Below are 55,852 nucleotides of genomic sequence, written 5' to 3' on the forward strand. Positions count from 1 at the left end.
GCATCTCAGGCCGTTCAGGACCTGCGACGTGAATCGGACGAGAACATCTCGCAGAACGTTTCGACGCTGCGCGATCTTCTCAGCCAGTTCCAGACGCTCAACGACGCCGTCAAGGCGGGCACGGCTTCCAATCGCGACGTCAATGACGAGCTCGACAAGCGCGACCAGGTCCTCGGCAAGATTTCCGAGATTGTCGGCGTGCAGACGGTCGTTCGCGACAACAATGACGTGGCGATCTACACCTCCGACGGCACGACGCTTTTCGAAGCGAAGCCGCGCGACATCATCTTTTCGCCGCAGCCCGGTTACGACGCCACGACGACCGGCAACGCGGTCTATATCGACGGTGTGCCGCTGAAGCCGGGTACTGGCGGCAATACCTCGGCCATGGGCAGCCTGCAGGCCAACCTGCAGATCCGCGACACGATCGCGCCGAAATTCCAGGCCCAGCTTGATGAAATCGGCCGCGGACTTGTCACGCAGTTTGCTGAAAAGGATCAGACGAGCAGCGGACTTCCCAACAAGCCTGGTCTTTTCACCTGGTCCGGCGGCAATGTCCCGGCTGCGGGAACGGTACAGCCGGGGATCTCGTCCTCGATTTCGGTCAATGCGGCGGTCGACATCTCGGTTGGTGGCAATCCGACCAAGCTCCGCGATGGCGGCATCAACGGCGCGAGCTATGTCGCCAACACCACGGGTGCGGCCGGCTTCTCGACGCTGCTGCAAGGCTATGTGACGGGACTGACGACGAAGATTCCCTTCGATGGCACCACGGATCTGAACACCAGCCTTAGCGTCTCCGATTACGCCAGTTCGTCCATCGGCTGGCTCGAAGAATATCGCAGCCAGGCCTCGGATTCGAAGGATACGAAGAAAGCTGCGGCTGCGACGGCATCGCAGGCGCTGTTAAGCGTCACGGGCGTCAGCCTCGATGAGGAACTGTCCAAGCTTCTGGACCTCGAGCAGTCGTACAAGGCATCGACGAAGATCGTTTCGACGGTCAACGACATGCTCCAGTCCCTCATGGCGGCGGTGAGGTAAGGGCTGATGCGGATTTCCTTCACCTCCAACCTGGCCATGCAGAACTCGATGCGGCTGACCGTCAGTCAGTCGCAATCGGCTTTGCAGAAGGCGCAGACCGAAGTGTCCACCGGCACCTATGCCGATCAGGGCGTGGCACTCGGTTATCAGAGCGGACGAAGCGTCAATCTAACGGTCGAAAAGAACCGGCTGAACGCGATCAACGATTCCAACTCGATCGTTTCGCAGCGCCTGTCCGCGTCGCAATCGGCGCTGACCAACATGTCGGACAATCTCCAGACATCGATGAATTCGCTGATCGCGTTGTCCGGATCGAACGACCAGACGTTGCTCAACACGACCACGCAGTCGCTTCAGAGCCAGCTCGACGCCTTCGTCGCGTCTGGCAATACGTCGGCCAACGGTGAATATCTGTTTTCGGGCATCAACACGGCCAATCAGCCGCTGACCGCCTATGGTCCCGGCACGCCGGCCAAGACCAGCTTCAACAACGCCCTGTCGAACTACATGTCCACGAACGGCATCGCGTCCATGTCGAACTTCACTCTCGCGCAGATGCAGGACTTCGTCCAGAACAAGCTCGCGCCGATGTATACGGCAGGCAACAGCGCCGACAAATGGAAGACCGACTGGTCGGCCGCTTCCGACACGAACATGACGTCGCGCATCAACACGTCCGAAACGGTGCAGAGTTCTGCAAACGCCAACAATGACGGCTTCCGCAACTTTGCTCTCGGCTCGGTCATGGGGATCGAACTGCTGGGCTCGGACGTCACTCCGGATGTGCGGCAATACATCAGCAAGACGGCCATCAGTTACATGGGGCAGGCCATTGCCGGGGTGGACAGCCAGCGGTCTGCACTCGGGCTTTCGGAGGCGCGGGTCAAGACGGCCGGCGACACCATTACCGCCCAGGTGAACATTGTCGAGACAGCCTTCAACAATATGAACGAGGTGGATGCTTACGAGGCCAGCACCAAGGTGAACAACCTTCTGTCGCAGATGGAGGCGTCCTATCAGCTGACGTCACGCCTCCAGAAGCTCAGTCTTTCGAACTACCTCTCGTGACCAAGGATATGTAAATGTACCAGTTTTCTTACGCGGAGGTCATGGAAGACGGCGTCGCCGGCGCCAAGGAGCGCGAACGCCAGGTTCTGGATCGTTCGATCGAGCTCATGAGCGCGGCAGCCGAGCGCGGACGCAATTCCAACGAGGCGGTGGAAGCCATCTACTATACCCGCATGCTCTGGATGAGATTTACGGAAGATCTCTGCCTGCCGGACAACCAGCTTGAACCCGAACTGAAAGCCAACCTTATCTCGATCGCCATCTGGATTATCAACGAGACGGAGAAGATCCGCAAACGCGAGTCCGACAACTTCCAGGGCATCGTCGAGATCACAACCATCATCAGGGATGGACTGAAATGAAAAGCACTTTGCGAATCTCTCTGAAATCCGGCGAAAGGATCTTCATCAACGGCGCGGTGTTGCGCGTCGATCGCAAGGTCGCGCTGGAGTTCCTCAACGATGTGACCTTCCTTCTGGAGAACCACGTTCTTCAGCCGGAACAGGCCACCACGCCGCTCAAGCAGCTTTACTTCATCGCCCAGATGATCCTGATCAATCCGGACGGTGCCCACCAATCGATGGTCATGTTCCGCAAGTCGATCAGCATGCTTCTCACCTGCTTCCAGAACGAGGAAGTGCTGGCGGAATTGAAGCGTGTGGACGGCATGGTGTCGACAGGCAGGGCGTTCGACGCGCTGAAGGCGATCCGCGGGCTCTACCCGATCGAGGAAAAGATCCTCAATAACGAGGAAATGACACCGGCAGCGGTCGAACAGATCCGCAAGGAGATTGCACCATGGTCAGCGCGGTAACGGCGGCACAACAGGCGGCAGCAGGCACCCCTGCAGCGGGAACGGCCGGAGCGTCTGCGTCGTCTGCAGCCAGCCTGAACTATAACAGCTTCCTGAAGCTGTTCATGGCTGAGTTGCAGAACCAGGACCCGACAAGTCCGATGGACACGACCCAGCAGATGTCCCAGCTTGCCTCGTTCTCGCAGGTCGAGCAGCAGGTCAAGATGAACACCAACCTGTCGACGCTGATCTCGCAGAGCATGATCGGGCAGGCCGGCAACCTCATCGGCAAGACGGTCACGGATGCGGACGGCAATTCCGGCGTCGTGCAAAGCATCAATGTCGCACAGGACAGTTCCACCAGCGCAGTCACATTGACGGCGACGCTGACCTCCGGCACAAAGATGACCATTGGCGGTGGCGTCACGATTGCCGCCACGCCGCCCGCAACGACACAAAGCAATTGAGCGCCCGATGAATGAGGCAGACGCACTGGACATCGTCCAGGCGGCAATATGGACGGTCATCGTATCCGCAGGTCCCGCAGTGGCCGCGGCGATGATCGTCGGCGTCGTCATCGCCCTCATCCAGGCGCTGACTCAGGTCCAGGAAATGACCCTGACCTTCGTCCCGAAGATTCTGGCAGTCATGGCGACCGTTGCGCTCTCGGCGCCCTTCATCGGCGCCCAGATTTCGATCTTCACCAACATGATCTTCTCGCGGATCCAGTCCGGATTTTGAAAGCCGGACTTTACGTCCTGCACCCTTCGCGCAAGCTTCGTTGCCTATCTGTGATGTCATGACGTGCATGAGCGCGGCTTTTATCTCATGATGAGACGGACGAAGCATGGCAGTTACGACATCCGTTCCCACCCCTAAAGCGGGACCAAACCTGAGTGATGTCGGCTTTGCCGCCGGTATCGTCGTGATGCTGTCGATCCTGTTCCTGCCGATCCCGGCATTCATGATCGATATTGGCCTTGCGTTCTCCATGGCGCTCTCGGTCCTGATCCTCATGGTCTCGCTGTGGATCCAGAAGCCCCTGGAGTTCTCGTCCTTTCCGACCATTCTTCTGATCGCGACCATGACGCGTCTGTCGCTCAACATCGCGACGACCCGCGTCATCCTTTCGCACGGGAACGAGGGGTCGCATGCCGCAGGCGGCGTCATTGCCGGCTTCGCCGAGATCGTCATGTCCGGCGACTTCGTGATCGGGGTCATCGTCTTCCTGATCCTGATCGTCATCAACTTCATCGTTATCACCAAGGGCGCCACGCGTATCGCCGAAGTCGGCGCGCGTTTCACCCTCGACGCCATCCCCGGCAAGCAGATGTCGATCGACGCCGACCTGTCGGCCGGGATCATCGACGAGAAGGAAGCGCAGTCTCGCCGCCGCGAGTTGGAGCAGGAAAGCTCCTTCTTCGGCGCGATGGACGGTGCCTCGAAATTCGTACGCGGCGATGCGGTTGCCGGTCTTCTGATCACCGCGATCAACGTCTTCGGCGGCATCATCATCGGCTATTTCCGCCACGGGATGCCGCTCGGACAGGCGGCCGACGTGTATGTCAAGCTTTCTGTCGGCGACGGTCTCGTCGCTCAGATCCCGGCACTCATCGTCTCGCTCGCAGCCGGCATGCTGGTGTCGCGCGGTGGCAATCTGGGCTCGACCGACAAGGCCGTTATCAGCCAGTTGAGCGGCTATCCCCGGGCTCTCTCGGTCGCGGCCGGCCTGATGGCCGTGCTGGCCATCATGCCCGGGCTGCCCTTCGTCCCCTTCGCCGTCCTCTCCGGCGCCATGGCCTTCGGCAGCTGGTTCATCCCGCGCCAGATCGAGGCCGAGAATCGCGCGCTTCGCGAGGCCGAAGAGAAGAAGGCGCGCCAGGTCAAGGAAACCGAGAGCGACTCGGTGAAGAACGTGCTGAAGACCGCCGAAATCGAACTGCTTCTCGGCAAGCAGATTTCGACGCGGCTCCTCGGCGCTCATCAGGAGCTGGCCTTCCGCGTCGGCAAGATGCGCAAGAAATTCGCCAGCCAATACGGCTTCGTCGTGCCCGAAATCAAGGTCAGCGACGATATCGCCATCGCCGACAAGAGCTACCAGATCCGCATTCACGGCACGACGGTCGCGTCGAACCAGCTGCGCGTCGGCGAAGTTCTGGTCATCACCGGCGGCGGCCGCAAGCCGTCGATCCCCGGGGACGATATCCGCGAACCCGCCTTCGGCATGCCGGCTGTGTCGATCCTCGAAACCTTCGTGGAAGAACTGAAGCGCGAAGGTTTCCACCCGATCGACAATGTCTCTGTGGTGCTGACCCATCTCAGCGAAGTCATCCGCAACAACCTGCCGCAGCTTCTGTCCTACAAAGACGTCAAGATCCTCATCGATCGGCTCGATCCGGAATACAAGAAGCTGGCGGACGAAATCTGCACGTCGCATATGTCCTATTCGGGCCTTCAGGCGGTGCTCAAGCTGCTGCTGGCCGAGCGGGTCTCGATCCGCAACCTGCATCTCATCCTGGAAGCTGTGGCCGAGCTTGCACCGCATGTGCGCAAGACCGAACAGATCGTCGAGCATGTCCGCGTCCGCATGGCCCAGCAGCTTTGCGGCGATCTGGCCGACAATGGCGTGCTGCGCGTTCTGCGTCTCGGCAACAAGTGGGACCTCGTGTTCCATCAGGCGCTCAAGCGCGATCCGAAGGGCGAAGTCGTCGAGTTCGACATCGACCCGCGCCAGCTGGAGGAGTTCTCTGAACAGGCCTCGCAGGTCGTGCGCGAGTATCTCGACCGCGGCATGCCCTTCGTGCTCGTCACCTCGCCGGAAACGCGCTCCTATGTCCGCATGATTATCGAACGGCTGTTTGCGACTCTGCCGGTTCTCTCCCATGTCGAGCTTGCCAAGGGCATCGAAATCAAGATCCTGGGCTCGATCTCATGATCAACGATCCGCAAGGGACGGTGCTTGCACTCTTTGCGGTCTTCTGTCGGGTGGGCGGCTGTTTTCTCACGCTTCCCGGTTTTTCCAGCGCGCGTGTCCCGGTTCAGCTGAGACTTTTCATCGCGCTCGGCGTTTCCATGGCTCTCACGCCGCTTCTGTGGGACACCGTCTATGCGGTGGCGAAAAAGCCGGAGACGACCTACGTCTCGATCGTGTTCATCGAAGGCATGATCGGTGTTGTGATCGGCATGGTGGCGCGCTATTTCGTGCTCGGCCTCCAGTTCACCGGCACAGTCATGACGCTCATGACCGGCTTCAACGCTCCGCCCGCCAATGACATTCTGGAAGATGGCAGCGAAAACGAAATCACCATCATGATCACTCTTGCGGGTCTGCTGCTACTGTTCATGCTGGATTTCCACCACGTCATCATCCGCGCGCTCGCGGATTCCTACAAGACCCTGCCCATGGGCGGCGTCTTTGAAGGACGTCGTGCGCTTGTGACGCTGACCAACACGCTCAGCTCCACCTTCATGATCATGCTGAGGCTGTCGAGCCCCTTCATTCTCTATGGCCTGCTCTTCAACGTCACGGTCGGTTTCGTCAACAAGCTGGCGCCTCAGATGCCGGTCTATTTCGTATCGCAGCCCTTCATCGTGTTTGGCGGGCTCATCCTGTTCTATTTCGGGATCGCCAGCCTGATCCGGCTGTTCGCGGAGGCCTTCATTCCCCTCTTTACGAGTGTATGAGACAAACATGGCGGAGAAGGGCAGGGCAGCCAAACTCAAACGTCTCGTGGCCGTTCAGCGCCACATGGAGCGGATCGCCGAGCTTGAGCTTGCCGAGACCACGCAGCGGCGGCAGATGCTGTCCGCACGCATGGGAGAGGCGATCGAGGCAATCGGTTCCTTCAATCCCGTCCATACGGGCATGAAATCGCAATATGCCGCCCAATATGGCCGGCTTTCCGGCGAGGACCAGAACCTCATCGAGGTGCAGGATGCGCAGGAAAAGCAGATCCTGCGCGAAAAGGCCAAAGGCGACCGGCTCGAGGAAAACTGGAAAGAGGCCCGCTCGGCGGAAGATCGCGAACGCGAGGACAATGCGGTCATCGATCTGATCGAGATGCGTCTTTCCATGCCAGCGCCAGCCTCCAGCAAGCTTGGCGAAGGATAATACGTTCGCAAGATTATTTTGCGCCGCGCGCCTCAAAGGCAGCGGCTTCGAAATGAACGCGAGGCGAATATGGCAATTGCTCCCCCCAGCGATATCGTGATGGATGTGGTCAACGCGGCCGATCCGACGCGTGTGCAGGAAGCACAGGCAAAACTCCGGTCGCAGGCCGCCACGTTGGCCGCAGCCCGGCTCACCCGCGACGACCACGGATTTTCCACCGATGTCGCCAGTCTCGACCGCACGGCAGGCCTGCGCCTGGACCGCGCCTCGGCTGCAGGGACCGGCGACGCGAAACCCGTCGCGGGCGGCAAGGACGGCCAGACGCCGGAAACCTATCGCAAGTTCGAGGCGATGGTGCTTCAAAACTTCCTTAAATACATGATGCCGTCCGATAGCGAAGACATATACGGTAAAGGCATGGCCGGTGACATCTGGAAGAGCATGTCGGCCGAACAGATCGCCAATGCGATTGCCAAGCGCGGCGGCATCGGCATCGCCGACCACATGATGCGCGGCGGCGTCTACGATCACGGTCTGAAGCCGGCCGACAAGGCGGCAGAAAGTGCGCGCATCAACGATATTGCCTCGACCATCGCCGCTCAGCAGCAGCGCGTCGGCCTTGCCGATCTGCTGCCCGGCGCCGACACCAAGAACAAGGCCTGACGGAGATGAGCATGTTGGAAGCAGCGCCGGCTGATACCCGCATTACCAATGTTCTGGGCCGCCTCGAACTCATCATCGACAATGAGAATACCCGCCTCGGTGCGGACCCGGATTTCGATATCAAGACGTCCAACGCGCAGAAGAGCCGTTGCCTGTACGAATTGACCATGCTGTTTCGGGATACGCGTCCCGAACTGGTGCCGTCTTCCTTCGCAACGCAGATGCAGGTCCTGAAGACCAAGCTCAACGCCAATGCCCGCAAGGTGCAGGCCCACATGGAGGCCGTCCGCGCGGTGGCGGAACTCCTCAAGGGCGCGGCGCGCGACGCCGAGAACGACGGGACCTATCAGCAGGAACATTTCCAGTATAGCGAGTTCTGAGACCCGCCATGCTCAAGCTCGTCATCTCCGGAGTCTGGGTCGTGATCGTCGCATTGATCGCGGTCTATTTTTCGGTGCAGATGGCACTGGCTCCCAAGGTTGACGAGGCTGCGGTTGCCCGCAAGGCGGCGGAAGAAACGGTGCGCGGCGAGCTCACCAGCCTGCCCGTGATCGAGCAGGGCGCCGTGAAAGGCTATTTTCTGACACGGCTGTCCTACGTTGTGGACAAGGTGAAGATGGCCTCCATTCACATTCCGCTCGATGTGGTGATCACCGACGAACTTTACACGACGCTTGTCGGCGACCAGATGATCAACCTGGAACACAGAAGCAGCTTCGACGTCGCGGCCTTTCGTCAAATGATCAAGGAGGCCGTCAACAAGCGCCTCGGCCAGGACGTTGTCTTCGATGTTCTGATTGAACAGATCGACTATCTGTCCAAGGAAGATCTTCGCGCCAGCATGGCCCAGAAGAAGGGAACGATCCAGAGCGGTGAATCCATTGTGAAGGGTGAAGCGCCCAAGGATGGAGCAGGTGCCGAGAAGCCTGCAGGTGAGGGGCATTAGGGATTTCGTAACGAATAGACGAAATGTCGATTTGGATAACGAACTCTTAAGTTTCGATAACGCCTTCAGATAATTGTATAAAATCCGTTTCGGCCTGTTTGTGGGGAGCTTGCGGACGCAGCTTTCCCAATAGAGCGTAAACAGAATACGCCCAATTCGATGACAAGCGTTAGCACGGTCTTTAGGGGATTTGGCCTAGTTTCGCCTCACCGCAAGATGTGGTATGAGGCGAGTACCGATGTGCAAACTGTCTGTTCCAAAGTCCGGGAGAAGCAAGCTCAGCGCCTGTCGTTCCCGAATTCGGGAGGGCCGGCATTGAATCACATCTCTCATCTCAGGTCTGCCTGCGTAAGCCGCCGGTCCGTTTTGGGACTGGAAGTCTCCTGCTTTACCTATGCTGAGGCGCTTGGCTTTGTCAGCGAGATGGCTTCGCTGCCGCTTGGGCAGACCATCATCTCGTTTCTCAACGCCAACAATGCCAACATCATGCTTGACGACGCCCAGTATCGCGAAATTCTTGCGCGGCAGATCATCCTGCCCGACGGAATCGGTGTCGATATTGCCTCTACGCTCGTCTATGGCGACAAGTTTCCCGCCAATCTGAACGGTACGGACTTCGTTCCCGCCCTTCTGACCTATATTGATCGCCCGCGGCGCATCGGTCTGATTGGCGGCCTTCCGGATGTCGTTGAGAAGGCTGCGGCCAATTTCAAGCGGCATGCGCCTTGGCACGACTTCGTGATCGTTTCCGACGGCTATTTCGAAGACGCTGATTCAGGCAAGGTGGTGGAGCGCATCGAAGCCCTGAAGCTCGATGTTCTTCTCGTCGGGCTGGGCAGTCCGAAGCAGGAAAAATGGGTCGATGCCCACATTCGCACCGAACATGCGCGGCTGGTGCTGGGTGTGGGCGCTTTGTTCGACTTTATCGGCAAGGCCGTGCCGCGCGCGCCGCGTTTTCTGCGTCGCATGCGTCTGGAATGGATGTTCCGGCTGCTGATCGAGCCAAAACGCCTGTGGCGACGGTATATTCTTGGTAATCCCAGGTTCATCCTGCGGTCGCTACGCCAGGCCTTCATTGTCCGGATCTTGGGTCGGCGTCATCTTGACGGAAGCAACATTTTCCGCTGACGCCGATATACTTGTGCTCAACAAGTTTTTTAAACTCCGACTTTTTATCAAGTGGTACTAAAATAAGTATCGCTTCTTTGAGCGTGGGAGGGTGAGCGCGATTTATATTTGCATCTTAAAGATTCGCGATTTCACGTTAACTATTCGTTATCCATGTTTGTTTAACAAAGAGACACAGTTCGCTGTTCGACACAGGGGTCAACGCATGGTTGGGAATTTTTCGATTCGCGTATCCGGCATAAAGGACGTGCTGTCGTCCTGTCGCGCGCTCAAGCCGGGAAGATGGGGAGCCGCCGGGCTTTGTGTATTGCTTGGCCTGACTGCCGCGACCGCAATCGGATCCTTCAATACCGCGAAATCCCTGCCTGCGCAGCTTGTAGCGCTTTCGGATAATGACGCACACGGCGCTGTTACACCCTCTGAAGCGATCGCGGAAATTCGCCGCCTGACCATGACGCCGGCAGCCCTTCTCAAGGCCGGCGCCGACCTCAATCTCGCTGAAAGCGGTCTCTATGGCGACCGAAGCGCGGAAGAGTTTCTTGCCTCTGCGATCGAGATTGCGCCGTCTGACAGAGCCTCGGTCATCGATATCAAGGTGAATTCCGGCGAGCCCGCTTTCGACACGGTCATTGCCAATTACATGGCGCGCAGTCTGAGCGCGCTTGCCCCCCTGGCGCAATCGGGCAATGACCCGATCCGCTTCTCGCTTGTTTCCAAAGCCCGCGTACAGCCTGCCGCTTCGGTTCTGCTTTATCAGGCGGAGATCGTTGTTCTGTCGCTTCTTCTGGGGGCTGCGGTTATTGCCCTCGGGCTGGCCCGTATCATGCGGGATGAAAGTCAGCCGGTCGAGCGTCCCGTGCAACAGGCCTCCGTGGTTCCGCGCGGCATTCTCGAACAGATCGATATGCTTGAGCGCATGTGGCCGTATACCGGCCGGCAGAATGCAATGCCGGAAGGCTCGAATGACGAGCCGGAGCAGGTCGAGTTGCGGCCGGCGCGCAACATCGTGGTTCGCATGGCGGAGCTTCGCCAGGAGGCCCTCAAGGCCATCGAGGAGCCGAGCGAAGAGGCGCTGGAAGACGTGCTGACAGACATGCAGTCTCTGCGCGACCAGGTGCGTTGGATCACCGCGGAGCAACTGCGCCGCCGCCGCAATGCCTACGGACGCTGACCTCCGCTGAGCGTCAGGATGAAAATATGAAGAAGGCCGCGGATCGCGGCCTTTATGCATTTCTGGGTGCCGGACGTCGGGGCAGGTCCGAGCTCGCGGGATTGTGCTGGAGCACGTCCAGCAGAAGTGCGTAAGCGGTTATGCGTCCGGACTGCTAAAAAACAAATAGATAGAGCATTTCCGACGATCCGGTTTTCACCGGAATTGCTCTAGGCGGGGGCTGGTCCGGTCGAGGCGCGAACGATCAGCTCGGCCTCCCACAATTCCTGTTCCGGCAGATCGGCGTTGCCGTCCAGACGGGCGATAAGCCGTTGCCCGATCCGGGCGCCGGCCGCCCTCAGTGACGAGCGTGTCGTCGTCAAGGGGACGCTGAAACTTTCCGGGCGCAGCATCGACAGAACGTCGTCATGCGCGATCAGCGAAATATCCCGGCCGAGCTTGAGCCCTGCCTTGTTGATGGCGCGAACGGCGCCAAGAGCCAGCGCGGTACTCGCGCAGAGCACCGCCGTTGGCCTTTCGGGATGGGCGAGAAATCGCTCCATCGCCCGGAACCCCACCTGATCGCTCATGACGCTGTGCTGCACCAGCTCAGGCGCGAGCTTCAGCCCGGCTTCCGCCAGCGCCTTCTCCGCGCCGGTCTTGCGCCGCATGGCAAAGGTGAAGCGCTCGATCCCGTTCAGTAGCGCAAACCGTTTGTGTCCCAGCTGCAGCAGCAGTTTCGTCGCGGTATAGAAGGCGCCTTCGTTGTCGATGTCGAGATAGGGATAGTCGTGAACATCTCCCATTGTCCGCCCGTGCAGCAGATAGGGAATGGAGCACGAGCGCATGAGGTCCACCCGCGGATCTGGGTCGACCACATGGGCGAGAAAGACGGCGTCGACATAGCCGCTGGCAATCAGCCGTTTCAGTGCGTTGACCTCATCATCAGGGGAGGCGGGAGCCATGACGAAATGGAAATCGTGCTTCACCGCTTCTTCCGCAAGCCCGCTCAGGAACTCGCTGAAATGGGGATCGCCCCCCAGATCCGGCGCGCTCTGCATCACCAGACCAATCGATTTCGCCTTGCCGGTCGCCAGCCGCTGCGCCGCCTTGTTCGGCTTGTAGCCGGTCTGCTGTGCGGCTTTCAGCACTCGTTCGCGCGTCGCTTCGCTGACCTCGGGATAGCCGTTCAGCGCACGGCTCACCGTCGTCTGCGAAAGTCCCAGCCTGTCTGAAAGCTGCTTCAGGTTCAACTTGCCCCTCCCTGTGTTGTCAAAGCGCTTTGGATAAATCCCCGTGCGTTGTCCCCGCTTGCATGCTAATCTAGCCCGAGATCCGCGAGCGATCAAACGTGAAAACCATCTTTCGCAGCGCATAAGTGCGTTTTGCGCTGCGAAATGCGGGCTGGGCCTGCCAAAGTTGCATGAATCCACTTGACTCTTTGCCGAGATTGATGGGATGAATGTCTTTCAAAGCGCTTTGGGAAGAGTGCTCCAGTCATAGGAATTTCAGGCCTGCAAGGCCAATTGTCAGGGAGGCAATCAATGAAGAGACTGTTGCTTTTGGGTGTTGCGTTCGCCGCACTCGCCAGTGGTTCCGTGCAGGCTGCGGATATCAAGTTCAAACCGGGCGAAGATTCCAAGTTCAACTGGGCAAGCTATGATGCCTACAAGAAGGCCCATGGCGACCTGAAGGGCGAGACCCTGACGATCTTCGGCCCATGGCGCGGCGAAGATGAAAAGCTGGCAACCAGCGTTCTCAACTACTTCTCCGAGGCGACGGGCGTCACCGTCAAATATTCCTCTTCTGAAAACTACGAGCAGCAGATCGTCATCGACACGCAGGCAGGCTCGCCGCCGAATATCGCGATCCTGCCGCAGCCGGGCCTGCTGGCCGATCTGGCCTCCAAGGGCTTCCTGACGCCGCTGTCTGATGATCAGGCAAAGTGGGTCAAGGACAATTACGGCGCCGGCCAGTCCTGGGTCGATCTCGGCACCTACAAGGGCAAGGATGGCAAGAAGGCATTCTTCGCATTTCCCTACAAGGCCGATCTGAAGTCGCTGGTCTGGTATGTTCCGGAAAACTTCAAGGAAGCCGGCTACAAGATCCCGAAGACCATGGAAGAGCTGAAGGCTCTGACGGAAAAGATCGTCAAGGACGGCGGTACGCCTTGGTGCATCGGGCTCGGTTCCGGCGGCGCGACCGGCTGGCCTGCGACCGACTGGGTCGAAGATCTGATGCTGCGCACGACGACGCCTGAAAACTACGACAAGTGGACGACGAACGAACTGAAGTTCAACGACCCGATCGTCGAGCATGCGATCGATGAATTCGGCTGGTTTGCCAAGAACGACAAGTTCGTCGATGGCGGCTCCAAGGCCGTGGCCTCGACCGACTTCCGCGACAGCCCCAAAGGCCTCTTCACGGTTCCGCCGAAGTGCTACCTGCACAAGCAGGCCTCGTTCATCCCGTCCTTCTTCCCGGACGGCACGAAGCTCGGCAAGGATGCGGATTTCTTCTACTTCCCGCCCTATGCCTCGCATCCCGAACTCGGCAAGCCCGTTGAAGGCGCCGGTACGCTCGTGACGATCACGAAGGACTCCAGGGCCGCCCGCGCCTTCATCGAGTTCCTGCAGACGCCGATCGCCCATGAAGTCTGGATGGCGCAGTCCGGCTTCCTGACGCCTTACAAGGGTGTCAATGCCGCAGCCTATGCGAATGATACGCTCCGCAAGGAAGGTGAAGTCCTCACCTCCGCGACGACCTTCCGCTTTGACGGCTCCGACCTCATGCCGGGCAAGATCGGCGCCGGCGCGTTCTGGACCGGCATGGTCGATTATGTCAGCGGCAAGTCCTCTGCGCAGGTCGCCGACCAGATCCAGAAGGCCTGGGATGGCCTGAAGCAGTAATCTCTTCGAAGACGCCGGCGTCGAGCCGGCGTCTTCTTCTCGTATTGCGGAACTTTAAGCGGCCCGGCGTATTTCCGGGCGCGTGGTGGAACGAAATTTTTCAAGATGACATTGATGCCGCCGGAGCCCTGCAACCGTTGCCAAGGCGGCCGCATAAAAGACGTGGCGAATATCAAACGCGACTGATCGGGCCTTCCGGCCTGAGATGAACCTGCCGGTCGCGGCGAAAGGGGAGGGGAACATGCTGTCGCAAATCGTGTCGGCTCTGATAGTCATGGTGGTGGGCGTGTTTGCCGCGGCCGCCTACTTTTACCTCACCAATCGGGTTCTGGATCTGGCGCTGCCGGACAAGGGCGATGTCGTCGCCGCCTCGCGAAACCTGCGCATCCGGGCGATGATTCGCCCCTGGCTCTTCCTCGGCCCTGCCATTCTTCTTCTGACGATCTATCTGGTCTATCCCGTGATCGCGACGCTGATCCTTTCGCTCTACGGCCGCGATGCCCAGGAATTCGTCGGAGTTTCCAATTACATATGGGCGGTGAACGACGCCGGCTTCCGCCAGTCGATCTTCAACAACATTCTCTGGCTTGCCATCGTGCCGGCCGCCTGCACCTTCTTCGGCCTCGTCATCGCCGTGATGACGGACCGCTTGATGTGGGGCAATTTTGCAAAAAGCCTTGTCTTCATGCCGATGGCGATCTCCTTTGTCGGCGCGTCCGTCATCTGGAAGTTCATTTACGATTACCGCGGCGAGGGGCAGATCCAGATCGGCATCCTGAACGCCATCGTGCAATATTTCGGCGGTCAGCCGGAAGTCTGGCTCGCCATCCCCTTCTGGAACAACATCTTCCTGATGATCATCCTCATCTGGATCCAGACCGGCTTCGCCATGGTCATTCTCTCCGCCGCACTGCGCGGCATCCCCGAAGAGACGATCGAGGCCGCCGTCATCGATGGCGCCAGCGGATGGCAGATCTTCTGGAAGATCATGGTGCCGCAGATCTGGGGCACGATCGCGACCGTCTGGACCACGATCACCATTCTCGTCCTGAAGGTCTTCGATATCGTTTTGACCATGACAAACGGTCAGTGGAACACGGAAGTGCTGGCCAACCTCATGTTCGGCTGGATGTTCCAGGGCGGCGGCGACAGTGGGCGCAGCGCGGCGATTGCCGTGGTGCTGATGCTCGCCGTGACCCCTATCATGATCTGGAACATCCGCCGTGCCAACGAAGAGATGAAGGGGCGCTGAGATGAGCATCGGCAAAAGCCTGGCCCGCATCGGCCTTCCTCGCCTGATCGTCAACATCACCGTTCTCTTCGTTGTGGCCCTCTGGGTCATGCCGACGCTCGGCATCTTCGTCTCCTCCTTTCGCGACAAGGACCAGCTGGCCGTATCCGGCTGGTGGACCGCCTTCTCTTCCTCCGAGCGCAACGAGGCCGGTCGCCTTGCCGGCCTCGACAAGATGAAGCAGGAAGGCCCGCTCTATGTCATTTCCGGCAATGTGCTGGACGGCAAGGGTGGCACGGTCAAGGCCTTCGGCACCAAGGCCGTCGCGCCGCGCGCCTATAAGCCCGATGCGGAAGCCGACCTCGGCGACGGCATCAAGCTGACGATCAATTCCGACGGTTCCTATCGCTACACCAGCACGGCCCCCTTCACCGAAGACAATACCAGCCGCCGCATTTATCTGGCCGTCGCCACGCCGCCGGTCTTCACGCTGACGAACTACAAGAATGTGCTGACAGGCGAGGGCATCGGCCAGTCCTTCGTCAATTCGCTGACGGTGGCCATCCCCGCAACCGTGATCCCGATCCTCGTCGCCGCCTTCGCGGCCTACGCGCTGTCATGGATGAGCTTCAAGGGGCGCACCCTGCTGCTTGCTGCCGTCGTTGGCCTCATCGTCGTGCCGCTGCAGATGTCGCTGATCCCGCTGCTGCGTCTCTATAATGATGTTGGGACCTTCCTTGGTGTGCCGTCCAAGACCTATGCCGGCATCTGGCTCGCGCACACCGCCTTCGGCCTTCCGCTCGCAATCTACCTGCTGCGCAACTACATCGTCGGCCTGCCGAAGGAGATCATCGAAAGCGCGCGCGTCGATGGCGCCGGCGATTTCGAGATCTTCACGAAGATCGTCCTGCCGCTTTCCTTCCCGGCGCTCGCCTCCTTTGCCATCTTCCAGTTCCTGTGGGTCTGGAACGACCTGCTCGTCGCCATGGTCTTCCTCGGCACCGAGAAGGACAAGCTGGTGCTGACCGGTGCCCTCAATGCGCTGCTCGGCTCGCGCGGCGGCAATTGGGAAATCCTCTCGGCCTCGGCCTTCGTGTCGATCCTCGTGCCGCTCCTCGTCTTCTTCTCCCTGCAACGCTATCTCGTGCGCGGCCTGCTAGCAGGCTCCGTCAAGGGTGGTTGAGGCAGCCAAACTTAAATTGGAATAGACTTCATGAACCAGACACTCAGAGGCAATCTCGTTCCCGACGCAGACTGGTGGCGCGGCGCGGTGATCTATCAGATCTACCCGCGTTCCTATCAGGACTCGAATGGCGATGGCGTGGGCGATCTCAAGGGCATCACCGGCCGCCTGTCGCATATTGCCGAGCTTGGCGCGGACGCGATCTGGATTTCGCCCTTCTTCAAGTCGCCGATGAAGGATTTCGGCTACGACGTGTCGAACTATATCGACATCGACCCGATCTTCGGGACGATCGCCGATTTCGACGCGATGATCGAAGAAGCCCATCGCCTCAAGCTGCGCGTGATGATCGACCTCGTCATCTCGCACACGTCCGATCAGCATCCGTGGTTCATCGAAAGCTCGGCCAGCAAGGATAATGAAAAGGCCGACTGGTATGTCTGGGTCGATCCCAAGGATGACGGTACGCCGCCGAACAACTGGCTGTCCATCTTCGGCGGCTCCGCCTGGGCCTGGGACCCGGGCCGTTGCCAGTATTATCTGCACAACTTCCTGACCTCGCAGCCCGACCTGAACTTCCACAATCCGGATGTGCAGAACGCGCTGCTCGACGTCGCCCGCTTCTGGCTGGAACGCGGCGTCGACGGCTTCCGCCTCGACACGATCAACTTCTATTTCCACGACAAGGAATTGCGCAGCAATCCGGGCCTGCCGCCCGAGCGCCGCAACGCCAACACCGCGCCGGCCGTCAACCCCTATAACCACCAGGAACATCTCTACGACAAGAACCGTCCGGAGAACCTGGAATTCCTGAAGCGCCTGCGCGCCGTCATGAACGATTATCAGGACATCGCCGCCGTCGGCGAAGTGGGCGACAGCCAGCGCGGTCTCGAGATCGCCGGCGAATACACGTCCGGCGGCGACAAGATGCAGATGTGCTACGCCTTCGAATTCCTGGCACCCGAAAAGCTGAACCCGAAATTCGTGGCAGACGTTCAGCGCGCCTTTGAGACGGCCGCCCCTGAAGGCTGGGCCTGCTGGGCCTTCTCCAACCACGACGTCGTGCGCCACATCACCCGCTGGGGCGACGGCATTTCCGACAAGCATGGTTATGCCAAGATGCTGAACGCCCTGCTGCTGACGCTGCGCGGTTCGGCCTGCATCTACCAGGGCGAGGAACTCGGCCTGCCGGAAGCGGACCTCCAGTTCGAAGACCTGCAGGACCCCTACGGCATCCAGTTCTGGCCGGAATTCAAGGGTCGCGATGGCTGCCGCACGCCGATGGTCTGGGATGGTTCGAACTTCGGTGGCTTCTCGACCGCCAAGCCGTGGCTGCCGGTGCCGCCGGAACATCTGCCGCTGTCGGTCGCGGCCGAAGCGGGCGACGAAGCCTCGGTGATGAAGCAATATGCCCGCTTCCTCGCTTTCCGCAAGGAGCACCCGGCCTTCGCCAAGGGCGAGATCGCCTTCACGCTGGAAGACGGCGCGGTTCTTGGCTTCGAGCGCAAGCTCGGCAACGAAACCATCGTCTGCTACTTCAACATGTCGTCCGGCCCGGAAACGGTGGCAAAACCGGCAGGCACGCTGGAAACACTGACGGGACATGGGTTCGAGGCAAGCGTGACCGGCGAGCAGATCGTGCTTCCGGCCTGGGGCGCATTCTTCGCCCGCGTGCAGTAAAGATAGAGAGGGAGGACAGGGCATGGCAGGTGTGGTTCTGAAGGACATCCGCAAGTCCTACGGCGCAATCGACGTCATCAAGGGCGTCGATCTGGAAATCAAGCAGGGCGAGTTCGTCGTCTTCGTCGGCCCCTCGGGCTGCGGAAAGTCTACATTGCTTCGCATGATCGCCGGGCTTGAGGAGATCACCGGCGGCGAGATGATCATTGATGGTCAGCGCGTCAACGAAGTGCCGCCGGCACGACGCGGCATCGCCATGGTCTTCCAGTCCTATGCGCTCTATCCGCACATGACGGTCTATGACAACATGGCCTTCGGCATGCGGATCGCCAAGGAAAGCAAGGAGGAAATCGACCGCCGCGTCCGCGCCGCCGCCGATATCCTCCAGCTCGGCCCCTATCTGGAGCGCCTGCCCAAGGCGCTTTCCGGCGGCCAGCGCCAGCGCGTCGCCATCGGCCGCGCCATCTGCCGCAACCCCAAGGTCTTCCTTTTCGATGAGCCGCTGTCCAACCTCGACGCGGCGCTCCGCGTCGCCACCCGCATCGAGATCGCCAAGCTCAACGAGCAGATGGCCGACACGACGATGATCTACGTGACCCACGACCAGGTCGAGGCCATGACACTCGCCGACCGCATCGTGGTTCTCTCCGCCGGTCACATCGAACAGGTCGGCCCGCCGCTCGAACTCTATGAGCGCCCCGCCAACCTCTTCGTCGCCCAGTTCATCGGCTCACCGGCCATGAACATCGTGCCGGTCAAGATCGATGAGGCCGGCGACCAGACCCGCGTCTCGCTCCCCGGCGGCAGCACGGTCTCGCTCCCGATTGCGACGGCCGCAAGCGAAAAGGGCAAGTCAGCCAGCTTCGGCGTCCGCCCGGAAGACCTGACACTGACCACCGGCGACAACTATCTCTTCGAAGGCACAGTCGATATCGTCGAAGCGCTCGGCGAAGTCACGCTGCTCTACCTCGAAGACCTGACGGACGGCGAGCCGCTGATTGCCAAGCTGCCGGGCATCGTCGATATCCGGAAGGGTCAGTTGGTCCGTCTGGCCGCGGAAGGCTCGAAGCTGCATCTGTTCGACGCGAACGGGAAGACGTATCGGCGTTGAGGGGGACTCCCCTCACGCAATTCCGAGAAAAATCGCCAGCGACCGGGTCACTCGAAGCATATCCTCGTCTTCGAGGCAGCCAAATTGCTGGCCGAGCTTGTCGCGCTTCACGGTCATGATTTTATCGACCATGACCTGAGATGGCTTGCGCAGCCCGTTTGTCTCGGTCGGCTCCAATGTTGGGCGTATCAGTGGTGCGTCCACCAAGGTACTTGAAATGAGAAGAACCGTAACGGAAGCGCTCTCATCGAAACGGTCGGACTGGACAACGAGAGCGGGGCGGGGCTTGCCTAAGTCACCCGGAACGGCAACCGTAACAAGATCGCCCCGCTTCATGCATCTTCATCCGAAAGGATGGATACAAGCGCTGCATCCATGAAGTCGTTCAGGTCATGATCCGCCCTGTCGGCCTTCGCAACAAGGGCTGACTGACGGCGGCACTCTTCATCAAAGCCAGCGCGCCGTGCATCAGGAACCCAAATCTGCACCGGCCGCAGCCCGGCATCGCGAAGCGCATCCCGGCGCTTTTTGACTCGCTCTCTTGTCGACAGACCCATGACATCACCTTCCATTTGTTACATGTAACATAGGCGTCTCTTCGTCTCAGGTCAAGGCGCTGATCCACTCCCGCTTCAACAGTGACATCACCACCAAATTCGCCCGCGTCCCATCTGGCAACGGATAATGCTCCCGCAGCACACCGTCATGCTGCAGGCCGCAGGACGCATAGACATGCCGCGCCCGTTCATTTGTCTCGAAGGCATCCAGCCAGAACTTCTCCGCTCCATAGGCCTCGAAGGACAGCCGGATCAGCTCGGAGAGGAACCACTTGCCAAGACCCTTACCCGGCGAACGAATAGCGATGCGCTTAAGATAGACAATGCCATTGGCCGTGCCCGCGCCCTGCAGGATAGCGAAGCCAACAGGTCCCGTCTCGTCTTCCAGCATGATATAGCGGGTGTCGGCTATCGCCATCAGCGCCTCGTGCTGCGCGCGCTCCGAGCGGCCGACATAGGCGTCGAAGCCTTCCGTCCGCTCGATGTCCATGATGGCGGGAATATCAGCCTCTGTAGCCGGGCGTATCAGCATGTGGCAGTCTCACGCGAATTCGAACTGCCAAACCTCGCGCAAAAGCCCGTAAAGCGCAATATCGACCGGCTGGCCGGAGATCGACTTTCCACCCGCAGGCAGCCGGCCTTCGAGGACAAAGCCGTTGCGTTCATAGACATGTCGCGCCCGGCTGTTCGTCTCGGCGACCCGCAGCCAGAAGCGTTGCGTAGCGGGCTCCGCGAAGGCAATCGCCTTGGCGTGATCGAGCAGCTGCTGTCCCGCGCCCTTGCCCGGCGTGCGGGCGGCAAGCCTGTTCAGGCGAATGCTGCCTTCGCCGCCAACAAATCCGCGCAGCAGGGCAAAGCCCTCGACGATGCCGCCTTCGTCCAGGACCAGTACCCGGCAGTCGGGATCGGTCAGATGGGCGCGATGCTCATCCTCCGAAAACCAGCCGAAGAACTGTTCGAAACCGGGCGTCCGCTCGATTTCGATGATGGCGGGAATGTCAGCCTCGTTTGCCGCGCGGATCGTCACGGCCGGTCTCAGGCCTTGGCGAGTGCTTCAAGCACCAGCGGCTTCAGCTTCAGGTCCGGCACTTCGGTGAAGGCGAGATCCTCGCGGCCGAAATAGGCCTTGCGGTTGATCGCCGACCAGTCGTTGCAGGCGATTGTGTAGGTCTTCTTGTCGCTCGTCTTGTCCGGCACGGCATAGAGGAAGTCGCCGGTACGGACCGACAGCGGCACATCGCCATCCTGGTTGCAGCGCTTCAGGATTTCGGCAAGCGTTGCCGCATCGACCTCCGCCTTCATGATCTTGCCTTCAAAGCGGACGGCGGCGTTGTAGTCGAAGCGCGTGACGTCGCCCTTCGGCAGGCCGGTGCCGAACGAGGTGTGGCCGATGAAGCCGATATCCGCACCGACCTTGGCAGCTATTGCCGAGGCGGCAAAGCGGGCGGTTTCCCCGAGCGTCTGCGCCTTGGCGGTCTTTGCGACTACGGCCTTGTCCTCATCCTTGAGGTTGGCGGCGAGAACCTTGGCGATGACAGCCTTCAGATCTTCGGCAGCCGGGCCGTCGCGGTCGATGGCCACACGCGCGATCTTCGCCGCGTCGCCGGGTGCAGCGACGGAAGCGATGGTCAGTAGCGAGCCCCAGGACCCGGTATGCAGATACCGGGTCTTGCCGGCCTCGTGGACGAGCGTCAGGTGGTCATGGCCGCCGATCATCAGCGTGCCATCCGGCAGCATCGGCAGGATGTCGCGGTCCGGCACGACGCCGGCATGGCTCATCACGATGTTGATACCGTCTTTCTTCAACATGGCCGGCAGGTTGGTCTTGGCCCATTCGACCGGCTCCGGGACCACGATCATCTCGCGCGTCGCCTTCGGATAGGTGCCGAGGGCGTTGACGCCCAATGCTGCGATATTGAGCGTGGTGTCGCCGGCCTTCAGCGTCGCGGAGGCTTCCGTGTAAGGCTTGCCAGTGCGCTTGTCCTGGATGTTGCTGAGAACGGTCACGCCGAGGCCTTTGGCGCGCTCGACGAAATGCGCGAGATCGTTATCAAGGTCGGGCTCGTGATTGCCGAGGTTGAAGACGGTGGGGGCAAGCTTGGCAAGCGTGCCGAGGAAAGCCCAGTCGGCCTCGCCGGCGGAGCGCGTTGCAACGACATTGCCGCTTTCGAAAAGGTCGCCGTTGAAGAGGATGACCTGCGGGCGCTTGGCAGCCGACACGCGCGACTGGATCGCCAGCAGCAGCTGCGCCATCCGCTCATAGGCCGAATGCAGATCCGACAGGATGATGAAATCGACGCCCTGTTCGGCTGCCGCAACCGGCAGGCTTACGAACGGGAGGAGGGCGGTCGAGGAAATCATTCCCAGAACAACGCGACGGTTCAGCAACATGATAGGCAATTCCTTTTTGGGCAGTTCCCAGAAAACGTGATGGAGTTTTCATCAGGAATTGCGTCAGAACAAGAGGCTGGATGCCCTTGCCTAACAATGCCATGCTACATGAATGTGACGCGGGAAAAGAACCGGGGCGGCAGACGCGGCCCCGGTTGACAAAGGTCAGTTGAAGACGACACTCGCGCCCTGATCGGCCGCACCCACCATGGCGCGGAAGGGCGCGAAGAGCTCGCGACCCATGCCGTATTCATTGGCGGAGAGATCGGCCGTCGCCGCCGGACGGGCATCGAATTCCGCCGCATCCACCAGAACTTCGACCGTGCCGTTGACAGCATCAAGCCGGATCATGTCGCCGTCGCGCACCTTGGCGATCGCCCCGCCGCTGACGGCTTCCGGCGTCATGTGGATGGCGGCGGGCACCTTGCCCGATGCGCCCGACATGCGGCCGTCGGTGACCAGCGCCACCTTGAAGCCGCGATCCTGCAGAACGCCGAGCGGCGGCGTCAGCTTGTGCAGTTCGGGCATGCCGTTGGCCTTCGGGCCCTGGAAGCGGACGACGGCGACGAAATCGCGCTCCAGCTTGCCATCCTTGAAGGCCTGTTGCAGCTCGGCTTGATCGTTGAAGACGATGGCTGGCGCTTCGATGACATGACGCTCCGGCTTGACGGCGGAGATCTTGATCACCGCCTTGCCGAGATTGCCGGTGAGCATCTTCAGCCCGCCATTCGCCTGGAACGGCTTGTCGATCGTCGCGAGGACTTTCGGGTCGTGGCTGACATCCGGGGCCTTTTCGCGGATGACGTTCCCGTCCTCGCCGAGGCGCGGTTCGATCGTGTAGGCCTCAAGGCCCTGGCCGAAGACGGTGCGCACGTCGTCGTGCAGCATGCCCTCTTTCAGCAGTTCCTTGATCAGGAAACCCATGCCGCCGGCGGCGTGGAAATGGTTCACGTCTGCCAGACCGTTCGGATAGACGCGGGCGAGCAGCGGCACGACGTCGGAGAGGTCGGATATGTCTTCCCAGGTCAGCTGGATGCCCGCCGCCTTGGCAATCGCCAGAAGATGCAGCGTGTGGTTGGTCGAGCCGCCCGTGGCATGCAGACCGACAACGCCGTTGACGATGGAGCGCTCGTCGATCATCTCGCCGGCGGGGGTGAATTCATTGCCCTGTGCGGTGATCGCCAGCGCGCGCTTCGCTGCTTCCTTCGTCAGGGCATCGCGCAGAGGCGTACCCGGATTGATGAAGGAGGCGCCGGGCATGTGGAAGCCCATGATTTCCATCAGCATCTGGTTGGAATTGGCCGTGCCGTAGAAGGTGCAGGTGCCGGGGCCGTGATAGGACTTGGATTCCGCCTCCAGCAGTTCCTCGCGGCCGACCTTGCCTTCTGCATAAAGCTGGCGCACGCGCGATTTCTCGTCATTCGGCAGGCCCGAGGTCATGGGGCCGGCGGGGACAAAGATCGCCGGCAGGTGTCCGAAGGTCAGCGCCGCCATGGCAAGGCCAGGCACGATCTTGTCGCAGACGCCGAGATAGACGACCGCGTCGAACATGTTGTGCGACAGGCCGACGCCTGCGGCCATCGCGATCAGGTCGCGCGAAAACAGCGACAGCTCCATGCCAGGCTGGCCCTGTGTCACGCCATCGCACATGGCCGGCACGCCGCCTGCCACCTGCGCCACGCCGCCGGCTTCGCGCGCCGCTTCGCGGATCAGCGCCGGATAAGTCTCGAAGGGCTGATGGGCAGAGAGCATGTCGTTATAGGCGGTGATGATCCCGAGGTTCGGCACGACGTCACCCGCCAGCGCTGCCTTCTCCGAGGGGGAACAGACCGCAAAGCCGTGCGCGAGATTGGCGCAGCCGAGAACCGAGCGATGCACGCCCTTTTGCGCCGCAGCCGTGATGCGCTCCAGATAGAGCCCGCGCGTCGGCTTCGAGCGCTCGACGATGCGTTGCGTGATGGCGGAAATCTTGCTGTTCGCAGACATCTTTGTGTTAGCAGACATGGGCGTCCTGCCTTTCGTCCTTACGGGTTGATGGGCTCTCTCTGTTGAGGTCAGGGTGCCCAGTAAATCTCGACCGGGGAGGTCGCCCGGTTCAGCACGGCGCGGATCGGCATCTCGGCCTCGTCCGTGCCGCTCAATGCCTTTTCCAGAACGGAGGCTTTTTCGGCGCCCTCGATATGCAGGGCCAGAAGGCGCGCATCCTGAAGCGCGGAGAAGGAGAAGGTCAGGCGCGGCTCGCCGGCACCATCCGCTTCCATGGTCAGGATGCCGCGCGGACGATTGGCGTCCAGCGCCTCGGTCAGATGATTGCCGCCGGGAAAGAACGAGGCTGTGTGCCCGTCATTGCCCATGCCGAGGATTGCGACATCGAACGGATTGGAGATGGCGGCCGTTTCGCGCGTCGCATCCGCTGCCGCTGCCTCGGCCGTTTCGGCCGGATGGTAGAGCGGAACAAACGTCGCGGCCGCCGTCTTTCCGATCAGCAGGAACTCGTTCGCCAGCTTGTGGTTGGAACGCGGATTATCGGCGGGCACGAAACGCTCGTCGACCAGCGTGATCGTCACCTTGTCCCAGGCAATATCCTTGCCTGAGAGAACCTTGAAGAAAGCCTTGGGCGTCGAGCCGCCGGACACGGCGATGCTCGCCGCGCCGCGCGCCGCAATCGCGTCGGAGAGGGCGGTGGCGACACGCGCCGCCAGCCCTTCCGCCAAAGCCGCTCCGTTTTCGAAATCCTTGCGGCTGAACGCCATCGCTTATTCTCCCTCGTGCCAGGTGCGGCCGTCGCGCTCGATCAGCGCGATCGCCTGGCTCGGACCCCAGGTGCCGGCCGTGTAGCTCTGGCATTTCTGCCCGGTCTCGTCCCAGGCCTTCAGGATCGGATCGACCCAACGCCATGCCGCCTCGACTTCGTCGCGGCGCATGAACAGCGTCTGGTTGTTGCGGATGACGTCGAGCAGCAGGCGTTCATAGGCATCCGGATTGCGCACTTCGAAGGCCTGCGCGAAGGTCATGTCGAGCGGAACGTGGCGCAGGCGCATGCCGCCCGGACCCGGATCCTTGATCATCAGCCACTGCTTGACGCCTTCGTCCGGCTGCAGGCGGATGACGAGCTGGTTGGCGGAAATGCGCCCCGCAGCCTCATCGAAGATCGAGTGCGGAACCGGCTTGAAGGTGATGACGATTTCCGACATGCGGGTGACGAGACGCTTGCCCGTGCGCAGATAGAAGGGAACGCCCGCCCAGCGCCAGTTGCCGATCTCGGCCTTGAGCGCCACGAAGGTTTCGGTATCGGATACGCCACCTTCCAGCTCTTCGAGATAGCCCTTCACAGGGCCGTTTGCCGACGCGCCGGCCTTGTATTGGCCGCGCACGGTCGTCTTCTCGACATTGGCCGCGGTGATCGGCTTCAGCGAGCGCAGAACCTTCAGCTTCTCGTCGCGCACCGCTTCCGGATCCATGGACGACGGAGGCTCCATGGCAACAAGGCAGAGAAGCTGGAGCATATGGTTCTGCACCATGTCGCGCAGCGCACCGGCCTTGTCGTAGTAGCCGGCGCGGCTTTCAAGGCCGACGGATTCGGCCACCGTCAGCTGTACATGGTCGATATGCTCGGCATTCCACAGCGGCTCATAAAGCGCGTTGGCAAAGCGCAGCGCCATCAGGTTCTGCACGGTTTCCTTGCCGAGATAGTGGTCGATACGGAATATCTGCTCTTCCTTGAACACCTTGCCGATCGTGTCGTTGAGCTGCAGCGCCGACTCAAGATCGCGCCCGATCGGCTTTTCAACGACGATACGCGTCTGCTTGGTAATCAGCTTGTGGTCGCGGATCTTTTCCGAGAAGTCGCCGAACAGGGCAGGGCCGACGGCCAGATAGAAGGCGCGGACGCGCTCCTTGGCTTCGTCCAGCAGCGCCTTCAGCTTGTCCCAGCCCTTGTCGGCCTTGGCATCGACGGCGACGTAGAACAAACGGGCGCAGAATTTTTCCAGGCCTTCCTTGTCGAGTTCGCTGGGCTTCAGATGTTCCTTCAGCGCATCGGTCGCAAATTTCCGATACTCGTCATGCGTCATTTCTGTTCGCGAAGCGCCGATAATGCGGGTCGGTTCGGAAAACTGCCCGGCCATCTGACGGTGATAAAGGGCGGGGAGAAGCTTGCGCTCTGCAAGGTCGCCGGTGCCGCCGAAGACGACATAATCGAACGGCTCAACGGGAATGATCTGGCTGCTCATGAAGCTTTATCCTTGGGAGATTGATCGAGGCACATATAATCTAATCGATTTAAGTGCGCTAGGGTGCGACGCGAAAAAAAGCGGTCCCGTTGGGAGAATAGCGTCTCTTTCCAGGCGGCGATACGCAAAAAAATCTTCAGGCCGTTTCTCGTCGAGTGCGTTGCTATGGCGACAGTGTGCACGTATAAATGGCATTCGCCGAGCCTGGGGGATGGGGTGCATGTCGAGCAATATTTATAGAACCGAGCCTGAATTGCGGCTGGATCAGCGGTTCCTTGCGGCCACCGTGGGTGCCGTCGCGGTGTTTCTGCCGGTCGTTCTATGGGTAGGGTGCCTGATCAATCCGCCTCTGCGGCAGTCCATCAGTCATTGCTATTATATGCCATTTTTCGGCGATGTTCTTGTCGGCTCCCTGATTTTCATCGGCACGTTTCTGATTGCCTATCGCGGCCTGCTGCCCCGCGAGCGCTGCATCTCCAACGTGGCGGGTTTGGCGGCCTACGGGGTTGCGCTTTTCCCAACATCGGGACCTGGCATTGCTGAGGGCGCTGTTTTTGCCCGGACCTTGGCGAATGTCACGGTCGCCGCGAATGGCGACAAGATCGAGGCGCGTTCGTTGGGTTATTTTCAGCTTTTCCCCGGAGTCGACTACCTGCATTTCGGTTCGGCGACCGTTCTCTTTGGCTTTTTGGCCTATTGCGCCTTGTGCGTGTTCACGCGCCGCAGCGCGCAGAACCCGCATGACGCCGGCGGCCGGCCGAAAAAGATGCGAAACGGCATCTATCTCGTGTGCGGCGTCGTCATTCTTCTGTCCATGGCGGCCCTTTTCGCAAAGCGCTTGTTCGGTCTCGACGCCGAATGGAACAAGCATAGCCTGACATTCGTCTTCGAGACGACCGCGCTCTGGGCGTTTGGCGCATCCTGGCTCGTGAAGGGCCGCTTCTTCATGAAGGCGACCTTCCTGATGGACGGCGCGGAACTGAACGAGCGAAGCCACAGATAATAGTCGGGCGCAGACCAACCTTGCCGCTCGTGGTACGCGCTTTGGGATGCCGGTCGCGACGCTCGCCTTGCGCAATGGCGAGCGCAGGACCTCTTGTCGGACTTGCGCCGCCTAAACGTTCAGCAGCAGAAATTCCCGCTCCCACGGGCTGATCACCTGCATGAAGGTCTCGAACTCGCCGCGCTTCACCCCTGCAAAAATATGGATGAATTCGGACGTGAAGACATCGTGTAGCGAAGGTTCGCTTTCGAGCAGCGAAACGGCTTCCAGGAGGCCGCGGGGCAGTTCGATCGCGCCTTCGTTGGCTGTTTCGGCAGTGGGCTCCGTGGGGGAGAGCTTCTGCATCATGCCGAGATAGCCGCAGGCGAGCGAGGCCGCAAGCGCCAGATAGGGATTGGCATCAGAGCCGGGAAGGCGGTTTTCCACGCGCCGCGCGGCAGGTTCCGAGACCGGCACGCGGAAGGCCGTCGTGCGGTTGTCATAGCCCCAGGCCGTGTTGAGCGGTGCGGCCATATCGGGTGTTAGACGCCGATAGGAGTTCACGTAAGGGGCCATCATCACCATGGCGCGCGGAATATAGCGCTGCATGCCGCCGATGAAGTGGAAGAAGGCCTCGGATGCCTCGCCATCGGGCTTGGAGAAGATGTTCTTCCCCGTCTTCAGGTCCACGACCGACTGATGAATATGCATGGCCGAACCCGCCTGACCCTGCATGGGCTTTGCCATGAAGGTGGCATAGATGCCGTGGTTCAGGGCAGCTTCGCGAATGGTGCGCTTGAACAGGAAAACCTGGTCGGCCAGTTCCACCGGATCGCCGTGACGCAGGTTGATTTCCAGCTGTGCCGGACCCTCTTCATGAATCAGCGTATCGATCTCGAGGCCCTGCTTCTCCGAATAGTGGTAAATATCGTCCACCAGCTCGTCGAACTCGTTGACCCCGGCGATCGAATAGGCCTGACCGCCAACGATCGAACGGCCCGAACGGCCCGACGGTGGATGCAGCGGGTAATCCGGGTCGGCATTCTTGGCGACGAGATAGAATTCGATTTCGGGCGCGACGACCGGCCGCCAGCCCTGCGCGGCATAAAGCTCGACAATATGCTTCAGCAGGTTACGCGGCGTGTAGGTCACCTTGTCGCCGGAGGAGCCGGCGATATCGCAGATCACCTGCGCTGTCGGATCGGTCTCCCACGGCACGACGGTCAGCGTCGAAAGGTCCGGCACCAGCTTGATGTCGCTATCGCGGGAATCGTAACGGAAGTTTTCCGTCTCGTCCGGATATTCGCCGGAGATCGTGTGCCGGTAGAGTGCGGAGGGCAGCGCCAGCGAGGTGTTGGAGGTGAATTTCGAGCTCGGCATCATCTTGCCGCGCGGCACGCCGGCAAGGTCGGGCGTGATGCATTCCACATCTTCGATACCGCGGGCGCGAAGCCAGGCGGCGGCTTCCGCCCAGCTCTTCACGCCGCGAGGTGACTCGATCGCGGCCTTGACAGCCTGTGAGGATGCGTTGGACGAGGTTGCGCGGGGGGACTTCTTCTTGTCGGCCATTGTACACCGGTTTGCTTTTACAATATCGCCATATTAAACACTCCGCGCAGTTTGGCGAGGGGGCAGAAGAAGTTTGATCAAAGTTTCGGATGTCATCGTCATCGGCGCAGGCGCCGCCGGCATGATGGCGGCCATTGCCGCCGGAAGACGCGCGAGACGGGTCACGGTGCTCGACCATGCAAGGATGCCGGGCGAGAAGATCCGCATCTCCGGCGGCGGCCGTTGCAACTTTACCAATCTCGATGCCGGCCCGAAAAACTATTATTCGGCCAATCCGCATTTCTGCAAATCGGCGCTCGCCCGCTATACGCCGCAGGATTTTCTGAAGCTGGTCGAGGCCCATCGCATCGCCTGGCATGAAAAGACGCTGGGGCAGGTGTTCTGCGACGGCTCGGCAAAGGAGATCGTCGCGATGCTGCTCGCCGAAATGGGCGCAGCCGGCGCCGAACTGAAAACCGGCGTTGAAATCCTCGGCGTGGAAAAGCTGGCAGAGCAATATCGCGTCGAGACGCCGGACGGTGTCTTCGCCGCGCCGGCCCTGATTGTGGCAACCGGCGGGAAGTCGATCCCGAAAATGGGCGCGACCGGCCTTGCCTACAAGATTGCCGAACAATTCGGTCTGAGCGTCACCGAGACACGCCCGGCGCTTGTGCCCTTCACGCTGGAGCCAGGTCTGCTATCGGACCTTTCGGAACTGGCGGGCCTGTCGTGCGAAGCGGAAATCCGCTGCGGCAAGACTGTGTTCCGCGAGGCGATGCTCTTCACACATCGCGGCCTTTCCGGCCCTTCGGTGCTGCAAATCTCGGCCGTCTGGCGCGAGGGCGATGCCATTCGCATCCGCATGGAGCCGGACGTCGATGTCTTGGCTGCGCTCAAGTCCGCGCGCGCCGCCAATGGCAAGCAGTCGCTTTCAACGGCGCTGGCGTCCATTCTGCCGGCGCGGCTTTCAAAATACATTGCCGACAAGCAGGGTGCACCCGGGCATCTGGCCGATCAGTCCGACAAGGTTCTGTCCCGGGTTGCCGAGGCGGTGGTGAACTGGACGATCAAACCGGCCGGCACTGAGGGCTACCGGACGGCGGAAGTGACGCTCGGCGGCATCGATACACGCGAGCTCGACTCCAAGACCATGGAAGCAAAACACGCTCCAGGCCTCTATTTTATCGGCGAATGCGTGGACGTGACGGGCTGGCTCGGCGGCTATAATTTCCAATGGGCCTGGGCCTCCGGCCATGCCGCCGGCAGCGCCGTGTGATTTCTGCGCCGTTGTCGTAAAATCGTTAAGATTGGCGAAACCAAAGTCCTATTTCCCCTTGACTGCCCGGGCCAAGTAACGCCTTCTTAACACAGCAGGACGATGCTTCGTTTATGCGGCCGCTTATATGCAAATCCTGCATTGTCGCGCGGCGCGGAAGGGGAAACGATATGGCTGGTCGGAAAGCAAGAGTTATCGCCAAGGCGCAAGCGGTCAACCGCGAACAGGAACTCCAGCGCATCTGGAAGTTCACCGTTGCCTCCGCACTCACATTGGCTGTTGTCGCGGCCGTGCTGATCGCTGCCTGAGCAGCCGACGCTTCCGATCCTGTGCCCGGCTGACATGGTCTGACGGCTCATGGCCCATCGTTGTTGCGGAATTCTTTCTGGTTCCGGCAACCCGGAAAAGGGCGGGCTTTCGCCCACCCTGTCGTTATTTTCAATCTTCCTCGCCCATGACCTTCCAGATCAGCGCGCCGATGATCGCGCCGGCGATCGGCGCGACCCAGAAGAGCCATAGCTGCTCGATGGCCCAGCCGCCCGCAAATAACGCCTGACTGGTGGAGCGCGCCGGGTTTACGGATGTGTTGGTGACGGGGATCGAGATGAGGTGGATCAGCGTCAGACCAAGGCCGATGGCAATCGGGGCAAAGCCCGCCGGTGCGCGCCCATGAGTCGAACCGAGAATGATGATCAGGAAAAAGGCGGTCAGAACGACCTCGATCACCAGGCCGGCAAGCATCGAATAGCCGCCCGGCGAATGTTCGCCATAGCCGTTTGCAGCAAAGCCGCCGATCTGGAAGCCCGCTTTGCCTGTCGCCACGATATAGAGCACAGCCGCAGCAACGATAGCGCCGATGACCTGCGCGACGATGTAGGGAACGAGCTGCGAGGCGGGTAGCCGACCTGCGACCGTCAGGCCGACAGAGACCGCAGGGTTGAAGTGTCCGCCGGAAATGCCGCCGACCGTATAGGCCATTGTCAGAACGGTCAGGCCGAAGGCGAGGGAAACGCCCATAAAGCCGATACCGAGTTGTGGAAAGCCCGCTGCCAGAACCGCGCTGCCGCAGCCGCCGAAAACCAGCCAGAATGTACCGAATGCTTCCGCGAGAAGCTTGTTTTTCACGTCTTTTGCCTCCTTGCCCCATGACACGAAAAAGTGCCGAATGTCGATAAAACACAGCGAAAGCAGGCAGGCCGTCAAGATGTACGCCTAAGTTGTGTGTCTTAAGGTTGATGAGAATGGTAAAGCGCCCGGAAGCAGGGAGCTTCCGGGCGCCGGGAGGTCATTTCAAGTCAGGCCCTATTAACGGCCCTGCGTCACGATGACCGGGATGAGGAGATCGCCCCAGTTTCCTTCACCGCCATGATGGCGGGCGGAGCGGACGAGTTCGACCGAAACGCCGGCATCGACGGCCTTCATGACGGACTGGTTCAGGCGATGCAGGTCGTTGGCAACCATGCGGATCATGGCCTGCTGATCGGCAGTCATGGCCGAGGACTGTTCTTCTGCACGTTCCTTGACGCGGGTAGCTGGGGCATTCATGGCATTTCTCCTCTTTTATGCAGGGGTTTGTGAAAGGAATGTCTGGGTGGTGGCCCTCCCCGGTGAAGGGGAGGGCGGCGGCTTGAGTTGTTATTCGGCGGCCGGGCGGAACTGCTCGGTCTCGGTCGATTCCTTCATGGCGGTCGTCGAGGACTTGCCGCCCGTGATGGCGATGGAGACGGCATCGAAGTAACCGGTGCCGACTTCGCGCTGGTGCTTGGTCGCCGTGTAACCGTTGACCTCTGCCGCGAATTCCGCTTCCTGCAGCTCCGAATAGGCAGCCATCTGGCGGTCCTTGTAGCCACGGGCCAGCTCGTACATGCCGAAGTTCAGCTGGTGGAAGCCGGCCAGCGTGATGAACTGGAACTTGTAGCCCATCGCGCCGAGTTCGTTCTGGAACTTCGCAATCGTTGCATCGTCGAGGTTCTTCTTCCAGTTGAACGACGGCGAGCAGTTGTAAGCGAGCATCTTGCCCGGATGCGCCTTGTGCACGGCTTCGGCAAACTTGCGGGCCTGTTCCAGATCCGGCTTGCCGGTTTCCATCCAGATGAGGTCGCAGTTCGGAGCGTAAGCGATCGCACGGGCGATGCAGGGTTCGATGCCGTTCTTGACCTGGTAGAAGCCTTCCGCCGTCCGGCCGGCATCATAGTCAACGAACGGACGGTCGCGCTCGTCGATGTCCGACGTCAGAAGCTTGGCAGCTTCGGCATCCGTGCGGGCAACGATGAGGGTCGGAACACCCATGACGTCGGCTGCAAGGCGGGCCGCGTTCAGGTTGCGGATATGGGCCGCCGTCGGGATCAGAACCTTGCCGCCGAGATGGCCGCACTTCTTTTCGGAAGCCAGCTGGTCTTCGAAGTGAACGCCCGCAGCGCCTGCCTCGATGAAGGCCTTCATGATTTCGAAGGCGTTCAGCGGGCCACCGAAACCGGCTTCGGCATCGGCAACGATCGGGGCGAACCAGGTGTCGACCGACAGGCCCTTGCCTTCGGAGGTTTCGATCTGGTCGGCGCGCTGCAGCGTGCGGTTGATGCGCTTGGCCAGTTCCGGTGCGGCGTTTGCCGGATAGAGCGACTGGTCCGGATACATCGCGGAAGCCGTGTTGGCGTCAGCGGCAACCTGCCAGCCGGAGAGGTAGATCGCCTTCAGGCCGGCGCGGACCATCTGCATGGCCTGGTTGCCCGACAGTGCGCCGAGTGCGTTGATGTAGCTCTCTTCATGCAGCAGCTTCCACAGGCGGTTTGCGCCCATTTCGGCAAGCGTCTGCTTGATCTGAACCGAGCCACGCAGGCGCTTGACGTCTTCCGCCGTGTAAGGACGCTCGATATTGTCGAAACGGCCCTGCGGTGCCGAGGGAACGAGATTGTAAAAATCGGTCATAACGTGTCTCCGTTCTTTGACTAACCACTCGGCTCGCTCGTCTTGGGTGTTTCGCTTGCCGAAATCTGATGTGACTGTTTTTACACCGCAGCGCAAAAACATCCAGAAAAATGAACGAAAACGGGCGTATAAAGAGGTTAGGATGTCTTGTCTTTGACAAAGGCGTGCTGTAAATTTGTAAAATATGTAAATATGGCAGTTTGTCAAAACTGAACCGGGTTTTGTAAAATCAGTCACAGGGGAGGGCCGAATGGCCGAAAATAAGATCTTTGCAGGCCCGCGCGTGCGCCGCATTCGAAACGCCTTGTCGCTGACCCAGACCGCCATGGCCGAGGCGCTGGAAATCTCGCCGTCCTATCTGAACCTCATCGAGCGCAACCAGCGCCCACTGACCGTCCAGCTGCTGCTCAAGCTGTCATCTGTCTACAAGGTCGATCTGGACGAGCTTCAGGGCGAGGCGGCAGGCAGCGTCAGCCAGCTGCGCGAAATCTTCACCGATCCGCTTCTGGCCGGCGAGCTGCCGGGCGATCAGGAGCTGGTGGAAATGGCCGAAGCCGCCCCCAACGCGACGGCGGCCTTCAACAAGCTCTATCGCGCCTATCGCGAACAGGCGGCAAGGCTCACCGACCTTGCTGATCTTCTGGCGCGTGAGGGCCACGAAACTGCCGTCTCCGCCGCGCGCCTTCCGGCTGACGAGGTGCGCGAACTCTTCGAGCGACGCCCGAACTATTTCGCCCGTTTGGACGAGGCTGCCGAGCGTTTCCATGAGGCGACCAAGCCGGCCGAAGATATCGGTGGCGCGTTGCGGACTTGGCTGAAGACCAATCACGGCATCATCGTGCGGACGCTGCCCGTCCACACCATGCCGGGCCTGCGCCGGCGATATGACCGGCACTCCATGCGCCTCTTCCTCTCGGAACGCCTGTCGCCTTTCGACCAGCTGCGCGAAGTCGCGATGGAGGTGGCGCAGATCGCGCTGAAGGACGACTTGCTGGCCGAACTCGACACACTCGGCCTGTCGTCGCATGAGGCGCGACGCATCGGCCGCTTCGAGCTGGCGCGTTACGCGGCCCATGCGCTGCTCATGCCCTACGGCGCTTTCCACGCCGCCGCCCAGCGCGCGCGCTATGATGTCGATGTACTGCGCTCTCGTTTCGGGGTCTCCTATGAAATGGCCGCCAACCGGTTGACCATGCTGCAGAAGCCGGGTGCCGCGGGCGTACCCTTCTTCATGCTGGAGATCGACAATGCCGGAAACCGTTTTCGCCGCGCCGGCGCACAGGGCTTCCCGCAGGTCCGCTTCGGCGGCCGCTGCCCCAAGCTCAACATCCATTCCGCCTTTGCCCAGCCGGCGCAAATCCTGGTCGACGCCGTGGAAATGCCGGATGGTGCTGAATTCGTGGTGATCTCGCGCACGCTGGAAGGTCCGCAAGGCGCGTTCTCCGAACGGGTGCGCCGCACCGCCCTTCTGCTGGGCTGCGATGTCTCCTTCCGCGATGAAATCGTCTATGGACAGGCCGTCGCCAATATGCCGGGCGGCCCGGTGGCCATCGGCCCCGCCTGCCGCACCTGCGAGCGTCAGGGCTGTCTCGCCCGCGCCGAGCCGCCCGTCACGCGCCCGCTGGGGCTGGATGAGATGGTGACGGGCTTGAGCATTTTTGATTTTCAGTGAGGCTGCCACGCTCATATGGGGTGGATTTCGCCACTGGGATCACAGGAAGAAATGGCCCGGCGCCGTTTGATCAAATTTTCGCGTCAAAGCCAAAAAGCCCCTTGTCGCTCGCAAAAAACCTTTCTAGTCTCCAAAGAAAAACAAAGCCGCCATGCCCGTCCTATCCCTCCATCGGGCTCAAGGTTCAACTCCAGAGGAGAAAGAAATGAAATCGCTTCTGACACGTATTGCGTTTGCGGCCGCCATGACGACGGTGCTTGCGACCGGGGCCTCGGCCGAAGACAAGGTCGTGAACATCTACAACTGGTCCGACTATATCGATCCGAAGATTCTCGAGGATTTCACCAAGGAAACCGGTATCAAGGTCGTTTACGACACATTCGACTCCAACGAAATTCTGGAGACCAAACTGCTGGCCGGTGGTACCGGCTATGACGTGGTGGTGCCGACGGCGAACTTCCTCGCCCGCCAAATTCAGGCCGGCGTCTTCCAGAAGCTCGACAAGTCGAAGCTGCCCAACATTTCCAACATGTGGGACATGGTCAACGAGCGTGTCGCCAAGTACGATCCGGGCAACCAGTATGCCATCGACTACATGTGGGGAACGAACGGCATCGGCTATAACAAGGACAAGGTGAAGGCGATCACCGGCTCCGACGATGCGCCGGGCCTTGACGCGATCTTCGATCCGAAGGTTGCGGCCAAGTTCAAGGAATGCGGCATCAACGTGCTGGATTCACCGCAGGACGTGCTGCCGGCCGCTCTCAACTATCTCGGTCTGAAGCCCGACAGCCATGATCCGAAGGATCTGGAGAAGGCAGCAGCACTGCTCGAAGCCGCCCGCCCGAACATCCGCAAGTTCCATTCCTCTGAATATATCAACGGACTGGCCAACGGCGATATCTGCATCGCCTTCGGCTATTCGGGCGATATGCTCCAGGCAGCCAGCCGCGCCGAAGCGGCAAAGAACGGCGTCCATATCGGCTATTCGATCCCCAAGCAGGGCGCGCAGATGTGGTTTGACATGATGGCCATCCCAGCGGATGCACCGCACAAGGACGCGGCTTATGCCTTCCTCAACTACATGATGAAGCCGGAAGTGATCGCCAAGGCGTCGAACTTCGTTTTCTACGCGAACGGCAACAAGGCCTCGCAGCAGTTCGTCGACAAGTCGATCCTTGAAGACAAGGACATCTATCCGGACGAGGCTCTGATGAAGAAGCTCTTCATCGTGACGCCGCTCGATCCAAAGACGCAGCGGATCGAAACCCGGCTCTGGACGAAGGTCGTCACCGGTCAGTAAGCAAGATCAAAAGGCCCGGGCTTGCTCGGGCCTTTTCTCTGACAATTGCCGTCCGTGTTCTCGGGGAGAGGGGATGCGTTCGGTCGCAGGAACCCTTTGAAAAATCCATAATCCGGGGAACATCATGAAATCTTTGGGCAGCATCCGCAGATCCTTCGCACCGTGGACGGATCCGAGCGCCAAGCCTTATATCTCGTTTCGTAACGTGACGAAGAAATTCGGAACGTTCGTGGCCGTCGATGACCTCTCACTCGACATCTATCATCGCGAGTTCTTTGCGCTTCTCGGCGCATCCGGCTGCGGCAAGTCGACCCTGCTTCGCATGCTGGCCGGCTTCGAACAGCCGACGTCCGGCGAAATCATCCTCGATGGCGTCAACATGGCCGGCACACCGCCCTATCGCCGGCCGGTCAACATGATGTTCCAGTCCTATGCGCTCTTCCCGCATATGACGGTCGAAAAGAACATCGCCTTCGGCCTCAAGCAGGACGGCATGCCGAAGAACGAGATCGCCGAGCGCGTGGCGCAGATGCTCAAGCTCGTAAAACTCGAGAAATTCGCCACCCGCAAGCCGCATCAGCTTTCCGGTGGTCAGCGGCAGCGCGTCGCGCTCGCTCGCTCTCTCGCCAAGCGGCCGAAGGTGCTGCTCCTCGACGAGCCGCTCGGCGCACTGGACAAGAAGCTGCGTGAGGAAACCCAGTTCGAACTCATGGACCTTCAGCAGGACCTGGGTCTGACCTTCGTAATCGTCACGCATGACCAGGAAGAAGCCATGACCATGGCCGACCGCATTGCCGTCATGAGCGCCGGCAAGGTCAATCAGGTGGCCACGCCTGCCGAGATCTACGAGGCGCCCAATTCGCGCTTCGTCGCGGACTTCATCGGCGATGTGAACATTTTCGATGGTCTCGTCACATCCTCAGAGAATGGCATGCTGGATATTGCTGTCGGCGAGGGTTTCACCATCCGCACGCCCATTGGCAACATGGATGTGAGAGGCGCGTCGCGCGGCTTCGTCATCCGGCCGGAAAAGATCCGGGTTTCGCGCGAGGCGCCCGCCAATGCCGGCATCAATTCCGCCAGGGGCGAAATGTGGGACATGGCCTATCTCGGCGACATGACAGTTTATTTCGTCAAGCTGCCCAACGGACAGACAGTCCGCGCATCCTCGCTGAATGCCCAGCGCTCGGTCGAGAATCCCCTCGGTTATGATGAAGACGTCTGGATTTCCTTCGACGGCGATGCCGGCGTGCTCCTGAAGGATTGAGATCATGGTCAGGCTCGTCAACGGCATCTTCAATCGTCTGGTCATCGCCATACCATTCGGATGGCTGCTGATCTTCTTCCTGGTTCCATTCATCATCGTGATGCGCATCTCGCTGTCGACGACCGCGATTGCCATGCCGCCTTACACGCCGGTCTTTGACATCGCAGGCGGCTGGGAAGGCATCAAGGATTTCCTTAGCCAGCTTTCCTTCGACAATTTCCTCTACCTGACGCAGGACTCGCTTTATCTGAAGGCCTATATTTCCAGCGTCACCATCGCCTTCTTCTCGACCTTGCTGACGCTGCTCGTCGGCTATCCGATCGCCTATGCGATGGCGCAGGCGCCGCGCACGATCAGGCCAACGCTTCTGATGCTGGTCATCCTGCCGTTCTGGACGAGCTTCCTGATCCGCGTCTACGCATGGATCGCGATCCTGAAGCCAGAGGGGTTCCTGAATCAGATCCTCCTTTATCTGGGCCTGATCCACGAGCCGCTGATCATCCTGAACACGAATGTCGCGGTCTATATCGGCATTGTCTATTCCTATCTGCCCTTCATGGTGCTGCCGCTTTACTCTGCACTCGAAAAGCTCGATGGAACGCTGATTGAAGCGGCCGAGGATCTGGGTTGCACACGGTTCCAGGCCTTCTGGAAAGTGACGTTTCCACTATCGCTGCCGGGCGTTGTGGCCGGCTTCCTGCTCGTTTTCATTCCGGCAACCGGCGAATTCGTCATCCCCGACCTGCTCGGCGGCTCCGAAACGCTGATGATCGGCAAGACGCTCTGGGCCGAGTTCTTCTCCAACCGCGACTGGCCGGTCTCCTCCGCCGTCGCCATCGTCCTGCTTCTGGTTCTGGTGATCCCGATCGCGCTGTTCCAGAACGCCCAGGCCAAAGCACAGGGAGAATGACGATGAACCGCTGGACACCCTTCAACAAGGTCTCGATCACCTTCGGCTTCGCGTTCCTTTATCTGCCGATCCTTCTGCTGATCGTCTATTCCTTCAACGAGTCGAAACTCGTTACCGTCTGGGGCGGCTTCTCGACCAAATGGTATGCCTCGCTTCTGGAAAACGAGGCGCTGAAAGATGCGGCATGGGTGACGGCGCGCGTCGCCTTCACGTCTGCGACGATCGCAACTGTGCTCGGCACGCTCGCGGCGCTGGCGCTGACGCGCTACACGAAATTCCGCGGACGGTTTCTGTTCTCGGGCATGATCTTCGCGCCGCTCGTCATGCCGGACGTGATTACCGGCCTGTCGCTGCTGCTCTTCTTCGTGGCGGTCAATCTCGATCGCGGCATTGTCACAGTGATCCTCGCGCATATCACATTCTCCATGTGCTACGTCGCCGTGGTCGTGCAGTCGCGTTTGCTGAGCTTCGATCGGTCGATTGAGGAAGCGGCGATGGATCTGGGCGCAACGCCTGTGCGCACCTTCCTGCAGGTGACGCTGCCGGTCATCGCGCCGGCGGTTGTCTCGGGCTGGATGCTGGCTTTCACGCTGTCGCTCGACGATCTGGTGATTTCGAGCTTTGCTTCGGGCCCCGGCGCCACCACGCTGCCGATGAAGATCTACAGTCAGGTCCGTCTCGGGGTCACGCCGGAAATCAACGCGGTCTCGACCATTCTGGTGACGATCGTGACCATCGGCGTCATCACCGCCTCGATCATCACCAAGCGCCGCGAGGTGCAGCGTCAGCGTGATGAGCAGGCGGCCTTTGCACAAGGCTGATTGGGGCGGTTGCGACGGCTGATCCGCTGTGGGTCAGCCGCGCTTGGCCTTGCCGCGCGGCGCGGGTTCGGCCGGTGCAAGCGCTTCCTGCGCCTCGCGCAGCTTGCGTAGGCGCTCGGTCTTCAGCTCTCGCTGGGCGGCTTCCTTCGCGATGATCTGGCGCGCCATGTGATCGATGGCGGACGCCTTGTCCTGAGCCGACATCTTGCCGGGCTTGAAAAACTGGTCTTTCGTAGCGGTCATGGTGTCCTCCGTCGTGGGTTGCGGTTCAGCGCGGGCGCACGGCCTTTTTGGGCATGGGCAGGAGCCCTTCGCGCTGCATCTGCTTCTTCTGGAGCTTCTTGTGCCGGCGCACCGCTTCGGCCTGTTCGCGCACGCGGCGTTCCGAAGGCTTTTCATACGAGCTGCGGGCCCGCATCTCGCGGAACACACCCTCGCGCTGCATTTTCTTTTTCAGAACGCGAAGCGCCTGGTCGACATTGTTGTCTCTTACGATAACTTGCAAAACGTCTCCTGCTTGTGATTGCTGTTACTTGCGGGTCCGTATGGCCGCCGCGTTGATCCAACTGGAACCGGTCTTGGGGCGCGAGATCTGCTCGGACGCAACGGCACTGCTGCCCGGCGAGGCGAGCGTGTCGATGTCGTCACGGCCGATGGTCCGGTCAAAGTTTTCGCCCGGAATGCGGACGCGATATCGAACCGCCCCGCTTGTCGAGACGGGCTGACAGTTGACGATGCGAACCGTGACCTGCTGCGAAACGCCCTGAAACGTCCGGGCGTGGAGGACGACCATGTCGTCCGGGGCATAGCGAACTTCCGACATGGAAATCTCCAGAAAAACAAAAGGCCGGGCGTTAACCCGACCTCTCACAGTCACTCAGCGAAGCTGCCAGTACATCCGTGGTCAGCCTCAGCGAATGACGAATTCACGCGGCGCGAAGGTTGTCGGCCGAGTTCTTGCCGGACTTGCGGTCCTGTACGATGTCGTACGTGATCTTCTGGCCGTCGTTCAGCGAACGCATCCCTGCGCGCTCGACAGCCGAGATGTGTACGAAAACGTCAGCAGAGCCGTTGTCGGGCTGAATGAAGCCGAAGCCCTTGGTGGAGTTAAACCACTTAACGGTACCAGTGTTCATAACGATTTCCTTTCGAAGCAATCGTTGTTGTTCCCGCGAAACCTCGCAGGATTGGATCGATGATTTGAGAGGAAATCCGACGGGAGCCTAGCTCTGTACCGACGTCACAAGCAACTTTCGATGGGCTTAAGATAGGCTTTATTGGAAATTTTACAATGGCCTCAGCCGATTATTCGTCGATTATTCGCGGGAGCGTAACGATTTCAGCCTTTAAGCGGCTGTATTCGTTCAGGAGTTTATTCTCAATATTTTCAAATTATTTCACGGTTCAACGCGAAAGACGCGCGATCGTCAGCCTTGCCACCGTCACGCCGGCGATCGTCATGGCGAGAAATTTCAGCCGCGTTGCCCAGGAGAGCGCGTCTGCAATCAGTGCTGCCGTGGCAGGGCTGGGCGAGGCCGGCGGAAACAGCATGAGGCCGAGCGCGTTCTCCGAATAGTCGGCAAAGCCGTAGAGAAGGGGAAATATCATCATCATCGGCAGCAGGTTCTGCGCAGGCCGGCCGTAAACCACCGCGCCCGGCGCAAGTCGTCTGATCAGAAGGATCAGAAAGACGGTCAACACTGCCGGAAGCACAAGGTCTGCCTCCAGATGCATGGCTCGCAGCACGTTGGCGGCCTCGGGCCGTGTGGCAAGGTAATCCTTCAGCGCCAGCAGGCTTTCCCGTGTCGAGGAGAAATCCTGATCAGGCATGCTACGCCCCTGCGTGAGCGACGCAAACAGCGCCGCGTCACGCAGGTTCATGAAGAGGAGAAGCGATGCCGAGACAAGACCCGTCAGCCAGAGCCAGGGGGATGATTTCAGGCTGTCGCCAAGCCGGAAGCTCACATGCCCCCCGGATAATTCGGGCTTTCGCGCGTGATCGTCACATCATGCGCGTGGCTTTCGCGAAGGCCCGCACCCGAGATGCGAACGAAGGTGGCCTTCTTCTGGAAGTCGGACAGGTCGACGCCGCCAACATAGCCCATGGCCGCGCGAAGACCACCGGCGAGCTGGTGCAGAACGGCCGAGACCGGCCCCTTATAGGGAACCTGGCCCTCAATGCCTTCAGGAACCAGCTTCAGCGTATCGCGCACTTCCGCCTGGAAATAGCGGTCTGCCGAGCCGCGCGCCATGGCGCCGACAGAGCCCATGCCGCGATAGGCCTTGAAGGAGCGGCCCTGGTAGAGATAGACCTCGCCCGGGCTTTCATCCGTGCCGGCCAGCAGCGAGCCGATCATGCAGGCGGAGGCGCCAGACGCGATGGCCTTGGCCAGATCGCCCGAGAACTTGATGCCGCCATCGGCGATCACCGGAACGTTTGACTTGTTGGCTTCCTCGACCGCGGCCATGATGGCGGCCAGCTGCGGAACGCCGACACCGGCGACGATGCGGGTGGTGCAGATCGAGCCCGGACCGATACCGACCTTGACGGCGTCGGCACCTGCATCGATCAGCGCGCGCGTGCCGCCAGCGGTCGCCACGTTGCCGGCGATGATACGGACCGAATTGGTCATCTTCTTCACGATGCCGACGGCGTCCAGAACCTTCTGCGAATGTCCGTGCGCCGTGTCGATGACAATCACGTCGACGCCTGCATCCAGCAGTCGTTCGGTGCGCTCGCGTGCGTCGTCACCAACGGAGATCGCTGCGGCGGCGCGAAGGCGGCCTTGCGGGTCCTTGGTGGCGTTCGGGTTCAGCTGTGACTTCTCGATATCCTTGACCGTGATGAGGCCGACGCAGCGACCATCATTATCGACCACCAGCAGCTTCTCGATGCGGTGGCTGTGCAGCAGGCGCTTGGCTTCCTGCTGTTCGACGTTTTCCGTCACGGTGATGAGCTTTTCCTTGGTCATCAGCTCGTGGATCGGCTGATCGGGATTGGTGGCAAAGCGCACGTCGCGGTTGGTCAGAATGCCGACCAGCTTGCCGGCGACGCCGCTGCCGCCGTTTTCAACGACCGGAATGCCCGAAATGCCGTGCGCCTTCATCAGCGCCAGCGCTTCAGCGAGCTTCGCCTTCGGGCCGATCGTGACCGGGTTGACGACCATGCCGCTTTCGAATTTCTTCACCTGCCGGACCTCTTCGGCCTGCGCGGCGGGCGAGAGGTTGCGGTGGATGACGCCGAGGCCACCGGCCTGCGCCATCGCAATCGCCAGACGCGATTCCGTCACAGTGTCCATCGCAGACGAGAGGATCGGCAGGTTCAATTCGATGTCGGAGGCGATGCGTGTCGCGATGTTCGTCTGACCCGGCATGATCTCCGAATGGCCGGGCTGCAACAGAACGTCGTCGAAGGTGAGGGCCTCGTGCCCGGTAGCGGATTCAATAATGCGCGCCATCTGCCAAATTCCTTTCGAATTGTCGAAATGCAAAAACAGCGGCAGCTTGGGAGCGGCTCCGCTGGGTTTCCATTTGTTCTGGAAGTTGGCGAGGGCTGGTAACATGATCATGACCGGAAGGGAATAGGAAAACGCTATCCACAGGCAGTTGCGTCATTTTGCGACCGTAGCTGCGCCGGTGCGCAACGTTCCGGATGGTGAAATTCCAGAAGCTGTACAGCTTTGTCGCGAAATCGACCGGGTCGTTAAAATGCGAGCTTTTCGTCTCAGAAAGTTTCAATCGGGCTTGTGCAAAGGTCTGCTCATGGCAACGAAGCCACTGTTTTAACTTTGGTATTTTAGGGACCTGACACATGAATGCTTTGAAGATGCGGGCCGATGCTTCCGAAATGCAATATGCACGCGAGCGTGAACTTCAATTCCGCATCGACACGCGCAGCAAGACGCAGCTGGCGCTTTGGGCCGCCGAAAAGCTCGGTCATGTCGATCCGCAGGCCTATGCTGACGAACTGGTGACGGAAGACATCATCAGGCGCGGTGGCGCTGTCGAGCGCCTCAACCGTGACTTCGCCGCTGCCGGCATCAAGGTTGACGGTGATGAAATCATCGCACGGCTGGCGACGACGTTGCGCCAGGTTGCGGCCGACATGGCGGCCTGAGCCAGATATTCCAAGAGACCAAGTGCTTGAGCCCGGAATTCAAGATCCGGGCTTTCGCATTTGTGTTGTCTGCCTGTGCGAATCTCTGGACACGAGGTGCGCCGATCGGTTGGATGGCATTCAGCCGAGGAAGGGGACAGCATGATCAGGCTTTATGGTTTCGGACCGGGCGTTGGGCAACCGGACCTCAGCCCTTTCGTGATGAAGGTGATGATTCTTCTGCGGATGGCCGGTCTGCCCTTCGAAAAGGTCGACGGCATCGGGGGCGCTCGAAAGGCTCCCCGCGGCAAGCTGCCCTATATCGTGGACGAGGGCCGTGTCGTCTCCGACTCGCGCCTGATCAGGCGCCATCTCGCAGACGCGCATGGTGTGGACTTCAGCGGCGGTTATGACGAACGGACCCTGATGCTTGGCCTGCTCGCGGAGCGGACGCTGGAGGAATCGAGCTATTTCATTGCGGTGGAGCGACGTTGGATCCGCAATGACGGCTGGTTGGTGATGGAGAAGGCCGCCTTTGGTGCGATGCCGGCGCCCATCCGTCTGCTGGTCGCACCGCTTGTCCGGCGCAGCATCCGGACGTCCCTGAAGGGCCAGGGCACCGCGCGCCTGAGCGACAGGGAAAACGATCGTCTGGCTGCTGAAAACACCCGGGCAATCGCCTGCCTCCTTGGCGACAAGCCTTATCTTCTGGGCGAACGGCCCTGCGGGTCGGACGCAACGGTTCTCGCTTTCGCCATCGCCGCCACATCCCGCGCCTTTCCCGGCCCCATTCGCGACGCCATCCTCGCGGAACCCAATCTTGCAGCCTATCGCAACCGGCTGGCCGCTGAATTCCTGCCGGAATGTAATATCGATCGCCTCTGAAACATTGCGAAGAATTCACTATTCAAGCCGTAATGCCCGCATTATGGATACTTCGTATTCCTTACAATAACAGAATGGTCAGCCTTGTTGCTGTCCTCAATGCTTTCCGGTTCCGTCATGCCTCGCATCGTCCCCATGATCCTCGCCTTCGCCTTCTTCATGGAGATGATGGATTCCACCGTGATCGCCACTTCGCTTCCGGCGATCGCCTCGGATATCGGCGTCAACCCGATCACGCTGAAGCTGGCGCTGACCTCCTATCTCGTGGCACTCGGCGTCTTCATCCCGATCAGCGGCTGGATGGCCGACAAGTTCGGCGCGAAAAACATCTTCCGCATCGCACTTCTCGTTTTCGTCCTCGGTTCCGTCGCCTGCTCGATATCGTCGAGCCTGCCGGAATTCGTCATTGCACGCTTCCTGCAAGGCATCGGCGGCTCGATGATGACGCCGGTCGGCCGGCTCGTGCTGGTGCGCGCGGTGCCGAAGAGCGAATTCGTTTCCGCCATGACCTGGCTCACCATTCCGGGTCTCATAGGCCCCATGGCCGGCCCGCCGCTGGGCGGCTTCATCACCACCTATTTCTCCTGGCACTGGATCTTCCTGATCAACGTGCCAATCGGATTTCTCGGCATCTGGCTGTCGTCGATCTACTTGCCGGACGTACCGCCGCGAGAGACCCCGAAAATGGATTGGCTGGGCTTTTTCTTGAGCGGCATTGCCGCCTCCGGCATCGTCTTCGGCCTCTCGGTCATCAGCCTTCCAGCCCTGCCACCAGTTGTCGGCATCGCGGCTACGGCCCTCGGCATCGTGACGCTGGTGCTCTATCTTCGCCACGCCCGGCGGGTTCCGAACCCGATCCTGACGCTGAAGCTCTTCCGCGACCCGGTCTTCCGGTTGTCGATCGTCGGCGGAACAATCTTCCGCGTCGCCAACGGCGCGCAGCCGTTCCTGATGCCGCTGATGTTGCAGATGGGCTTTGGTCTCAACCCATTCCATTCGGGCCTCATCACCTTTGCCGGTGCCTTCGGCGCGATGTCGACGAAGTTCCTCGCCACGCGGGCGCTGGCCGCCTACGGTTTCCGCGACACCATGATCATGGCCGCCGCCGGCGGCGCCGCGATGATCGGCATCGCTGTCTTCTTCACGCCGGACACGCCGGTCTGGCTGATCATCATCACGCTCTATCTGGCCGGCTTCACGCGGTCGTTCCTGTTCACCTCGTCGAACAGCCTGAACTTCACCTCGATCGCCGAAAACGATGCGAGCCAGGCCACCTCGATCAGCTCCGTCTTCCAGCAGATCGCCACCGCGCTCGGCGTCGCCGTCGCCGGTCTCATTCTGGAAGCGGGCGGTTGGTGGAGCGGGCATGCGCTCTCGCTCTTCTCCTTCCACCTGGCTTTCGGCCTCACGGCGCTGTTGTCTGCGGCCTCGCTCTTCTTCATCGTGGCCCTGCCACGCGATGCAGGGGCGGATGTGTCGGGGCACAGAGCCTATCAGGCGGGGTAAGGGCTACTCCGGTTTTTCGCAGACAGCAGCAATCTTGTTGCCGTCAAGGTCGCGAACAAATGCTGCGTAGAAATGGGCGTGAAACGGGCGCAGGCCGGGTTCGCCCTCGTCTAGGCCACCTTGTGCCAAGGCTGCGGCGTGAAAACGCCGAACCGCATCGCGGCTATCTGCCGTCAGAGCGAACGTAACGCCATTGCCGAAGCTGGCCGGCTTCCGATCATAGGGGCGCGTCACCCAGAAGCGGCAACGCGTGTCGCCGGCATGCGCATAACCAAGGGCGTCGTCTTCCGTTTCGCGGCGCGCATAGCCCAACTCAGACAGCACACTGTCGAAAAATGCCCCGGCTCTCGCCAGATCATTCGTTCCGACAGTGACATAGAGCAGCATTAGGCGTCCGCCTCCGCTTCGTCCTGTGCTCGCCCCTTGAACCCCTTGGCGAGCAGGAACATCTCGACCGATTCGGCGCGTGAGGCTCCGGGCTTCACATGGATGACCTGCCGGAAATTCTGCTTCAGCAGGGTCAGTAGGTCGTTTTCCGTGCCGCCCTGGAAAGTCTTGGCGAGAAAATGGCCGCCTTCGGCCAGTACCTCAATGGCGAAATGCGCGGCAACTTCGCACAGATGCATGGTGCGCAGATGGTCGGTGCGCTTGTGACCGGTCGTGGGTGCGGCCATGTCCGAGACGACGAGATCGGGCGCGCCGCCAAGCGCTTCCGTCAGGAGGTGAGGGGCCTCGTCCTGCAGAAAATCCATCTGGATGAAATGTACACCCGGCAGCGGATCCATTTCCAGAAAGTCGATGGCCGCCACGCGAATGTCATTGTCGGTCGAGTTCGTCACCTTGGCGGCGATTTGCGACCAGCTGCCCGGCGCGGAGCCCAGGTCGATGATCCGCTTGGCACCTTTCAGGATCTGGTGCTTGTCGTCGATCTCCAGCAGCTTGAAGGCGGCGCGGGCGCGATAGCCTTCGAGCTTTGCCCGCTGCACATAGGGATCGTTGATATGGCGCTCGATCCAGCGGCGGGAAGAAGCCTTCAGCTTTCCCTTCTTCACCTTCTGGCCGATCTTGCGGCCGGTGCGGTTTGGTGTGGATGGCGGTTTCGTCATGTCCTGTCCCCCGGCCGGCCGCGCAATGCGACGCCGCCGCGATGCCGCAGCCGCCGCCAGACGCCGTCATCGGCCATCATGTCGGTCAAAAGCCCTTCGCGCAGGCCCCGGTCCGCCACGCGCATGCGCGGCGACGGCCAGCGCCGGCGAATGGCCTCAAGAATCGCGCAGCCCGCCAGCACCAGATCGGCCCGATCCGGCCCGATGCACGGATTGGATGCCCGGCCGGCAAAATCCCACGAAAGGAGCTTGGCCTGCATGGCGCTGACCTCGGCGTCGGAAAGCCAGACGCCATCAACCTTGCGGCGATCATATTTGGAAAGGCCGAGATGAACCCCGGCCAGCGTCGTGACCGTGCCGGACGTGCCGATCAGATGGAACCCCGAATCGGGGCCATCGGCCAGTTCGCTGACATCGGGGCTTTCGAACCGCGCCAGCATGCCTTCCACTTCGCGCACCATGGCATCGAAGACGGCCGGCGTAACGTCGCGTCCGCCATGGCGCTCCGACAGCGTGACGACGCCGACGGGAAGCGATGTCCAATGGGTGATATGGTTGGCGAGCCGTGCCGAACGGTTCTCGCCCGTCTTGATGACGGCGATTTCCGAGGAACCTCCGCCTATATCGAAGAGCACCACCGAGCGCGTCTCGCGCCCGACCAGCGACGAACAGCCGGAAACGGCAAGCCGGGCTTCCGTTTCGCGATTGATGATTTCCAGTTCGAGCCCCGTTTCGGCCGTGACACGGCTCAGGAATTCCTCGCCGTTTTCCGCTGCCCGGCAGGCCTCGGTGGCAATCAGCCGGCGCTTGCGGATGTTGCGGGTCGAAAGCTTGGCGGCGCAGATCTTCAGCGCCTCGACGGACCGCTCCATCGCCTCCTCTGAAAGCCGCCCGCTGGACCCCAGGCCTTCCCCCAGCCTGACGATTCGCGAAAAAGCATCGACGACACGGAACTGACCGGGCCGGGTGGGCTGCGCGATCAGCAGGCGGCAATTGTTCGTGCCGAGGTCGAGCGCCGCATAAAGATCGTTCGGCGGCAAGGCCCGCTCGGCCTGCGGCTGCTGACGCACATCATGGGCCGGTTGTGGCCGCGTGACGGCAGGGCTTGCGCGATCGGACGACGCCGCAAGCGGACGCCCCTGCAGGGAGCGACGATTGCGCTGTTGCTTTTTCTTGGGTCCGGGAGCGCGTGGATCAGGCTGCGTTTTGGCCGCCTGCTGCTGTTGCGTCGTCTGTCCACCCTTCTTCCGGCGGCGCTTGCGCTTGCGCGCGCCGTCCTGACCCGGCTGATGATCAAGAGCAGACTGTTGATGAGAGCGCTCGGGCTCGCCGGATTTCGCCGGCGGCTGGCCGTTTGCCTGTGGGACGGACGCCGCGCGGCTCTTGCCGCTACGCCTGCGCCTGCCCCGGCGGGAAGTTGGTTTCCCCGGGCTGCCAGTACGGTCGAACGCCCCGTCGAATGACGGCTGAGAGCCGTTCGAAGGGTCTTCCACGTTCAAATATCCATGTCGCCGCGCAAAATCTCTGTGTGAGTTGCAGCAGGCTGTTACAAGTTTCGTTGACCTGATTGTAACAGCGCCCAGCCTTTTCGCCAAACGTTTTTCACGAAACCGCCGCAAACCAGCCCCCGACAAAAAAAATTCACATCAGGTATTTGCACCGGCCAATCTTTTGGTTATAAGCCGCCACACCGAAGCGGTCGCAAGCACTTGCCGACCCGCTTGAAAGGCTGTTGGGGAATAGGTTAACGGTAGACCCACGGACTCTGACTCCGTTAGTCCTGGTTCGAATCCAGGTTCCCCAGCCAATCTTCTTAAAGTGCTTTATTTCAGTGACTTAAGCGAGTTAAGAGATTCGCTGCCGGAGCAGTTTTCCGGCCTATGAAACCGGACCAGCATTGCCGTTCCGTTTGGATTTTGCACGGCGCACTTGTTATTGACCATTCCGATTGATGGCAGATGTAATGTTGTGCGCATCTGCCGGTCGGATCAAATGCACTCACAGCGCCTACAACGCAAGCAAATCGCCAGGAGTAGGGGAACGGCAGCGATCCTGGGAACGGCCGTATAATGCGTTGACTGCGTGCCCATCTCCCTCAAAGGCGCGCTAGCCCCGGTGAGACATCCAGATGGCACCACCTCTGCTACGGGAACGTCTTTTCGAGCTGCCCCTGACGAGCTCAGTCCAGACCTGTTGAGTTCTAGGGTCGAGACTCAATCATTTTGTCCGCCATATGATGATTGCCGCGATAGCGACGGCGGATGAGAAGTTGGAAAAGCCGCTGCGCGGCGGGGTGCTGTGACTACGGACATTTTCCGGTGCTTCATCGCCATCAGTAACTTAAAGCGCCGGTTCTTCAGTCCATGCTCTTGATCGGCGCACGTCCAGCTCTAACCGCGGTTGACTGCGCCCGGCTTGCACAGTTCATGAACTTCATTCAGGACTATGGGAAGCTCATAGATACGGTCCATGTGCCTATCGTCGGGGGAGACGTGGAGGGGGTGACGGCAATTATACGGAACGTCTTGGCTTTGGGAAGATATGCGTTGCATCAGGCGCTGCCGGAGTGCACTCCCGCCGCTCCGAAGTCACCACCGGCGCTCCAGGCGATCCCGGTCGTCGGGTGTGACTTGGATAACCCGACGTCGATCCCCAACAAGGAGACGCCGTCGAAATCGAAAGCAGCGGCGCTCAATCACGCACCCGCAGCGCCGAGCGCCTTGGCGACACCACGGAACTTATCGAGTGCCAGTTCCAGGCTCTCCACCACCTCGGCTGCGACCTCGTCTGGTGGCGGCAGCAGAGCGGGGTCGTCGAGACTGTCGTCCTTCAACCAGAAGATATCGAGATTGACCTTGTCGCGCGCAAGCAGCGCGTCCAGCGGATAGCGCTTGAAGCGCTCGCTTTCTTCTCGCTCGTGCCGGCGGCCGGATTTGTAGGAGGCGACGAAGTCATCGAGATCGGCGCGCACCATGGGGCGTTCCTTCAGGGTGAAGCGCTTGTTGGTTCTGAGATCGTAGATCCACAGATCCTTCGTTGCAGCCTGCTCCGAAGGCGGCTTCTTGTCGAAGAAGAGAACGTTGGCTTTCACACCCTGCTTGTAGAAGATGCCGGTCGGCAGGCGCAGCAGCGTGTGGAAATCGAAATTCTGCAACAGCCGCCGGCGGATCGTCTCGCCCGCGCCGCCCTCGAAGAGCACGTTATCCGGCAAAACGACGCCGGCCTCGCCGGTGGGAGCCAGCACGGTCATGATGTGCTGAAGGAAATTGAGCTGCTTGTTCGAGGTGGTGACGAAGAAATCCTGCCGGTCGTAATCCTCGCGCTCGGTGTCGATCTCGCCGTCGTCGCGGATGACGCGATAGCTCTGCTTCTTGCCGAAGGGCGGGTTGGCGAGCACCACGTCATAGGTCCTGCCGCCGGCGCCCAGCAGCGCATCCTTCGCCTCGACGATGGATTCGACGCCTGTAATGCCGTGCAGATAGAGGTTCATGGCCGCAAGCCTAACGACCTCCGGCACGATATCCGCGCCGGAAAACTTGTTCTTCAGCGCCGAATAGACCGCGCGGTCGCGCGCCTTGGGGTGCTTCTTCATGTGCTCCCAGGCGGCGAGCAGAAAGCCGGCGGTGCCGCAGGCCGGGTCATGCACGGTCTGGTGCGGCTCGGGATCGACGACCTCCACCATGGCGTCGATGACCGGGCGCGGGGTGAAGTATTGCCCGGCGCCGGATTTCACATCCTCCGCATTGCGCGCCAAAAGCCCCTCGTAGATGTCGCCCTTGACGTCCACCGGCAGGCCGAGCCACGTCTCGCTGTCGATCAACCCGACCAGACGTTTCAGCTTGGCGGGGTCCTGGATCTCGTTCTGCGCCTTCAGGAAGATCGCCCCGATGATCCCGCCCTGTTTCGACAGCGTTTCGAGCAGCTTGCCATAGGCGGTGCTCAGCGCCTCGCCGGAGAGATCGCGAATGTCGGGCCACGCGGCGCCCTGCGGCAGCATGGAGGCCTCGCCGATCTGCGTGACGCGCTCGTCATCCATCTTGAGGAAGAGCAGATAGGAAATCTGGCTGATATAGGCCTGATAGGACACGCCCTGATCGCGCAGCACATGGGCGAAGTTCCAGACCTTTGCGACGAGTGTTTGGGAATTCATGCGGCTGGACTTTCGGTTTCGGTAAGATGAATTTCATATTCAAAAGATGTGCGCGGCGCTTGCGGGCCGAGGGAGCGGCAGCGGTATTCATCGAAATAGATGACGGTCCAGTCGGGCAGCGCCTGCTTGATGGCCTGGGCGATCTGCCGTCCCTCCTCGGAAAAGGCCTGCCAGTCGATCGTCACCGGCGGATCTGCAAAGGCGTCGTCCTTCTCATACCAGTCCTGCCAGGCCATCACGCGCGCCTTGAGCGCATCGGAAAGCGGCAGCAGGTCGTCGAGTTCCATGGGAACGCCCTCCCGGTCCCAGATGCCCTCGCAGCCGATGTCGCAGAAAACCCGAACCCAGCGTCTGGCCAGAAAGTCCTCAACCTCCATGGCCGGCCTTTCCACGCCCACGGCGTCTAGGGTTCGCCTTCGGCACGGCTTGCCGCAGACGTTCCAGCATCTTGGCTGCCGGCTCATCTGCCGGGTCCTGCGGCACAAGCGTTCCCTCGAAGGCGGATTTCAGGATGGCCTGGCGGAGGCGGGAGGCGTCGGCGGCTTGTCCTTGAAGGAGTGTCTGGCAATCGGAGAAGCTGCCCATTGCCTGCTTGACCCTCTTCAAAATCTCCGACGCCTCGTTTGGCGGCGGGATTGGTATTGGCGTAAGCTTCAGGGACTCGCCTGACAGGCCTTGCTGACCCGCGGTTGTTTTGATGTTGGAGGCGATATGTTTCCTGCTTGACCCGGTATTGACCGCGAGTTCGAAAAACCCTGCGTGATCCTGAATAGCAGGATCCAATCTAACTCTAATGATTTTGTCCGGGTAGTAACGTGGAACTCCACTATACAAAGCGCCCACGCCGACTAGGTCGGTTGAACCATTATATCTTGTGAACAAGAGATCACCTGTCGTGACTATGGCGTCCTTGGCGTCAACAGCCTGATCCTCAGAAAGATATCTGATCTGCGTTTCATCAACCCACATCGGTCGCACAGCAGAGATGCGCAAAATCTGAAATTGGTTTTGGTTCGCTCTCGGAGCTGCCGATGTGCCATTTCTCACACTTGAGGCGACCTCGTCCAAAGTCGCCCAAACCCAGCCGTCCGGCAGGTCCGGCAAATTCGATGTGTCGAGTGTCGGGGTTGCGACAGCGCTTTTGCCGCGCCCCTTGGCCGGGGTTGCGGCGCGTTCGGCCCTGATGCGGGCCAGAAGATCGTGGCCGGTTTCTGCGGGCTTGTGGGTTTCGCGCCAGTCGCGGGTGAGTTCTCCGGTGACGGCGGCTTTCAGCAGGGCGCGCCGGAACGTCTCCAGCCCCTTGCGTGCCGCCTCAAGCGCCACCTCACCATCCGCGATCTCGGCAAAGAGGGCATCGATGCGCTCTACGATGCGGCGCTGTTCGGGGAGAGGGGCGAGGGGAACAGGAAGGCGCTCAAGAGCAGAAACTTCGATGCTGTTGACGGTCGTTCCGTCCTTGGAGCAATCCTCAAGGACTCTCTTATTCGCGAGCTTTAGATATCGGGCAACAAACGTCGGGTTCACACCTTCACGCGGCGTCAGCGCTCTCAAGTCCTGGTTCAGAGTAACAGTTCGGTCGGTCACGGCGACTGGGAACGTGTGACGAAGAATACCTGATCGCATCACCATCAGTATCGTGCCCTGTGGCACGTATTTGGCCGAGGAGTTATCGACTGCAGCTTCTGTAATGCGATCTTCTGTGTCACCGATGACGTCGACCTTCATATCCTTCGGTGAGACCCAAGGTATGCTGCCTCCCGACCAGAATGCCGGGTTTGCTTTCGATGGGGTTCCGCCGCCCGTCCAGGTGCCGAGAGCATCCAACGTCCTCCAACACCACCCCTCCGGCAGCGTCCAAGGTTCATCCTCCGACCCGCTCGCGTCTGCCGCCACTCTCATATCCATTACGCCACCAGGACTTCCGTCAGTTCATCCAGCAATTCCGGCAGCCGTTGTCCGAACAGCCCCCGTGCCTTTATCATGCCGCCGCGGCTGGCAAATTCCGGGGCTTCCATGATGTCTTCCGGACGGATTTCGATATTCACCGCCAGATGATCACGGATGGCCGTCAGCCAGGCGCGTTGGTCGTCGCTATAGGTTCGCCCCGCCTTTTCCTCGCGGCCGAGCCAGAGATTGAAGCGCCCGGCCACCAGCGATGACAGCGGCTCCAGCGATTCTGTCTCTCCCATAGCATAGCGGACCAGCATGACGATATCGGCCAGCGTCCCCGCCGGGTTGCCGCGGACCTTGTCGGCAGCAAGCCGCCGGTAGGCGCGCCAGATATCGACGGGCTCCAGCAGCCACGGCGGACGCTTCAGCGCCTCGCGCAGATCGTCGACCGCCTCATAGGTGAGCCGCTTCTGCGCGTAGGGCCGGTGATAGAGAATTTGCAGGGCGACAAGCTCGTCCTGCTTCTCGTCGAGAAAGGTCTTGAAGCGGCTCACCGTATCGCCCGCCTTCGCCGCGTCCCAGCCGGAGGAGACGACGGCATCGGTCGAGATGGTATCGATGCGGATATCGGCCGCCGCCTTGACGTCCTTCAGCAGCGTGCGCAGCGTCGGATCGTAGAAGAGCATCGCCGCATCTTCCTTGACGGCGTCTTTTGCGCGTTTCTGCTCGGGCTCGGGCGCCGATTTCGGCACATGGGCGGCCAGCGCATCCGGGTCGATCGCGTCAAGAAGCCGTGAGGCCAGCGCCTTCAGGTCCAGCCCGCCCGTCGCCTTGACGATCGCAGCGCGGTCCTTCTCGCCGATGCGCCGGTCGAGGGCGGAGAGGCGCGCGGCCAGCGTCGCAAAGGCATCGTCATCGCGCCGGCCGGCGGCGATCTCCTCAATCAGCTTGTCGAAGGCGATGGCGCGGTTGCGCTCCAGCGGCTGCGAGATGCTCTTGAGGCTTTCCGATACGCCCACCGCATCGACCAGCACGAAGCGCGTCTTGGCATCCGCGTCGGGGGTGACTTCGCGCAGCTTGTCGGGGCTGATCGTGCGCGCGCCTCGCCCCTTCATCTGCTCGAAATAGAGCTCCGACTTCACGTCGCGCAGAAAGATCAGCGCCTCCAGCGGCTTCACGTCCGTGCCCGTGGCAATCATGTCCACCGTGACGGCGATGCGGGGATTATAGTCGTTGCGGAAGGCGCGGATGAGCTGTTCCGGGTCGGCTCCATCGACCTTGTAGGTGATCTTCTTGGCAAAGTCGTTGCCCTTGCCGAAAACGTCTCGAACGATCGTCACGATCTCCTCGGCGTGGTGATCGTCCTTGGCGAAGATCAGCGTCTTAGGCACCTCGGAGCGGCCGGGGAAAAGCTCGGTGAAGAGCGAGTCCCGATAGGTTTCCAGAACCGTCCGTATCTGGTTCGGCACCACCACTGTCCGGTCGAGCTGGTCGGCGGTATAGGCGAAATCCTCGTTCAGCGTTTCATAGCGCTCGGCGCGGGTGCGCTTGTCGCGCACGGGCAGGTCATAACCGGCCTTGACCGTCGATCCGCGCTCGCCGATCTCCGTCCTGATCCGGAAGATCTCGAAGCCGACATTGACGCCATCGACGACCGAGCGCTCGTAAGGATATTGCGCGACGAGATTGCGCCCGAAGAAGCCGAGCGTGTGCAGCGAGGGTGTCGCCGTGAGCCCGACGATGAAGGCATCGAAATAGTCGAGCACCTGCCGCCAGGTGCCGTAGATGGATCTATGGCATTCGTCGGTGATGACGAGATCGAAGCTTTCGATCGGGATCGACGGATTGTAGGTGACGAAGCGTTCCTGCCCGGGACCCTGTCCACCGGCGACGCCCTCGAAGGCGGAGGTCTCTTCCTCGTCTTCCGCGAGTTCCTTGCCCGTCAGCACCGAATAGACACGCTGGATGGTGGACACGACAATCTGTGCATCCTTATCGATGCCGGCGCTGCCGAGCTTCTGCACATTGTAGATTTCGGAGAAGGACCGCCCGGTGCCCGGCGGCCGGTAGGCCAGATATTCGTCGCGCGTCTGCCGCACCAGATTGGCGCGGTCGGCGAGAAATAGAATACGCTTGAAGCCTGCATGCGCCAGGAGGCGATAGCTGAGCGTTGCGGCCGTGAAGGTCTTGCCGGCGCCTGTCGCCATCTGCACCAGCGCGCGCGGATGGTTCTGCGCCAGCGAGTGCTCGAGATTGGTGACGGCATCCACCTGGCAATCGCGCAAGCCATCCTCAACCAGCGCCGGCATGTGCTGCAATCGCGCCCTCAGCGTCTGCGGCTCGCGCAGCCACAATTCCAGCGCTTCCGGGCGGTGAAAGGCAAAGACACGACGCGACGCCGATTGCGGGTCGGCAAGATCGCGAAACAGGATCTCGCTGCTGGAGGCGACATATTCAAAGCGAACCTGGCCTTCCTCGCGAATGAGATGGCCCGGCATGTCCTGAATGTAGCGCGCGGCCTGATCGGAAAAGCCGGACAGTGTCGTCCCTTCCGCCTTCGCCTCGATCACGCCGCAGATCTTGCGGCCGACAAACAGCGCATAATCGACCGGCCCCGACGCCGTCTGAAACTCCCGCACCGCAACCCCCGGCCCCGCGCCGAGATTCATCGCCTGCCGCGACTGAACCACCCAGCCACACGCCGTCAGCTGCCGGTCGATCAGCGACCGGGCCAAGTCCTCTGGATGAAATGCGGCGTCGTTCATGGGGGCACATTATGTATGGTTGTGCAGAAATGGAAGTGCGTTTAGAAGCTGCTGATCTAGCAAGAGATCATAGGCATGGCGAGATCCGAGAGCGCGAAGGTTGAGGTCGTCGAAAAGGCGCATTGTCCGACTTGCGACCGGGAGCAAAACTGCACGCTGCACGGGCGCGTGGACAAGCGTTGGGAATACGACGATCGCATGGGCCACTCACTTGTAGGAGGCGACGAATACAGTCTTCTGGAGTGCCGTGGCTGTGAAACTGTTTTCCTTGAGACGAGCTCTTGGAACGAGAACGATATAGACCAATGGTATGATCATGGCGGCAATATCGTAACCGAGCCAAATTACACTAAGGTCAATCTTCCCCGCCCGTCGACACGCCGACGGCCTGATTGGGTAGATAAAGTCGGTAAGTTGAACCCGACGCTCTTCTACATCTTGGACGAGACCTACCGCTGCTATGACGAGAAATGCCTCACGTTGGCAGCTATTGGGCTGAGGACCGCGTTGGATAGCTGCTTCACAAGCGTTAATATTGATGCCGCCAAATCGTTCC

Annotated in this window: 57 protein-coding genes and 1 tRNA gene (2 of these 58 cut by a window edge); 32 read left to right on the top strand and 26 right to left on the bottom strand. The window is 60.6% G+C overall.

Going from position 1 to position 55,852, the window contains the following annotated elements; all coding sequences use genetic code 11:
- The 14 genes from flgK to LQK83_RS14490 all read left to right on the top strand — a co-directional run.
- On the top strand, positions 1 to 1,041 hold the 3' portion of the coding sequence (gene flgK, locus LQK83_RS14425; RefSeq protein ID WP_230838090.1) for a flagellar hook-associated protein FlgK. 420 nt of this gene lie to the left of the window's left edge; 1,041 of the gene's 1,461 nt are visible here — the last part of the coding sequence; its start codon lies off the left edge, out of view; its stop codon occupies positions 1,039 to 1,041.
- A 6-nt stretch (positions 1,042 to 1,047) separates the two neighbouring features.
- The gene (locus LQK83_RS14430) at positions 1,048 to 2,109 is read left to right on the top strand and encodes a flagellar hook-associated family protein (RefSeq protein ID WP_230838091.1); all 1,062 of its coding nucleotides are present in this window, start codon (positions 1,048 to 1,050) and stop codon (positions 2,107 to 2,109) included.
- Between the two features lie 14 nt (positions 2,110 to 2,123).
- Positions 2,124 to 2,471, top strand: coding sequence for a flagellar biosynthesis regulator FlaF (gene flaF / locus LQK83_RS14435; RefSeq protein ID WP_230838092.1), 348 nt, complete (start codon positions 2,124 to 2,126; stop codon positions 2,469 to 2,471).
- On the top strand, positions 2,468 to 2,923 hold the full coding sequence (flbT, locus tag LQK83_RS14440; RefSeq protein WP_230838093.1) for a flagellar biosynthesis repressor FlbT: 456 nt from the start codon (positions 2,468 to 2,470) through the stop codon (positions 2,921 to 2,923). Before flaF ends, flbT begins: the two co-directional genes overlap by 4 nt.
- Positions 2,908 to 3,369: a flagellar hook assembly protein FlgD gene (flgD, locus tag LQK83_RS14445; protein ID WP_230838094.1), complete on the top strand. Its 462-nt coding sequence runs from the start codon at positions 2,908 to 2,910 to the stop codon at positions 3,367 to 3,369. Before flbT ends, flgD begins: the two co-directional genes overlap by 16 nt.
- A gap of 7 nt (positions 3,370 to 3,376) precedes the next feature.
- Positions 3,377 to 3,643, top strand: a complete 267-nt coding sequence (gene fliQ, locus LQK83_RS14450) for a flagellar biosynthesis protein FliQ (protein WP_109855728.1) — start codon at positions 3,377 to 3,379, stop codon at positions 3,641 to 3,643.
- A gap of 106 nt (positions 3,644 to 3,749) precedes the next feature.
- Positions 3,750 to 5,837 (top strand): flagellar biosynthesis protein FlhA, encoded by a 2,088-nt coding sequence (gene flhA / locus LQK83_RS14455; RefSeq protein WP_230838095.1) that lies wholly within the window; start codon positions 3,750 to 3,752, stop codon positions 5,835 to 5,837.
- Positions 5,834 to 6,586, top strand: a complete 753-nt coding sequence (gene fliR, locus LQK83_RS14460) for a flagellar biosynthetic protein FliR (protein ID WP_230838096.1) — start codon at positions 5,834 to 5,836, stop codon at positions 6,584 to 6,586. The genes flhA and fliR overlap by 4 nt, the downstream gene beginning before the upstream one ends.
- Before the next feature lie 7 nt (positions 6,587 to 6,593).
- Complete coding sequence (locus LQK83_RS14465) at positions 6,594 to 7,013, top strand: hypothetical protein (protein ID WP_230838097.1); 420 nt, start codon at positions 6,594 to 6,596, stop codon at positions 7,011 to 7,013.
- A gap of 69 nt (positions 7,014 to 7,082) precedes the next feature.
- Positions 7,083 to 7,676 carry a rod-binding protein gene (locus LQK83_RS14470; RefSeq protein ID WP_230838098.1) on the top strand — a complete coding sequence of 198 codons (594 nt, stop codon included), beginning with the start codon at positions 7,083 to 7,085 and terminating at the stop codon, positions 7,674 to 7,676.
- An 11-nt stretch (positions 7,677 to 7,687) separates the two neighbouring features.
- Complete coding sequence (locus LQK83_RS14475; protein WP_230838099.1) at positions 7,688 to 8,056, top strand: hypothetical protein; 369 nt, start codon at positions 7,688 to 7,690, stop codon at positions 8,054 to 8,056.
- A gap of 8 nt (positions 8,057 to 8,064) precedes the next feature.
- Positions 8,065 to 8,622 (top strand): hypothetical protein, encoded by a 558-nt coding sequence (locus tag LQK83_RS14480; protein ID WP_230838100.1) that lies wholly within the window; start codon positions 8,065 to 8,067, stop codon positions 8,620 to 8,622.
- A 216-nt stretch (positions 8,623 to 8,838) separates the two neighbouring features.
- Entirely contained in the window at positions 8,839 to 9,750 is a 912-nt protein-coding gene (locus tag LQK83_RS14485; protein ID WP_230838101.1) for a WecB/TagA/CpsF family glycosyltransferase, read from the top strand.
- A gap of 451 nt (positions 9,751 to 10,201) precedes the next feature.
- A complete protein-coding gene (locus tag LQK83_RS14490) occupies positions 10,202 to 10,921 on the top strand; it encodes a hypothetical protein (protein WP_230838102.1) in 720 nt (239 codons plus the stop codon).
- A gap of 209 nt (positions 10,922 to 11,130) precedes the next feature.
- Here the strand turns inward: LQK83_RS14490 and LQK83_RS14495 are convergent, their stop codons facing one another.
- On the bottom strand, positions 11,131 to 12,153 hold the full coding sequence (locus LQK83_RS14495) for a LacI family DNA-binding transcriptional regulator (protein ID WP_230838103.1): 1,023 nt from the start codon (positions 12,151 to 12,153) through the stop codon (positions 11,131 to 11,133).
- A 291-nt stretch (positions 12,154 to 12,444) separates the two neighbouring features.
- Between LQK83_RS14495 and LQK83_RS14500 the strand changes: the two genes are divergently transcribed.
- From LQK83_RS14500 to LQK83_RS14520, 5 genes are all read left to right on the top strand, one after another.
- On the top strand, positions 12,445 to 13,809 hold the full coding sequence (locus tag LQK83_RS14500; protein ID WP_230838104.1) for an ABC transporter substrate-binding protein: 1,365 nt from the start codon (positions 12,445 to 12,447) through the stop codon (positions 13,807 to 13,809).
- 241 nt (positions 13,810 to 14,050) lie between these two features.
- On the top strand, positions 14,051 to 15,061 hold the full coding sequence (locus LQK83_RS14505; protein ID WP_230838105.1) for a carbohydrate ABC transporter permease: 1,011 nt from the start codon (positions 14,051 to 14,053) through the stop codon (positions 15,059 to 15,061).
- Position 15,062: 1 nt separating this feature from the next.
- On the top strand, positions 15,063 to 16,223 hold the full coding sequence (locus LQK83_RS14510; protein WP_230838106.1) for a carbohydrate ABC transporter permease: 1,161 nt from the start codon (positions 15,063 to 15,065) through the stop codon (positions 16,221 to 16,223).
- A 30-nt stretch (positions 16,224 to 16,253) separates the two neighbouring features.
- Positions 16,254 to 17,903 carry a beta-galactosidase BglA gene (gene bglA, locus LQK83_RS14515; protein WP_230838107.1) on the top strand — a complete coding sequence of 550 codons (1,650 nt, stop codon included), beginning with the start codon at positions 16,254 to 16,256 and terminating at the stop codon, positions 17,901 to 17,903.
- A gap of 22 nt (positions 17,904 to 17,925) precedes the next feature.
- A complete protein-coding gene (locus tag LQK83_RS14520; RefSeq protein WP_230838108.1) occupies positions 17,926 to 19,014 on the top strand; it encodes an ABC transporter ATP-binding protein in 1,089 nt (362 codons plus the stop codon).
- A 12-nt stretch (positions 19,015 to 19,026) separates the two neighbouring features.
- Here LQK83_RS14520 and LQK83_RS14525 read toward each other — a convergent pair whose 3' ends face one another.
- The 8 genes from LQK83_RS14525 to zwf form a co-directional block, all read right to left on the bottom strand.
- On the bottom strand, positions 19,027 to 19,350 hold the full coding sequence (locus tag LQK83_RS14525) for a type II toxin-antitoxin system PemK/MazF family toxin (RefSeq protein ID WP_230838109.1): 324 nt from the start codon (positions 19,348 to 19,350) through the stop codon (positions 19,027 to 19,029).
- Entirely contained in the window at positions 19,347 to 19,571 is a 225-nt protein-coding gene (locus LQK83_RS14530) for an antitoxin MazE family protein (protein WP_230838110.1), read from the bottom strand. The genes LQK83_RS14525 and LQK83_RS14530 overlap by 4 nt, the downstream gene beginning before the upstream one ends.
- Before the next feature lie 46 nt (positions 19,572 to 19,617).
- On the bottom strand, positions 19,618 to 20,103 hold the full coding sequence (locus tag LQK83_RS14535; RefSeq protein WP_230838111.1) for a GNAT family N-acetyltransferase: 486 nt from the start codon (positions 20,101 to 20,103) through the stop codon (positions 19,618 to 19,620).
- Between the two features lie 9 nt (positions 20,104 to 20,112).
- The gene (locus tag LQK83_RS14540; protein WP_230838112.1) at positions 20,113 to 20,598 is read right to left on the bottom strand and encodes a GNAT family N-acetyltransferase; all 486 of its coding nucleotides are present in this window, start codon (positions 20,596 to 20,598) and stop codon (positions 20,113 to 20,115) included.
- Between the two features lie 8 nt (positions 20,599 to 20,606).
- Complete coding sequence (locus tag LQK83_RS14545; RefSeq protein ID WP_230838113.1) at positions 20,607 to 21,962, bottom strand: metallophosphoesterase; 1,356 nt, start codon at positions 21,960 to 21,962, stop codon at positions 20,607 to 20,609.
- Positions 21,963 to 22,127: 165 nt separating this feature from the next.
- Positions 22,128 to 23,948 carry a phosphogluconate dehydratase gene (edd, locus tag LQK83_RS14550; protein WP_230838246.1) on the bottom strand — a complete coding sequence of 607 codons (1,821 nt, stop codon included), beginning with the start codon at positions 23,946 to 23,948 and terminating at the stop codon, positions 22,128 to 22,130.
- Between the two features lie 68 nt (positions 23,949 to 24,016).
- Positions 24,017 to 24,715 carry a 6-phosphogluconolactonase gene (pgl, locus tag LQK83_RS14555; RefSeq protein ID WP_230838114.1) on the bottom strand — a complete coding sequence of 233 codons (699 nt, stop codon included), beginning with the start codon at positions 24,713 to 24,715 and terminating at the stop codon, positions 24,017 to 24,019.
- A gap of 3 nt (positions 24,716 to 24,718) precedes the next feature.
- Positions 24,719 to 26,194 carry a glucose-6-phosphate dehydrogenase gene (zwf, locus tag LQK83_RS14560; protein WP_230838115.1) on the bottom strand — a complete coding sequence of 492 codons (1,476 nt, stop codon included), beginning with the start codon at positions 26,192 to 26,194 and terminating at the stop codon, positions 24,719 to 24,721.
- Between zwf and LQK83_RS14565 the strand changes: the two genes are divergently transcribed.
- A complete protein-coding gene (locus tag LQK83_RS14565) occupies positions 26,178 to 27,197 on the top strand; it encodes a hypothetical protein (protein ID WP_230838116.1) in 1,020 nt (339 codons plus the stop codon). The two genes, zwf and LQK83_RS14565, sit on opposite strands and share 17 nt — an antisense overlap.
- Positions 27,198 to 27,308: 111 nt before the next feature.
- On the opposite strand, the gene LQK83_RS14570 is transcribed toward LQK83_RS14565, so the two are convergent.
- The gene (locus tag LQK83_RS14570; protein WP_230838117.1) at positions 27,309 to 28,745 is read right to left on the bottom strand and encodes a glutamine synthetase family protein; all 1,437 of its coding nucleotides are present in this window, start codon (positions 28,743 to 28,745) and stop codon (positions 27,309 to 27,311) included.
- Positions 28,746 to 28,818: 73 nt separating this feature from the next.
- Here LQK83_RS14570 and LQK83_RS14575 point away from each other — a divergent pair, with 73 nt between their 5' ends.
- Complete coding sequence (locus LQK83_RS14575) at positions 28,819 to 30,000, top strand: NAD(P)/FAD-dependent oxidoreductase (protein WP_269065599.1); 1,182 nt, start codon at positions 28,819 to 28,821, stop codon at positions 29,998 to 30,000.
- 170 nt (positions 30,001 to 30,170) lie between these two features.
- Positions 30,171 to 30,308 carry a hypothetical protein gene (locus LQK83_RS14580; RefSeq protein ID WP_230838118.1) on the top strand — a complete coding sequence of 46 codons (138 nt, stop codon included), beginning with the start codon at positions 30,171 to 30,173 and terminating at the stop codon, positions 30,306 to 30,308.
- A gap of 130 nt (positions 30,309 to 30,438) precedes the next feature.
- Here the strand turns inward: LQK83_RS14580 and aqpZ are convergent, their stop codons facing one another.
- The 3 genes from aqpZ to aceA all read right to left on the bottom strand — a co-directional run bounded on the left by aqpZ (position 30,439) and on the right by aceA (position 32,925).
- Positions 30,439 to 31,125, bottom strand: a complete 687-nt coding sequence (gene aqpZ / locus LQK83_RS14585) for an aquaporin Z (protein WP_230838119.1) — start codon at positions 31,123 to 31,125, stop codon at positions 30,439 to 30,441.
- A gap of 180 nt (positions 31,126 to 31,305) precedes the next feature.
- On the bottom strand, positions 31,306 to 31,545 hold the full coding sequence (locus tag LQK83_RS14590; RefSeq protein WP_112628519.1) for an SMc00767 family acetate metabolism repressor: 240 nt from the start codon (positions 31,543 to 31,545) through the stop codon (positions 31,306 to 31,308).
- Positions 31,546 to 31,635: 90 nt separating this feature from the next.
- Positions 31,636 to 32,925 (bottom strand): isocitrate lyase, encoded by a 1,290-nt coding sequence (aceA, locus tag LQK83_RS14595; RefSeq protein ID WP_230838120.1) that lies wholly within the window; start codon positions 32,923 to 32,925, stop codon positions 31,636 to 31,638.
- 250 nt (positions 32,926 to 33,175) lie between these two features.
- On the opposite strand from aceA, the gene LQK83_RS14600 reads away from it, so the two are divergent.
- From LQK83_RS14600 to LQK83_RS14620, 5 genes are all read left to right on the top strand, one after another.
- Positions 33,176 to 34,597, top strand: coding sequence for a helix-turn-helix domain-containing protein (locus tag LQK83_RS14600; RefSeq protein WP_230838121.1), 1,422 nt, complete (start codon positions 33,176 to 33,178; stop codon positions 34,595 to 34,597).
- A 205-nt stretch (positions 34,598 to 34,802) separates the two neighbouring features.
- Entirely contained in the window at positions 34,803 to 35,900 is a 1,098-nt protein-coding gene (locus tag LQK83_RS14605) for a polyamine ABC transporter substrate-binding protein (protein WP_269065600.1), read from the top strand.
- A gap of 124 nt (positions 35,901 to 36,024) precedes the next feature.
- Complete coding sequence (locus LQK83_RS14610; RefSeq protein ID WP_230838122.1) at positions 36,025 to 37,167, top strand: ABC transporter ATP-binding protein; 1,143 nt, start codon at positions 36,025 to 36,027, stop codon at positions 37,165 to 37,167.
- A gap of 4 nt (positions 37,168 to 37,171) precedes the next feature.
- Complete coding sequence (locus LQK83_RS14615) at positions 37,172 to 38,077, top strand: ABC transporter permease subunit (protein ID WP_230838123.1); 906 nt, start codon at positions 37,172 to 37,174, stop codon at positions 38,075 to 38,077.
- A gap of 2 nt (positions 38,078 to 38,079) precedes the next feature.
- Complete coding sequence (locus LQK83_RS14620) at positions 38,080 to 38,898, top strand: ABC transporter permease (protein ID WP_230838124.1); 819 nt, start codon at positions 38,080 to 38,082, stop codon at positions 38,896 to 38,898.
- A 33-nt stretch (positions 38,899 to 38,931) separates the two neighbouring features.
- Here LQK83_RS14620 and LQK83_RS14625 read toward each other — a convergent pair whose 3' ends face one another.
- From LQK83_RS14625 to guaB, 6 genes are all read right to left on the bottom strand, one after another.
- Positions 38,932 to 39,141, bottom strand: coding sequence for a hypothetical protein (locus LQK83_RS14625; RefSeq protein ID WP_230838125.1), 210 nt, complete (start codon positions 39,139 to 39,141; stop codon positions 38,932 to 38,934).
- 25 nt (positions 39,142 to 39,166) lie between these two features.
- Positions 39,167 to 39,403 carry a 30S ribosomal protein S21 gene (rpsU, locus tag LQK83_RS14630; RefSeq protein WP_230838126.1) on the bottom strand — a complete coding sequence of 79 codons (237 nt, stop codon included), beginning with the start codon at positions 39,401 to 39,403 and terminating at the stop codon, positions 39,167 to 39,169.
- Between the two features lie 24 nt (positions 39,404 to 39,427).
- Positions 39,428 to 39,721: a cold-shock protein gene (locus LQK83_RS14635; RefSeq protein ID WP_230838127.1), complete on the bottom strand. Its 294-nt coding sequence runs from the start codon at positions 39,719 to 39,721 to the stop codon at positions 39,428 to 39,430.
- A gap of 103 nt (positions 39,722 to 39,824) precedes the next feature.
- Positions 39,825 to 40,034, bottom strand: a complete 210-nt coding sequence (locus LQK83_RS14640; protein ID WP_109855694.1) for a cold-shock protein — start codon at positions 40,032 to 40,034, stop codon at positions 39,825 to 39,827.
- Between the two features lie 268 nt (positions 40,035 to 40,302).
- Positions 40,303 to 40,863, bottom strand: a complete 561-nt coding sequence (locus LQK83_RS14645; RefSeq protein ID WP_230838128.1) for a hypothetical protein — start codon at positions 40,861 to 40,863, stop codon at positions 40,303 to 40,305.
- Positions 40,860 to 42,356 carry an IMP dehydrogenase gene (gene guaB / locus LQK83_RS14650; RefSeq protein WP_230838129.1) on the bottom strand — a complete coding sequence of 499 codons (1,497 nt, stop codon included), beginning with the start codon at positions 42,354 to 42,356 and terminating at the stop codon, positions 40,860 to 40,862. The genes LQK83_RS14645 and guaB overlap by 4 nt, the downstream gene beginning before the upstream one ends.
- Positions 42,357 to 42,709: 353 nt before the next feature.
- On the opposite strand from guaB, the gene LQK83_RS14655 reads away from it, so the two are divergent.
- The 3 genes from LQK83_RS14655 to LQK83_RS14665 all read left to right on the top strand — a co-directional run bounded on the left by LQK83_RS14655 (position 42,710) and on the right by LQK83_RS14665 (position 45,385).
- Positions 42,710 to 43,015, top strand: a complete 306-nt coding sequence (locus LQK83_RS14655; RefSeq protein ID WP_230838130.1) for an ATPase inhibitor subunit zeta — start codon at positions 42,710 to 42,712, stop codon at positions 43,013 to 43,015.
- Positions 43,016 to 43,156: 141 nt separating this feature from the next.
- Positions 43,157 to 43,879, top strand: coding sequence for a glutathione S-transferase family protein (locus tag LQK83_RS14660; protein ID WP_230838131.1), 723 nt, complete (start codon positions 43,157 to 43,159; stop codon positions 43,877 to 43,879).
- A gap of 117 nt (positions 43,880 to 43,996) precedes the next feature.
- Complete coding sequence (locus tag LQK83_RS14665; protein WP_230838132.1) at positions 43,997 to 45,385, top strand: MFS transporter; 1,389 nt, start codon at positions 43,997 to 43,999, stop codon at positions 45,383 to 45,385.
- A gap of 3 nt (positions 45,386 to 45,388) precedes the next feature.
- On the opposite strand, the gene LQK83_RS14670 is transcribed toward LQK83_RS14665, so the two are convergent.
- Genes LQK83_RS14670 through LQK83_RS14680 form a run of 3 tightly spaced genes read right to left on the bottom strand, consistent with a single transcriptional unit; the run spans position 45,389 to position 47,984 of the window.
- Entirely contained in the window at positions 45,389 to 45,772 is a 384-nt protein-coding gene (locus LQK83_RS14670; protein WP_230838133.1) for a VOC family protein, read from the bottom strand.
- Positions 45,772 to 46,491 (bottom strand): RlmE family RNA methyltransferase, encoded by a 720-nt coding sequence (locus LQK83_RS14675; RefSeq protein ID WP_230838134.1) that lies wholly within the window; start codon positions 46,489 to 46,491, stop codon positions 45,772 to 45,774. The genes LQK83_RS14670 and LQK83_RS14675 overlap by 1 nt, the downstream gene beginning before the upstream one ends.
- Complete coding sequence (locus LQK83_RS14680) at positions 46,488 to 47,984, bottom strand: Ppx/GppA phosphatase family protein (protein ID WP_230838135.1); 1,497 nt, start codon at positions 47,982 to 47,984, stop codon at positions 46,488 to 46,490. Before LQK83_RS14680 ends, LQK83_RS14675 begins: the two co-directional genes overlap by 4 nt.
- A 240-nt stretch (positions 47,985 to 48,224) precedes the next feature.
- Here LQK83_RS14680 and LQK83_RS14685 point away from each other — a divergent pair.
- Positions 48,225 to 48,298 (top strand) — tRNA-Gln (locus LQK83_RS14685).
- An 888-nt stretch (positions 48,299 to 49,186) separates the two neighbouring features.
- Here the strand turns inward: LQK83_RS14685 and LQK83_RS14690 are convergent.
- The 4 genes from LQK83_RS14690 to LQK83_RS14705 are packed head-to-tail and all read right to left on the bottom strand — an operon-like array spanning position 49,187 to position 55,296.
- Complete coding sequence (locus tag LQK83_RS14690) at positions 49,187 to 50,641, bottom strand: class I SAM-dependent DNA methyltransferase (RefSeq protein ID WP_230838136.1); 1,455 nt, start codon at positions 50,639 to 50,641, stop codon at positions 49,187 to 49,189.
- The gene (locus LQK83_RS14695) at positions 50,638 to 51,018 is read right to left on the bottom strand and encodes a hypothetical protein (protein WP_230838137.1); all 381 of its coding nucleotides are present in this window, start codon (positions 51,016 to 51,018) and stop codon (positions 50,638 to 50,640) included. Before LQK83_RS14695 ends, LQK83_RS14690 begins: the two co-directional genes overlap by 4 nt.
- Positions 51,008 to 52,546 carry a restriction endonuclease subunit S gene (locus LQK83_RS14700; RefSeq protein ID WP_330166285.1) on the bottom strand — a complete coding sequence of 513 codons (1,539 nt, stop codon included), beginning with the start codon at positions 52,544 to 52,546 and terminating at the stop codon, positions 51,008 to 51,010. The genes LQK83_RS14695 and LQK83_RS14700 overlap by 11 nt, the downstream gene beginning before the upstream one ends.
- Positions 52,546 to 55,296, bottom strand: a complete 2,751-nt coding sequence (locus LQK83_RS14705; RefSeq protein ID WP_230838139.1) for a type I restriction endonuclease subunit R — start codon at positions 55,294 to 55,296, stop codon at positions 52,546 to 52,548. Before LQK83_RS14705 ends, LQK83_RS14700 begins: the two co-directional genes overlap by 1 nt.
- A 75-nt stretch (positions 55,297 to 55,371) precedes the next feature.
- On the opposite strand from LQK83_RS14705, the gene LQK83_RS14710 reads away from it, so the two are divergent.
- Positions 55,372 to 55,852 carry the 5' portion of a DUF4145 domain-containing protein gene (locus LQK83_RS14710; protein ID WP_230838140.1) on the top strand. It continues 260 nt past the right edge of the window, so only the first 481 of its 741 coding nucleotides appear in the window; its start codon is at positions 55,372 to 55,374; its stop codon lies beyond the right edge, outside the window.

Origin of the sequence: Rhizobium sp. C1 (assembly GCF_021026335.1) — a bacterium.
Lineage (GTDB): Bacteria > Pseudomonadota > Alphaproteobacteria > Rhizobiales > Rhizobiaceae > Ensifer_A.

Bases quoted from the DNA above. Each gene is read 5' to 3' on its own strand.
- LQK83_RS14570 (WP_230838117.1), bottom strand. From the start codon at position 28,745: ATGGCCGACAAGAAGAAGTCCCCCCGCGCAACCTCGTCCAACGCATCC.
- aceA (WP_230838120.1), bottom strand. From the start codon at position 32,925: ATGACCGATTTTTACAATCTCGTTCCCTCGGCACCGCAGGGCCGTTTC.
- LQK83_RS14470 (WP_230838098.1), top strand. From the start codon at position 7,083: ATGGCAATTGCTCCCCCCAGCGATATCGTGATGGATGTGGTCAACGCG.
- LQK83_RS14590 (WP_112628519.1), bottom strand. From the start codon at position 31,545: ATGAATGCCCCAGCTACCCGCGTCAAGGAACGTGCAGAAGAACAGTCC.
- LQK83_RS14500 (WP_230838104.1), top strand. From the start codon at position 12,445: ATGAAGAGACTGTTGCTTTTGGGTGTTGCGTTCGCCGCACTCGCCAGT.
- LQK83_RS14670 (WP_230838133.1), bottom strand. From the start codon at position 45,772: ATGCTGCTCTATGTCACTGTCGGAACGAATGATCTGGCGAGAGCCGGG.
- LQK83_RS14600 (WP_230838121.1), top strand. From the start codon at position 33,176: ATGGCCGAAAATAAGATCTTTGCAGGCCCGCGCGTGCGCCGCATTCGA.
- LQK83_RS14505 (WP_230838105.1), top strand. From the start codon at position 14,051: ATGCTGTCGCAAATCGTGTCGGCTCTGATAGTCATGGTGGTGGGCGTG.
- LQK83_RS14605 (WP_269065600.1), top strand. From the start codon at position 34,803: ATGAAATCGCTTCTGACACGTATTGCGTTTGCGGCCGCCATGACGACG.
- LQK83_RS14480 (WP_230838100.1), top strand. From the start codon at position 8,065: ATGCTCAAGCTCGTCATCTCCGGAGTCTGGGTCGTGATCGTCGCATTG.
- edd (WP_230838246.1), bottom strand. From the start codon at position 23,948: ATGTCTGCGAACAGCAAGATTTCCGCCATCACGCAACGCATCGTCGAG.
- fliR (WP_230838096.1), top strand. From the start codon at position 5,834: ATGATCAACGATCCGCAAGGGACGGTGCTTGCACTCTTTGCGGTCTTC.
- LQK83_RS14475 (WP_230838099.1), top strand. From the start codon at position 7,688: ATGTTGGAAGCAGCGCCGGCTGATACCCGCATTACCAATGTTCTGGGC.
- LQK83_RS14610 (WP_230838122.1), top strand. From the start codon at position 36,025: ATGAAATCTTTGGGCAGCATCCGCAGATCCTTCGCACCGTGGACGGAT.
- zwf (WP_230838115.1), bottom strand. From the start codon at position 26,194: ATGAGCAGCCAGATCATTCCCGTTGAGCCGTTCGATTATGTCGTCTTC.
- LQK83_RS14640 (WP_109855694.1), bottom strand. From the start codon at position 40,034: ATGAACACTGGTACCGTTAAGTGGTTTAACTCCACCAAGGGCTTCGGC.
- flgD (WP_230838094.1), top strand. From the start codon at position 2,908: ATGGTCAGCGCGGTAACGGCGGCACAACAGGCGGCAGCAGGCACCCCT.
- LQK83_RS14565 (WP_230838116.1), top strand. From the start codon at position 26,178: ATGATCTGGCTGCTCATGAAGCTTTATCCTTGGGAGATTGATCGAGGC.
- LQK83_RS14580 (WP_230838118.1), top strand. From the start codon at position 30,171: ATGGCTGGTCGGAAAGCAAGAGTTATCGCCAAGGCGCAAGCGGTCAAC.
- LQK83_RS14535 (WP_230838111.1), bottom strand. From the start codon at position 20,103: ATGCTGATACGCCCGGCTACAGAGGCTGATATTCCCGCCATCATGGAC.
- flhA (WP_230838095.1), top strand. From the start codon at position 3,750: ATGGCAGTTACGACATCCGTTCCCACCCCTAAAGCGGGACCAAACCTG.
- LQK83_RS14520 (WP_230838108.1), top strand. From the start codon at position 17,926: ATGGCAGGTGTGGTTCTGAAGGACATCCGCAAGTCCTACGGCGCAATC.
- LQK83_RS14430 (WP_230838091.1), top strand. From the start codon at position 1,048: ATGCGGATTTCCTTCACCTCCAACCTGGCCATGCAGAACTCGATGCGG.
- LQK83_RS14675 (WP_230838134.1), bottom strand. From the start codon at position 46,491: ATGACGAAACCGCCATCCACACCAAACCGCACCGGCCGCAAGATCGGC.
- LQK83_RS14625 (WP_230838125.1), bottom strand. From the start codon at position 39,141: ATGACCGCTACGAAAGACCAGTTTTTCAAGCCCGGCAAGATGTCGGCT.
- LQK83_RS14660 (WP_230838131.1), top strand. From the start codon at position 43,157: ATGATCAGGCTTTATGGTTTCGGACCGGGCGTTGGGCAACCGGACCTC.
- LQK83_RS14485 (WP_230838101.1), top strand. From the start codon at position 8,839: ATGTGGTATGAGGCGAGTACCGATGTGCAAACTGTCTGTTCCAAAGTC.
- LQK83_RS14615 (WP_230838123.1), top strand. From the start codon at position 37,172: ATGGTCAGGCTCGTCAACGGCATCTTCAATCGTCTGGTCATCGCCATA.
- LQK83_RS14700 (WP_330166285.1), bottom strand. From the start codon at position 52,546: ATGGATATGAGAGTGGCGGCAGACGCGAGCGGGTCGGAGGATGAACCT.
- fliQ (WP_109855728.1), top strand. From the start codon at position 3,377: ATGAATGAGGCAGACGCACTGGACATCGTCCAGGCGGCAATATGGACG.
- LQK83_RS14545 (WP_230838113.1), bottom strand. From the start codon at position 21,962: ATGTTGCTGAACCGTCGCGTTGTTCTGGGAATGATTTCCTCGACCGCC.
- LQK83_RS14490 (WP_230838102.1), top strand. From the start codon at position 10,202: ATGACGCCGGCAGCCCTTCTCAAGGCCGGCGCCGACCTCAATCTCGCT.
- LQK83_RS14655 (WP_230838130.1), top strand. From the start codon at position 42,710: ATGAATGCTTTGAAGATGCGGGCCGATGCTTCCGAAATGCAATATGCA.
- bglA (WP_230838107.1), top strand. From the start codon at position 16,254: ATGAACCAGACACTCAGAGGCAATCTCGTTCCCGACGCAGACTGGTGG.
- LQK83_RS14635 (WP_230838127.1), bottom strand. From the start codon at position 39,721: ATGTCGGAAGTTCGCTATGCCCCGGACGACATGGTCGTCCTCCACGCC.
- guaB (WP_230838129.1), bottom strand. From the start codon at position 42,356: ATGGCGCGCATTATTGAATCCGCTACCGGGCACGAGGCCCTCACCTTC.
- LQK83_RS14690 (WP_230838136.1), bottom strand. From the start codon at position 50,641: ATGAATTCCCAAACACTCGTCGCAAAGGTCTGGAACTTCGCCCATGTG.
- LQK83_RS14465 (WP_230838097.1), top strand. From the start codon at position 6,594: ATGGCGGAGAAGGGCAGGGCAGCCAAACTCAAACGTCTCGTGGCCGTT.
- LQK83_RS14665 (WP_230838132.1), top strand. From the start codon at position 43,997: ATGCCTCGCATCGTCCCCATGATCCTCGCCTTCGCCTTCTTCATGGAG.
- LQK83_RS14525 (WP_230838109.1), bottom strand. From the start codon at position 19,350: ATGAAGCGGGGCGATCTTGTTACGGTTGCCGTTCCGGGTGACTTAGGC.
- LQK83_RS14620 (WP_230838124.1), top strand. From the start codon at position 38,080: ATGAACCGCTGGACACCCTTCAACAAGGTCTCGATCACCTTCGGCTTC.
- pgl (WP_230838114.1), bottom strand. From the start codon at position 24,715: ATGGCGTTCAGCCGCAAGGATTTCGAAAACGGAGCGGCTTTGGCGGAA.
- LQK83_RS14695 (WP_230838137.1), bottom strand. From the start codon at position 51,018: ATGGAGGTTGAGGACTTTCTGGCCAGACGCTGGGTTCGGGTTTTCTGC.
- LQK83_RS14510 (WP_230838106.1), top strand. From the start codon at position 15,063: ATGAGCATCGGCAAAAGCCTGGCCCGCATCGGCCTTCCTCGCCTGATC.
- flbT (WP_230838093.1), top strand. From the start codon at position 2,468: ATGAAAAGCACTTTGCGAATCTCTCTGAAATCCGGCGAAAGGATCTTC.
- flaF (WP_230838092.1), top strand. From the start codon at position 2,124: ATGTACCAGTTTTCTTACGCGGAGGTCATGGAAGACGGCGTCGCCGGC.
- LQK83_RS14530 (WP_230838110.1), bottom strand. From the start codon at position 19,571: ATGGGTCTGTCGACAAGAGAGCGAGTCAAAAAGCGCCGGGATGCGCTT.
- LQK83_RS14705 (WP_230838139.1), bottom strand. From the start codon at position 55,296: ATGAACGACGCCGCATTTCATCCAGAGGACTTGGCCCGGTCGCTGATC.